Origin of the sequence: Burkholderia sp. Bp8992, assembly GCF_003853705.1 — a bacterium.
Classification (GTDB): Bacteria; Pseudomonadota; Gammaproteobacteria; order Burkholderiales; family Burkholderiaceae; genus Burkholderia.
In genome coordinates this window covers 1-54,099 of sequence record NZ_QTQI01000011.1, presented here as the reverse complement: position 1 = coordinate 54,099, position 54,099 = coordinate 1, and the positions used below count along the sequence as shown (strand labels likewise).

57 protein-coding genes (1 of these 57 only partly in view) are annotated in these 54,099 nt (G+C 70.0%); 16 read left to right on the top strand and 41 right to left on the bottom strand.

Going from position 1 to position 54,099, the window contains the following annotated elements; genetic code table 11:
* Positions 1 to 426 carry the 5' portion of a hypothetical protein gene (locus DIE03_RS17665; protein WP_124452503.1) on the bottom strand. Its footprint begins 18 nt before the window's first position, so the window shows 426 of its 444 coding nt (coding positions 1-426); its start codon is at positions 424 to 426; the stop codon falls past the left edge of the window.
* 166 nt (positions 427 to 592) lie between these two features.
* Between DIE03_RS17665 and DIE03_RS17660 the strand changes: the two genes are divergently transcribed.
* Entirely contained in the window at positions 593 to 949 is a 357-nt protein-coding gene (locus tag DIE03_RS17660) for a DUF3175 domain-containing protein (RefSeq protein WP_124452774.1), read from the top strand.
* 42 nt (positions 950 to 991) lie between these two features.
* Positions 992 to 2,311, top strand: coding sequence for a cation:proton antiporter (locus DIE03_RS17655; protein ID WP_124452501.1), 1,320 nt, complete (start codon positions 992 to 994; stop codon positions 2,309 to 2,311).
* 5 nt (positions 2,312 to 2,316) lie between these two features.
* Here the strand turns inward: DIE03_RS17655 and ligD are convergent, their stop codons facing one another.
* The 12 genes from ligD to DIE03_RS17595 form a co-directional block, all read right to left on the bottom strand.
* Positions 2,317 to 5,064, bottom strand: a complete 2,748-nt coding sequence (gene ligD, locus DIE03_RS17650) for a DNA ligase D (RefSeq protein WP_124452499.1) — start codon at positions 5,062 to 5,064, stop codon at positions 2,317 to 2,319.
* 24 nt (positions 5,065 to 5,088) lie between these two features.
* Positions 5,089 to 6,084, bottom strand: a complete 996-nt coding sequence (locus DIE03_RS17645; RefSeq protein ID WP_124452497.1) for a Ku protein — start codon at positions 6,082 to 6,084, stop codon at positions 5,089 to 5,091.
* 46 nt (positions 6,085 to 6,130) lie between these two features.
* Positions 6,131 to 6,634, bottom strand: coding sequence for a DUF421 domain-containing protein (locus DIE03_RS17640; RefSeq protein ID WP_124452495.1), 504 nt, complete (start codon positions 6,632 to 6,634; stop codon positions 6,131 to 6,133).
* Between the two features lie 12 nt (positions 6,635 to 6,646).
* Entirely contained in the window at positions 6,647 to 8,752 is a 2,106-nt protein-coding gene (gene katE, locus DIE03_RS17635) for a catalase HPII (protein ID WP_124452493.1), read from the bottom strand.
* Between the two features lie 130 nt (positions 8,753 to 8,882).
* The gene (locus tag DIE03_RS17630; protein ID WP_124452491.1) at positions 8,883 to 9,269 is read right to left on the bottom strand and encodes a DUF3022 domain-containing protein; all 387 of its coding nucleotides are present in this window, start codon (positions 9,267 to 9,269) and stop codon (positions 8,883 to 8,885) included.
* The gene (locus tag DIE03_RS17625; RefSeq protein WP_006767422.1) at positions 9,266 to 9,427 is read right to left on the bottom strand and encodes a DUF1328 family protein; all 162 of its coding nucleotides are present in this window, start codon (positions 9,425 to 9,427) and stop codon (positions 9,266 to 9,268) included. Before DIE03_RS17625 ends, DIE03_RS17630 begins: the two co-directional genes overlap by 4 nt.
* Before the next feature lie 46 nt (positions 9,428 to 9,473).
* A complete protein-coding gene (locus DIE03_RS17620; protein ID WP_124452772.1) occupies positions 9,474 to 9,662 on the bottom strand; it encodes a DUF3008 family protein in 189 nt (62 codons plus the stop codon).
* Positions 9,663 to 9,736: 74 nt separating this feature from the next.
* Positions 9,737 to 11,170, bottom strand: a complete 1,434-nt coding sequence (rpoN, locus tag DIE03_RS17615; protein WP_124452489.1) for an RNA polymerase factor sigma-54 — start codon at positions 11,168 to 11,170, stop codon at positions 9,737 to 9,739.
* Positions 11,171 to 11,401: 231 nt separating this feature from the next.
* The gene (locus DIE03_RS17610; RefSeq protein ID WP_124452487.1) at positions 11,402 to 11,716 is read right to left on the bottom strand and encodes a hypothetical protein; all 315 of its coding nucleotides are present in this window, start codon (positions 11,714 to 11,716) and stop codon (positions 11,402 to 11,404) included.
* A 25-nt stretch (positions 11,717 to 11,741) separates the two neighbouring features.
* Complete coding sequence (locus DIE03_RS17605) at positions 11,742 to 12,053, bottom strand: hypothetical protein (protein WP_124452485.1); 312 nt, start codon at positions 12,051 to 12,053, stop codon at positions 11,742 to 11,744.
* Complete coding sequence (locus DIE03_RS17600) at positions 12,050 to 12,313, bottom strand: hypothetical protein (RefSeq protein WP_124452483.1); 264 nt, start codon at positions 12,311 to 12,313, stop codon at positions 12,050 to 12,052. Before DIE03_RS17600 ends, DIE03_RS17605 begins: the two co-directional genes overlap by 4 nt.
* 183 nt (positions 12,314 to 12,496) lie before the next feature.
* Complete coding sequence (locus DIE03_RS17595) at positions 12,497 to 12,802, bottom strand: hypothetical protein (RefSeq protein ID WP_124452481.1); 306 nt, start codon at positions 12,800 to 12,802, stop codon at positions 12,497 to 12,499.
* A 160-nt stretch (positions 12,803 to 12,962) separates the two neighbouring features.
* Between DIE03_RS17595 and DIE03_RS17590 the strand changes: the two genes are divergently transcribed.
* From DIE03_RS17590 to DIE03_RS17580, 3 genes are all read left to right on the top strand, one after another.
* Complete coding sequence (locus DIE03_RS17590; RefSeq protein ID WP_124452479.1) at positions 12,963 to 13,217, top strand: hypothetical protein; 255 nt, start codon at positions 12,963 to 12,965, stop codon at positions 13,215 to 13,217.
* Positions 13,218 to 13,298: 81 nt separating this feature from the next.
* Entirely contained in the window at positions 13,299 to 13,730 is a 432-nt protein-coding gene (locus tag DIE03_RS17585) for a CBS domain-containing protein (RefSeq protein WP_124452477.1), read from the top strand.
* 88 nt (positions 13,731 to 13,818) lie between these two features.
* Positions 13,819 to 14,301 carry a PRC-barrel domain-containing protein gene (locus DIE03_RS17580; RefSeq protein ID WP_021161233.1) on the top strand — a complete coding sequence of 161 codons (483 nt, stop codon included), beginning with the start codon at positions 13,819 to 13,821 and terminating at the stop codon, positions 14,299 to 14,301.
* A gap of 97 nt (positions 14,302 to 14,398) precedes the next feature.
* Here DIE03_RS17580 and DIE03_RS17575 read toward each other — a convergent pair whose 3' ends face one another.
* Positions 14,399 to 14,887, bottom strand: a complete 489-nt coding sequence (locus tag DIE03_RS17575) for a response regulator (RefSeq protein WP_124452475.1) — start codon at positions 14,885 to 14,887, stop codon at positions 14,399 to 14,401.
* 233 nt (positions 14,888 to 15,120) lie between these two features.
* Here DIE03_RS17575 and DIE03_RS17570 point away from each other — a divergent pair, with 233 nt between their 5' ends.
* Both DIE03_RS17570 and DIE03_RS17565 read left to right on the top strand, forming a co-directional pair.
* The gene (locus tag DIE03_RS17570; protein ID WP_124452473.1) at positions 15,121 to 15,783 is read left to right on the top strand and encodes a UdgX family uracil-DNA binding protein; all 663 of its coding nucleotides are present in this window, start codon (positions 15,121 to 15,123) and stop codon (positions 15,781 to 15,783) included.
* Positions 15,780 to 17,072, top strand: coding sequence for an NRAMP family divalent metal transporter (locus DIE03_RS17565; RefSeq protein ID WP_124452471.1), 1,293 nt, complete (start codon positions 15,780 to 15,782; stop codon positions 17,070 to 17,072). Before DIE03_RS17570 ends, DIE03_RS17565 begins: the two co-directional genes overlap by 4 nt.
* Positions 17,073 to 17,180: 108 nt before the next feature.
* Here DIE03_RS17565 and DIE03_RS17560 read toward each other — a convergent pair whose 3' ends face one another.
* The 7 genes from DIE03_RS17560 to DIE03_RS17530 form a co-directional block, all read right to left on the bottom strand.
* Complete coding sequence (locus tag DIE03_RS17560) at positions 17,181 to 17,789, bottom strand: DUF892 family protein (protein ID WP_124452469.1); 609 nt, start codon at positions 17,787 to 17,789, stop codon at positions 17,181 to 17,183.
* Between the two features lie 59 nt (positions 17,790 to 17,848).
* The gene (locus tag DIE03_RS17555; RefSeq protein ID WP_124452467.1) at positions 17,849 to 18,454 is read right to left on the bottom strand and encodes a DUF4142 domain-containing protein; all 606 of its coding nucleotides are present in this window, start codon (positions 18,452 to 18,454) and stop codon (positions 17,849 to 17,851) included.
* Positions 18,455 to 18,508: 54 nt separating this feature from the next.
* Complete coding sequence (locus tag DIE03_RS17550; protein ID WP_124452465.1) at positions 18,509 to 19,366, bottom strand: SDR family oxidoreductase; 858 nt, start codon at positions 19,364 to 19,366, stop codon at positions 18,509 to 18,511.
* Positions 19,367 to 19,492: 126 nt separating this feature from the next.
* Positions 19,493 to 20,059 carry a hypothetical protein gene (locus DIE03_RS17545; protein WP_124452463.1) on the bottom strand — a complete coding sequence of 189 codons (567 nt, stop codon included), beginning with the start codon at positions 20,057 to 20,059 and terminating at the stop codon, positions 19,493 to 19,495.
* A gap of 54 nt (positions 20,060 to 20,113) precedes the next feature.
* Positions 20,114 to 20,413 (bottom strand): DUF2795 domain-containing protein, encoded by a 300-nt coding sequence (locus DIE03_RS17540; RefSeq protein WP_124452461.1) that lies wholly within the window; start codon positions 20,411 to 20,413, stop codon positions 20,114 to 20,116.
* Between the two features lie 27 nt (positions 20,414 to 20,440).
* Positions 20,441 to 21,469 carry an SDR family oxidoreductase gene (locus DIE03_RS17535; protein WP_124452459.1) on the bottom strand — a complete coding sequence of 343 codons (1,029 nt, stop codon included), beginning with the start codon at positions 21,467 to 21,469 and terminating at the stop codon, positions 20,441 to 20,443.
* A 27-nt stretch (positions 21,470 to 21,496) separates the two neighbouring features.
* The gene (locus DIE03_RS17530; protein ID WP_124452457.1) at positions 21,497 to 21,889 is read right to left on the bottom strand and encodes a BON domain-containing protein; all 393 of its coding nucleotides are present in this window, start codon (positions 21,887 to 21,889) and stop codon (positions 21,497 to 21,499) included.
* A gap of 261 nt (positions 21,890 to 22,150) precedes the next feature.
* Here DIE03_RS17530 and DIE03_RS17525 point away from each other — a divergent pair, with 261 nt between their 5' ends.
* Positions 22,151 to 23,470 (top strand): glycosyltransferase family 1 protein, encoded by a 1,320-nt coding sequence (locus DIE03_RS17525; RefSeq protein ID WP_124452455.1) that lies wholly within the window; start codon positions 22,151 to 22,153, stop codon positions 23,468 to 23,470.
* The gene (locus DIE03_RS17520) at positions 23,470 to 24,516 is read left to right on the top strand and encodes a UDP-glucuronic acid decarboxylase family protein (protein ID WP_124452453.1); all 1,047 of its coding nucleotides are present in this window, start codon (positions 23,470 to 23,472) and stop codon (positions 24,514 to 24,516) included. Before DIE03_RS17525 ends, DIE03_RS17520 begins: the two co-directional genes overlap by 1 nt.
* A gap of 19 nt (positions 24,517 to 24,535) precedes the next feature.
* Here DIE03_RS17520 and DIE03_RS17515 read toward each other — a convergent pair whose 3' ends face one another.
* Positions 24,536 to 26,845, bottom strand: coding sequence for an ATP-binding protein (locus DIE03_RS17515; RefSeq protein WP_124452451.1), 2,310 nt, complete (start codon positions 26,843 to 26,845; stop codon positions 24,536 to 24,538).
* A 119-nt stretch (positions 26,846 to 26,964) separates the two neighbouring features.
* Here DIE03_RS17515 and DIE03_RS17510 point away from each other — a divergent pair, with 119 nt between their 5' ends.
* Complete coding sequence (locus DIE03_RS17510) at positions 26,965 to 27,675, top strand: PIG-L deacetylase family protein (RefSeq protein WP_124452449.1); 711 nt, start codon at positions 26,965 to 26,967, stop codon at positions 27,673 to 27,675.
* On the top strand, positions 27,654 to 28,565 hold the full coding sequence (locus tag DIE03_RS17505) for a glycosyltransferase family 2 protein (RefSeq protein ID WP_124452447.1): 912 nt from the start codon (positions 27,654 to 27,656) through the stop codon (positions 28,563 to 28,565). The genes DIE03_RS17510 and DIE03_RS17505 overlap by 22 nt, the downstream gene beginning before the upstream one ends.
* Positions 28,566 to 28,594: 29 nt before the next feature.
* On the opposite strand, the gene DIE03_RS17500 is transcribed toward DIE03_RS17505, so the two are convergent.
* A complete protein-coding gene (locus tag DIE03_RS17500; RefSeq protein ID WP_124452445.1) occupies positions 28,595 to 29,962 on the bottom strand; it encodes a sigma-54 dependent transcriptional regulator in 1,368 nt (455 codons plus the stop codon).
* A gap of 351 nt (positions 29,963 to 30,313) precedes the next feature.
* Here DIE03_RS17500 and DIE03_RS17495 point away from each other — a divergent pair, with 351 nt between their 5' ends.
* A complete protein-coding gene (locus DIE03_RS17495) occupies positions 30,314 to 31,351 on the top strand; it encodes a sigma-54-dependent Fis family transcriptional regulator (RefSeq protein WP_124452443.1) in 1,038 nt (345 codons plus the stop codon).
* Positions 31,352 to 31,361: 10 nt separating this feature from the next.
* On the opposite strand, the gene DIE03_RS17490 is transcribed toward DIE03_RS17495, so the two are convergent.
* Together DIE03_RS17490 and DIE03_RS17485 are read right to left on the bottom strand one after the other, a co-directional pair.
* A complete protein-coding gene (locus DIE03_RS17490) occupies positions 31,362 to 32,312 on the bottom strand; it encodes a glycosyltransferase family 4 protein (RefSeq protein ID WP_124452441.1) in 951 nt (316 codons plus the stop codon).
* Complete coding sequence (locus DIE03_RS17485; protein ID WP_124452439.1) at positions 32,302 to 33,390, bottom strand: glycosyltransferase family 9 protein; 1,089 nt, start codon at positions 33,388 to 33,390, stop codon at positions 32,302 to 32,304. The genes DIE03_RS17490 and DIE03_RS17485 overlap by 11 nt, the downstream gene beginning before the upstream one ends.
* 89 nt (positions 33,391 to 33,479) lie before the next feature.
* Between DIE03_RS17485 and DIE03_RS17480 the strand changes: the two genes are divergently transcribed.
* On the top strand, positions 33,480 to 34,532 hold the full coding sequence (locus DIE03_RS17480) for an RNA-guided endonuclease TnpB family protein (RefSeq protein WP_124452437.1): 1,053 nt from the start codon (positions 33,480 to 33,482) through the stop codon (positions 34,530 to 34,532).
* A gap of 13 nt (positions 34,533 to 34,545) precedes the next feature.
* On the opposite strand, the gene DIE03_RS17475 is transcribed toward DIE03_RS17480, so the two are convergent.
* The 9 genes from DIE03_RS17475 to DIE03_RS17435 all read right to left on the bottom strand — a co-directional run bounded on the left by DIE03_RS17475 (position 34,546) and on the right by DIE03_RS17435 (position 44,738).
* Positions 34,546 to 35,547, bottom strand: coding sequence for a glycosyltransferase family 2 protein (locus DIE03_RS17475; protein WP_124452434.1), 1,002 nt, complete (start codon positions 35,545 to 35,547; stop codon positions 34,546 to 34,548).
* A complete protein-coding gene (locus DIE03_RS17470) occupies positions 35,544 to 37,289 on the bottom strand; it encodes a carbamoyltransferase C-terminal domain-containing protein (RefSeq protein ID WP_124452432.1) in 1,746 nt (581 codons plus the stop codon). Before DIE03_RS17470 ends, DIE03_RS17475 begins: the two co-directional genes overlap by 4 nt.
* A 3-nt stretch (positions 37,290 to 37,292) precedes the next feature.
* Positions 37,293 to 38,495: a glycosyltransferase family 9 protein gene (locus DIE03_RS17465; protein WP_124452430.1), complete on the bottom strand. Its 1,203-nt coding sequence runs from the start codon at positions 38,493 to 38,495 to the stop codon at positions 37,293 to 37,295.
* Positions 38,492 to 39,103 carry an HAD-IIIA family hydrolase gene (locus DIE03_RS17460; RefSeq protein ID WP_124452428.1) on the bottom strand — a complete coding sequence of 204 codons (612 nt, stop codon included), beginning with the start codon at positions 39,101 to 39,103 and terminating at the stop codon, positions 38,492 to 38,494. Before DIE03_RS17460 ends, DIE03_RS17465 begins: the two co-directional genes overlap by 4 nt.
* On the bottom strand, positions 39,094 to 39,843 hold the full coding sequence (locus tag DIE03_RS17455; protein WP_124452426.1) for an SDR family oxidoreductase: 750 nt from the start codon (positions 39,841 to 39,843) through the stop codon (positions 39,094 to 39,096). Before DIE03_RS17455 ends, DIE03_RS17460 begins: the two co-directional genes overlap by 10 nt.
* A gap of 184 nt (positions 39,844 to 40,027) precedes the next feature.
* Positions 40,028 to 40,552, bottom strand: a complete 525-nt coding sequence (locus tag DIE03_RS17450; protein ID WP_124452425.1) for a hypothetical protein — start codon at positions 40,550 to 40,552, stop codon at positions 40,028 to 40,030.
* Positions 40,545 to 43,280 (bottom strand): ABC transporter transmembrane domain-containing protein, encoded by a 2,736-nt coding sequence (locus tag DIE03_RS17445; RefSeq protein ID WP_185658177.1) that lies wholly within the window; start codon positions 43,278 to 43,280, stop codon positions 40,545 to 40,547. Before DIE03_RS17445 ends, DIE03_RS17450 begins: the two co-directional genes overlap by 8 nt.
* A 53-nt stretch (positions 43,281 to 43,333) precedes the next feature.
* Positions 43,334 to 44,173 carry a BON domain-containing protein gene (locus DIE03_RS17440; protein ID WP_124452423.1) on the bottom strand — a complete coding sequence of 280 codons (840 nt, stop codon included), beginning with the start codon at positions 44,171 to 44,173 and terminating at the stop codon, positions 43,334 to 43,336.
* 187 nt (positions 44,174 to 44,360) lie between these two features.
* Positions 44,361 to 44,738, bottom strand: coding sequence for a chemotaxis protein (locus DIE03_RS17435; protein WP_124452421.1), 378 nt, complete (start codon positions 44,736 to 44,738; stop codon positions 44,361 to 44,363).
* 276 nt (positions 44,739 to 45,014) lie between these two features.
* On the opposite strand from DIE03_RS17435, the gene DIE03_RS17430 reads away from it, so the two are divergent.
* Positions 45,015 to 46,607, top strand: a complete 1,593-nt coding sequence (locus tag DIE03_RS17430; protein ID WP_124452418.1) for an ATP-binding protein — start codon at positions 45,015 to 45,017, stop codon at positions 46,605 to 46,607.
* Between the two features lie 10 nt (positions 46,608 to 46,617).
* On the opposite strand, the gene DIE03_RS17425 is transcribed toward DIE03_RS17430, so the two are convergent.
* From DIE03_RS17425 to DIE03_RS17410, 4 genes are all read right to left on the bottom strand, one after another.
* Positions 46,618 to 46,941, bottom strand: a complete 324-nt coding sequence (locus DIE03_RS17425; protein ID WP_124452416.1) for a four-helix bundle copper-binding protein — start codon at positions 46,939 to 46,941, stop codon at positions 46,618 to 46,620.
* A gap of 29 nt (positions 46,942 to 46,970) precedes the next feature.
* Positions 46,971 to 48,176, bottom strand: coding sequence for a zinc-dependent alcohol dehydrogenase (locus DIE03_RS17420; RefSeq protein WP_124452414.1), 1,206 nt, complete (start codon positions 48,174 to 48,176; stop codon positions 46,971 to 46,973).
* Between the two features lie 300 nt (positions 48,177 to 48,476).
* Positions 48,477 to 48,941 carry a hypothetical protein gene (locus DIE03_RS17415; RefSeq protein ID WP_124452413.1) on the bottom strand — a complete coding sequence of 155 codons (465 nt, stop codon included), beginning with the start codon at positions 48,939 to 48,941 and terminating at the stop codon, positions 48,477 to 48,479.
* Positions 48,942 to 48,986: 45 nt separating this feature from the next.
* A complete protein-coding gene (locus tag DIE03_RS17410) occupies positions 48,987 to 49,625 on the bottom strand; it encodes a MarC family protein (protein ID WP_124452411.1) in 639 nt (212 codons plus the stop codon).
* Between the two features lie 122 nt (positions 49,626 to 49,747).
* Here DIE03_RS17410 and DIE03_RS17405 point away from each other — a divergent pair, with 122 nt between their 5' ends.
* Complete coding sequence (locus tag DIE03_RS17405) at positions 49,748 to 49,966, top strand: DUF6566 family protein (RefSeq protein WP_034189953.1); 219 nt, start codon at positions 49,748 to 49,750, stop codon at positions 49,964 to 49,966.
* A gap of 50 nt (positions 49,967 to 50,016) precedes the next feature.
* On the opposite strand, the gene DIE03_RS17400 is transcribed toward DIE03_RS17405, so the two are convergent.
* A complete protein-coding gene (locus tag DIE03_RS17400; RefSeq protein WP_124452409.1) occupies positions 50,017 to 50,394 on the bottom strand; it encodes a DUF5594 family protein in 378 nt (125 codons plus the stop codon).
* Positions 50,395 to 50,436: 42 nt separating this feature from the next.
* Complete coding sequence (locus DIE03_RS17395) at positions 50,437 to 51,969, bottom strand: FAD-dependent oxidoreductase (protein WP_124452407.1); 1,533 nt, start codon at positions 51,967 to 51,969, stop codon at positions 50,437 to 50,439.
* 234 nt (positions 51,970 to 52,203) lie between these two features.
* Here DIE03_RS17395 and DIE03_RS17390 point away from each other — a divergent pair, with 234 nt between their 5' ends.
* Positions 52,204 to 53,364, top strand: coding sequence for an NAD-dependent formate dehydrogenase (locus DIE03_RS17390; RefSeq protein WP_124452405.1), 1,161 nt, complete (start codon positions 52,204 to 52,206; stop codon positions 53,362 to 53,364).
* Between the two features lie 36 nt (positions 53,365 to 53,400).
* On the opposite strand, the gene DIE03_RS17385 is transcribed toward DIE03_RS17390, so the two are convergent.
* A partial coding sequence (locus DIE03_RS17385; protein WP_148092901.1) for a PLP-dependent aminotransferase family protein occupies positions 53,401 to 54,099 on the bottom strand: 699 nt, incomplete at its 5' end.

Genomic DNA, 54,099 nt, shown 5'->3' with positions numbered 1-54,099 from the left:
CGCGCCGCCGGTCCCGCCGCCGCCCGGGCCCGTCGATCCGGTCGAACCGCCGTTGCCGGCGCCCGTGCCGCCCGTGCCGCCCGTGCCGCCGACACCGCCACCCGGCGCGCCGCTGCCGCCTTCGCCCGCGCCGTTGGGGCCGCCGCCCGGCTTCACGTGGGCGGCCGATCCGCCATGCGAACGCATGCCGTGCTTCGCGCCTTTCTGCTTCGGACTGGCCGGCGGCGGCGGCGCGGCCGTATTGCCGTTGGCGCCGGGCGTCGACATGTCCATCGACGGATTCGGCGCGCCCGTCCCCTCGTCCGGGCGTTGCGAATTCTGCGCCCACGCGGCCGGCGCGGCCGTGACGACCGCGACCGCCGCGAACGCAAGCACGCCGCGCGCGACAAGCCGCGCGACACACTTCGATTCGGATACTGACTTCATGGCGTTTCTCCCTGTTGATGGTGCCCTGATGAACATTCCTGCTGAACATTCCTGCCCGTTCCTTTCAGCAAGGCCCATGCCGTCATCGGCCTGTGCGCGGCGCGGCACGCGGTTTGCGTCACCCGTCTTCGTACGTTCGTTTCGTGCCCCCTATGGAGCCCCTGCCATGCCTTCCGCTTCCGCCTCCCACGCGCACGGCAAGCGCCTCACGCGCCGCGCCGGCCGCGCCCGCAGCGCCGATCCGAACCACCGCAAGCGCTGGTCCGGCGAAGTCACGCAAAAAAGCGATGCGCTCGACATCGAGCCCGACATCTTCAAGTCCGACGATCCGGCGGCGATTGCCGCATCGCTGAAGCATTCGGCCGAACACAGCCGCCGCCGCAAGGCGTCGCCGTTCCAGTCGGCGATGTCGATGCTGAACTTCTACGTGAACCGCGCAGGCCGCAATCTGCCGAAAACGCGCCGCACGACGCTCGAACGCGCGAAGCGAAAACTGCGCGAGGCGTTCGGCCGCAAGCCCTGACGGCTTGCGCGTCCGCCCTGCCGACTCGCCACGACCGCACGCATGCACGAGACGCTCTGGTACCTGATCATCGGCGCCGTCCTGCTGGGCATGGGCGTCGCGACATCGGCGCTGCGCCACCTGCCATGCAGCACCGCGATGATCTATCTCGTGCTCGGCATCGCGCTCGGCCCGGCCGGCGCCGGCCTGCTGCAGCTCGACCTCGAGCGCGACGCCCGGTTGCTGCGCGAAATCGTCGAAATCGCGCTGCTCGTCTCGCTGTTCGCGATCGGGCTGCGGCTGCGCGTGCCGCTGTCCGACAAACTGTGGCTCGTGCCATGCCGCCTCGGCCTGCTCGCGATGGTCGTCACCGTGCCGCTGCTCGCCGCCTGCGCGGTGCTCGCGCTCGGGCTCGGCTGGGGCCCCGCGCTGCTGCTCGCGGCGATCCTCGCGCCGACCGACCCCGTGCTCGCGCACGACGTACAGGTGCACGATCCGGGCGATCGCGACCTCGTGCGCTTCGCGCTGTCCGGCGAAGGCGGGATGAACGACGGCATCGCGCTGCCGTTCGCGCTCGCAGGGCTCGCGCTGTGCGGCGCGCGCGACGTGACGCATGGCATTGCGCCGCTGTCCGGCACGTTCGCGCTCGTCGCGCTGTGGGGCATCGCAGGCGCGGCCGCGATCGGCGGCAGCCTCGGCTGGGTGACGACGAAGACGATCGGCTGGCTGCGCACGCGTCACGCGCAGGCGCTCGGCCTCGAAGGCTTCTTCGCGCTCGCGCTGATCGTGCTGTCGTTCGGCGCCGCACAGCTCGCACATACATTCGGCTTCATCGCGGCGTTCGCGGCCGGTGTCGCGATGCGCCGCGTCGAGCACCGGGCGAGCGGCGACCGGCCGCCGCGCGAAGTGATCGGCCAGATCGATTCGGAAGACGTCGTCGCCACCGAAAAGCATCCGGAGAAGGCACACGCGTTCATGGCCGAATCGGTGCTCGGCTTCACGATCGAACTCGAACGGATCGCGGAAGCCGTCGTGATGACGATGATCGGCAGCGTGCTCGCGACGCTGCCCGGCCCATTGATCACGTGGGGCGCGGCCACGCTGGCGGCCGTGCTGTTCGTCGCCGTGCGCCCGCTCGCGGTGCTGCTCACGCTCACCGGTTCGCGCGCGACGCATGCGCAGCGGCGGCTGATGGCGTGGTTCGGCATCCGCGGCATCGGCTCGTTCTACTACCTGCTGTTCGCGCTCGAGCACGGGCCGTTCGATGCGGTGCGGTCGCTCGCGGCGCCGGTGCTGGCCGTCGTGTCCGCGTCGGTGGTCGCGCACGGGATCTCCGCGACGCCGCTGATGAACTGGTACTACCGGCTGCAGCATCGGCGCTGACGCGTTCATGTTTCCGCCGCGAGCCGCGCGCGCATCGCGGCGGTGATGCGCTGGCGCGTCTTCGCGTAGCCTTCCCACGGATCGCGCTTCAGCGCATCGAGCCGCTCGTGCAGCGTGTCGATCGTCCATTGCGCGCCGCCCGTCGTATCGGGCACCTCGTCCCAGTCGAGCGGCACCGACACGCCCATGCCGGGCCGCGCGCGCACCGAGTACGCGGCGATCGTGCTCGCGCCGCGGCCGTTGCGCAGGTAATCGACGAAGATCTTGCCGCGCCGGTGACGCGGCCCCATCGTCGCGGTGAAGCGCTCGGGCAGCGTAGCGGCGACATGCTGCGCGACCGCGCGGGAGAAATCCTTCACGTCGTCCCAGCCCGCATGCCGCGTAAGCGGCACGACGACGTGCAGCCCCTTGCCGCCGCTCGTCTTGCAGAACGATACGAGCCCCAGCTCGTCGAGCAACCCGCGCACGAGCTGCGCGGCGTCGATCATCGCGCGCCACGGCAGCGCCGGGTCGGGATCGAGGTCGAACACGATGCGGTCGGGCCGCTCGACGTTCGACGCATGCGCATTCCACGTATGCAGCTCGACCGTGCCCATCTGCGCGGCGCCGAGCAGCGCGTCGACGCTGTCGATCGACAGCAGCGGCCCGTGGCCGGGGTCGAGCCCGGCGTGCTGCGTGACGAACGGGATCTCGCGTCGTTCCGCATGCTTCTGGAAGAACAGTTCGCCGGCAATCTCGCCCGGCGCGCGCACGAGCGACACGGGCCGGCCTTTGAGGTCGGGCAGCAGCCACGGCGCGACCCATTGCCAGTAATGCGCGAGGTCGATCTTGCGCGTGCCGCTTTGCGGGTCGATCACGCGATCGGGATGCGTGATGCGCACATGGCCGACCTGATCGGCGCCGGACGCGCCGCGCGCACGGCCGGCAGACGCAGGCGATCGTGCGCGCGACCGGCGGCCATGCGCGGCATCCGCATGCGGCTCGGGCGGTTGTCGGTCGTGCGCTGCACGGGGTTCATCCATCGTCGCCTCCGTTTCGGGTTGCCGCGGCACCTCGCGGACGATCTGCCGCGCCGGCTTGTCTTCGCGCAGCGCGACGAACGCCGCCTGCCGCACGATCCCGTCGCCCGTCCATTCCGCGAACTCGCACTCGGCGACGAGCGTCGGCTCGACCCAGTGCACGCGCGTGCGCGACCGTTCGCGCGGCGGTGGATCGAACGGCGTCGTGTCGCGTTCGTGCTTGCGCAACGTGGCCGCGAGCCGGTCGAGCAGGCGCGTATCGAACCCGGTGCCGACGCGGCCGACGTAGCGCAGCGGCGGCGCGCCGCGCGACCGCTTGCCGCCCGCGGCGGGCTCGTACACACCGAGCAGCAGCGCGCCGAAGCCATGCCGGCTGCCCGACGGCTCGGTATAGCCGCCGATCACGAACTCCTGGCGCCGCCTGCATTTCAGCTTGATCCACGCAGGCGAACGGCCGCCGCGATAGCGCGAATCCGCGCGCTTGCCGATCAGCCCCTCGAGCCCCGTGTCGCACGCGCTCGCGATCAGCGACGCGACGTCGTCGCCGAGGTCGGGCGAGTAGCGCAGCCGCGCGGGGTCGCTGCGGGCGAGCAGCGGTTCGAGCCGCGCGCGACGCGCGGCGAGCGGCGCGTCGCGCAGGTCGTATCCGTCGAGGAACGGCAGATCGAAGACAAACAGCGTCACGGCGTCCGAGCGCCCCGCGCCGAGCGCGTTCTGCAGCGCCTGGAAATCGGGCAGGCCGTCGGCGCCCAGCACGACGGCCTCGCCATCGAGCCACGCATTGTCGACGTCGAGCGCGGCAAGCGCGTCGCGCTGCGCGCGCAGTTTCGCGGTCCAGTCGCGGCCTTCGCGCGTCATCAGCACGACGTGCCGCCGCGCGCCGCGGCCCGCGATCCGCGCGAGGATCCGGTAGCCGTCGAATTTCACTTCGTAGCGCCAGTCGCCGTGCGCAGGCGGCCCGTCGACCAGCGTCGCGAGTTGCGGCGCGACGCGCTCGGGCAACGCCGCGCGCACGGCGCCGTCGATGTCGGACAGATCGGCCGACGCATGTCCTGCGTCGTCGTCGCGACGCGCGCTGCGCGGGCCGGACGCACCGCCATCGCCGCGCTTCCTGCGCGCGGCCGGCGTGTGTTCGTGATGGACGCTGCCCGGCCGCTGCGCGACCACGTCGAACGCCTCGGCGTCGCGCGCGTCGTCGTCGCGTTCCTTGATCAGCAGCCATTGCTCCTGGCGGCCCTGCTGCCGCCCGCTGCGCACGAGCGCCCAGCCGCCGTGCAGCTTCGTGCCGTCGAGCCGGAACGTCAGCTTGCCCGCCCGGTAGCCGTCGCGTGCCTGCGCGACGCCGCCGTCGGGCGTCCACGTGCCTTCGTCCCAGACGACGACCGAGCCCGCGCCGTAATGGCCGGCCGGAATCTCGCCTTCGAACGACGCGTATTCGAGCGGATGATCCTCGACGTGCACGGCCAGCCGCTTCACCGACGGGTCGACGCTCGGCCCCTTCGGCACGGCCCACGACTTCAGCGTGCCGTCGAGTTCGAGACGGAAGTCGTAATGGAGCCGCCGTGCGTGATGTTCCTGGATCACGAAGCGCAGCGGCCGGCCCGCGCGCGCGGACGGTCGAGGCTTCTGCGCATGCGCATCGGCATGCGCGCGCCGCCGCCCGTGCGCGCCCTCGGGTTCAGGGCTCTCGTCGAAGCGGCGCTTGCGGCGATACGGTTCGAGCTTGCCGGCCATCGCGTTTCCCTCCGTCGTGCGCCGTCATGCAGCATGCTTGCGGCGCGCGGCGGTCTTCTTCGCCGCGTGCGCGCCGGTCGCACCGTGCTTCGCGGCCGTGCGTTTGGCGGGCGCCTTCGCCGCGCCTCTCGCCGGCGTTTTCGACGCCGGCTTGCGCCGCGCGCCGGCGCCACGCGACGACACCGGCGCCTCGGCCTCCCCTTCGTCGTCCGCATCGGCCGCACGCGCCCCGCCCTTCAGGCTGCGCTTGAGCAGCTCGGTCAGGTCGACGACGTTGGACGCCGCGCGCCCCGTCTGCGCCGGCCGGTCCTCGATCGCCTCGATCCGGCCCGCGCGCACCTTGCGCTCGACCAGCTCGAGGATGTCGTCGCGAAACGTGTCGTGATACTCGTCGGGCGTCCAGGTGCCCGACATGTCGTCGATCAGCTTCTTCGCCATCGCGAGTTCGCGCGCGCTGACGCCGGCGCGCTTCGCGTCGCCGGCCGGCACCGACAGCTCGTCGAGCGGGCGCAGTTCCTCCTGCCAGCGCAGCGTATCGAGCGCGAGCAGCGGCCCGACCGGAATCAGCGCACCGAGATGCTGCCGGTCGCGCATCACGACATGCGCGATGCCGATCTTGCCGCTGTCCTTCAGCGCGTCGCGCAACAGCGCATAGACCTTCTCGCCCTTGCGGTCCGGCACGAGGTAGTACGGTGTGTCGAGATACAGGAACGACACGGCGTCCTCGTCGACGAACGTGACGATGTCGACCGTCTGCGTCGATTCGGGGTTCGCCGCGCGGATCTCGTCGTCGGTCAGCACGACATAGCGTTCCTTCTCGTACTCGTAGCCGCGCACGATGTCCTCGCGCGTGACCTCCTTGCCGGTGCGCTTGTTGATCTGCCGGTAACCGACCGGGTCCATCGAGCGCTTGTCGAGCAGCCGGAACGACGGCTTCACGGTACGCGTGGCCGGGAACAGCTGCACGGGCACGTGAACGAGCCCGAAGCTGATCGCGCCTTTCCAGATCATCCGTGCCATCGATGCCCTCCTTGTGGCGTGTGGCGCCCCCTTCATGCACCGAACGTCAGTGCCTGCGGCAGCGGCTTCGCCGCACGATGCTGACGTGGCCGTTGCGCTCGAGGATCGCCGCGTCGACGTCGGCCAGGTCGGTCGCGCCGAGTGCCTGCCGCACGCTTTCGCGGATGTCGGTCGGCGTGATCAGCGCGGCACGCATCTGCGCGTCGTCGAAGCGGCCGTGGTGATACACCTCGCGCTCGACACCCACCAGCAGCCGCTCGAGCCGGCGCGAGCGCACGCAGGCCCAGCCAATCGCGCGATGCAGCAGCGCAATCGCGAACGACGCCGCGACGGTCGCCACGAACGGCGACGCGCCGACCACCGCGCGGCTCAGGATCGCGCCGAGCAGGATCCCGACCACGTAGTCGAACGGCGAACGCTGGCCGAACGCCCGCCGCCCGGCGATGCGGATCAGCACGAGCGCGATCACGGCCACGACGATCGCGCGCAACACCATCTGCCCGGGGTCGAGCATCCGGCCCTGTCCGAACAGCGCGACGACGGCGTCCATGATCGCGCGGCGCTAGGCCGGCAACTCGGCGGCCTGCGGCTCGCGCGCCCAGACGCGATGCTGGCCGAGGTCGTCCGACAACGTCTTCAGGATCGCGTCGAGATCGACGGCCTGCCCGACGCACACGCCTTCGGCCGGATCCGGCAGGTGCGCGGCGCTCAGCAGTTGCCGCCCCGACCCGACGGCCGCGATCGGCTTCAGGTGCTTGAACGCCTCGCGCACGAAGTGCCGTGCGTCGGCGCTGTGCGCGAGGTCGCGGCCGTCGCCGTCGCCGCCGCAGACGAACACCGCGTCGAACATCACCGACGGCATGCCGGCCAGCGTCGCCTGCGGCACGATGCTGCCGATCGGCGCGAGCGTCGGCGCGACGATCGTCGGCACCGCGTGCGCGGCCTGCAGCGCGTCGCGCACCTGCTCGACGAGCGTCTGGCTCACGCCCGGCGTCGCGATCAGCGCAATCTTGCGCGAGCGGATGCCGGGCTTCGAGCGCCCGATCAGGCTCAGCGCGGGCGAGCGCTGCGCGACGGCCGGCGTCGCGGCCGCCTGCGGCGCGGGCAGCCCGAGCCGTTCGGCGACCTGCGCGGCCAGCCCCGCGTCGAAGCGCGCGATCGTTTCGTTCACCACACGTTCGCGAATCTGCGGCTGCGTCACCTTGCCGAGTTCGAAGCAGTACGCGTCGCGAATATGCCGCTGCTCGATCTCGGTCATGCTCTGATAGAACAACGCGGCCTGCGAGAAATGGTCGGCGAACGATTCGCTGCGCACGCGCACCTTGTCGCCTTCGAGCGGCTCGTGCACGGTCTCGAAGCCGCCGCCGGACGGCGCGGGCGGCGTCTCGCGCGGCCAGCCGCCGCTCGTGGAATTCGGCTCGTACGACGCCTGCCCGACGTTGATCGTCTGCCGGTGCAGCGCGTCGCGCTGGTTGTTCGCGAACGGGCACACCGGCCGGTTGATCGGAATCTCGTGGAAGTTCGGGCCGCCCAGCCGGCTCAGTTGCGTATCGGTGTACGAGAACAGGCGCCCCTGCAACAGCGGATCGTTCGTGAAGTCGATGCCCGGCACCACGTGGCCCGGATGAAACGCGACCTGCTCGGTCTCCGCGAAGAAGTTGTCGGGATTGCGGTTCAGCGTCATCCGGCCGATCGGCCGCACCGGCACCCGTTCTTCCGGCACCAGCTTGGTCGGATCCAGCAAGTCGAAGCCGAAGGTGTCGGCATCGGCCGGGTCGATCATCTGCACGCCCAGTTCGAACTCCGGATAGTCGCCGCGCTCGATCGCCATCCACAGGTCGCGCCGGTTGAAATCCGGGTCATGGCCGGCGATCCGCTGCGCCTCGTCCCACAGCAGCGAATACGCGCCGCTCACCGGGCGCCAGTGGAACTTCACGAAACGCACGTCGCCGGCCGCGTTCACGAAGCGGAACGTGTGCACGCCGAAGCCGTCCATCGCGCGAAAGCTCGCGGGCAGCGCGCGATCCGACATTAGCCACAGCACCATGTGCGTGGCTTCCGGCACCAGCGACACGAAATCCCAGAACGTGTCGTGCGCGGATGCGCCGGTCGGCATCTCGTTCGGCGCCTCGGGCTTCACCGCATGCACGAAGTCGGGAAACTTGATCGCGTCCTGGATGAAGAACACCGGCATGTTGTTGCCGACGAGGTCGTAGTTGCCTTCCTCCGTGTAGAACTTCACCGCGAAGCCGCGCACGTCGCGCACGGTGTCGGCCGACCCGCGCGGCCCCTGCACCGTGGAGAAGCGCACGTACACCGGCGTTTCGGCGGCCGGGTCCTGCAGGAACGCGGCCTTCGTGTAGTCGGCCATCGGTTCGTAGACGCGGAACACGCCGTGCGCGGCCGAGCCGCGCGCGTGCACCACGCGCTCGGGAATGCGCTCGTGATCGAAGTGCGTGATCTTCTCGCGCATGATGAAGTCTTCGAGCAGCGACGGGCCGCGCGGGCCGCCGCGCAGCGTGTTCTGGTTGTCGGCGATCCGTACGCCCTGGTTGGTGCGCAACGCCTCGTGGTCGGGCCGCACACGGTTTTCGTCGAGCTGGCGCGACTTCGCGCTGTCGGGCGACGGCGCGGGCGAAATCTTGCCGGCTGAGGGGGAATGGGTCATCGATAGGTCCTCGTGGCATTCGGGTAGGCAGCCGCCACGCGCGCCATCGCACTGCGGCACGCGCGGGCGGACAGCAGGAAAAGCCGGCGCGGCGCGGGCCGCGACAGCGCCCGCGGGGCCGGCTGCGGCGTCAGGGCGCGCGCAGCGCCGCGTCGAATTCGGCGCGCGTCACGTCGAGCGCCACGTTGCATTCGATCGCGGCATCCTCGACGCGCGGCTTGTGCTCGTCCACCGCGCGCCGCGCGCGGTCGCACAGCTGCGTGCGCACGCGCAGCCGGTCGGCCGCGTCGAGCGATGCGTAGCGCGTGATCACGTCCGGATCGAACCGCAGGTCGACGGTGCAGCGCCAGTCGCGCGCCGTGGCCTCGGCCGGCACACGCACCCACGACACCTGGATCGTCAGCCGGCCGGAGGCGTCGTCCGAGTGCACGACGACGGTCGACTGCGAAGGAAAGCCGATCGCGAGCGCATGTTCGAGTTCGGCCACGCGCTGCGACCGGTCGGGCGCGTCGCTCATCGTCGCACGACGCCCAGCAGCAGCGTGACCAGGAAGATCACGACGAAGATGTAGAACAGGATCTTCGCGATCTCGGCCGCGCCGGCCGCGATGCCGCCGAAGCCGAACACGGCCGCAATGATCGCGATGATGAAGAAGATGATGGCGTATCGAAGCATGGAACCCTCCTGGATGACAGCGGTCGTCACCAAACGTCGTCGTCGGTCACGCATCGTGCTTGTGTTTCGGTTTGCCGCGCGCGGGCGTGGAAGCCATTTTCTCGAGCTCTTTCTCGCTCATCGATTTGGCCATCGACTTCGCCGGCGGCTTGAGGTCCTTCATTTTCGTGTCGCCGCGCTTGGCCGACAGCGCGGCGCCTGCGGCACGTTGCTGGGCCTGGGATTTTGCTGGCATGGTTGCGCTCCTGTTGAATGCGCGGGCCGATACGACGGGCGGCGTCGCGCGCGGTTGATTCGCCAGGCAAGCCGTCACGCGGCATCGCGGCGCCGCAGGTCGGCCGGCGGAATCTTCATCGCCTGGCGATACTTCGTCACCGTGCGACGCGCAAGAAGAATGCCGCGCCCCGCGAGGTTCTCCGCGAGCGCGACGTCGGACAGCGGTTCGGTATGCCGCTCGGCCGCGATCATGTCGCGGATCAGCACCTTCGCGGCCGATGCCGAACACACGCCCTTGCCGGCCGCCTCGAGCTTGCGCGGGAAGAAATGCTTGAACTCGAACGTGCCGTGCGGCGTGGCCATGTACTTGTTGCCGGTCGCACGCGACACCGTCGATTCGTGCAGGTCGAGTTCTTCCGCGATGTCGCGCAGCACCAGCGGCTTCATCGCGATCTCGCCGTAGCGGAAGAAGTCGCGTTGCCGCGCGACGATGCATTCGCCCACGCGCTGGATCGTGTCGAAGCGCTTCTGCACGTTGCGGATCAACCAGCGCGCCTCCTGCAGCTGCTGGCCGAGCGGCGAATCGCGCTCGCCGCTCGACTGCGCGAACAGCGTCGCGTAGCGCTCGTGCAGGCGCGCGCGCGGCAGCACGGCCGGGTTGATCGTCACGATCCATTCGTCGCGTACCTGGCGCACGATCACGTCGGGCACCACATAGTCGCCGCGCGTGCTGCCGTAGTGATTGCCGGGCCGCGGGTCGAGCCCGCGCACCAGCGCGCAGGCCGCATGCAGCGTCTGCGGGTTGCAGCCGAGGCGCCGCTGGATCTCGGCCGTCTCGCGGCGCGCGAGCCGTTCGAGATGCTCGCGCGCGATCGCTTTCGCTTCCGCCAGCGCCGGCGTGCCGGCCGGAATCGCATCGAGCTGCAACGTCAGGCATTCGGACAGCGAACGCGCGGCGATGCCCGGCCGGTCGAGCATCTGCACGAGCCGCAGCGCGATCGCGAGATCCTGTTCCGACAGCAGCAGCGCCGGATCGGCCGCGATCAGCAGCTCGGGCAGTTCCTGGCGCAGGTAGCCGTCGTCGTCGAGCGCGTCGATCACGATGCGCGCGGCTTCGCGGTCGCGCCTGTTCAACGGATACAGCCTGAGCGCGTCGTGCAGCTGCTGATGCAGCGACGGCTCCGCGGCGATCCATTCGCCCGGCGACAGGCCGTCTGCATCGTCGCCCTGGCGATTCGTGCCGCGCGGCGCGGGTGCGGCCGTAAACGGCACTTCGCCGTCCGGCGGGCGGACTTCGTCGGGTTCGGGCGTCGCTTCGGGCGCGGCCGTTTCGGCCGGCTGCTCCGGCGTGCCGGGAGCAGGTTCCTCGTCGCCCTGGCCGTCTTCGAGAAACGGATTCATGTCGAGCGCCTGCCGCAATTCCTGTTGAAATTCGAGCGAGGACAACTGCAGCAGCCGCAGCGACTGCTGAAGCCTCGGCGTAAGTGCCAGATGCTGTCGCATCTGCAGCGCAAGCGAGACGGACATCGAAAGCCTCCTGACGGTACGGTTCGCGGTAAGTCGTTGACAGGATTCACGCAGCTTTCGTGCCAGTCCGGCGACGCGCGTCGCACGGCGGCTCTCGCGGATTTGCCCCCCGTTTCGCGATGGGCCGGGGCCGCTTTTTTACAAGCCGGCGGCAAGTTTGGGGCACGTATTTCGCTCGTCGGGAAGCGCGCGGCGGCGCGGCATGCCGTGCGTCACGCGCTGCCGGCCGGTTCAGTACTGCATCGGCGGCGGCGTGCCCGGCAGAGGCGGGTCGCCCTGTACGCCGTTCGGGCCCGGCGGCGGGACGTCGGCCGGTTCGCCGCCGGCCGCGCCTTGCGGCATCGTGTTGCCCGGCGACGGACGCGCGTCGTAGCGCGTATTCGCATCCGGCATCGTCGTGGTCGACTGCGCGCCACGGCCGTCCGGCGGGGCAGGCGGCGCCGCACGCGCGCCGTAATTGCCGTTCGTCGGTTGCGTGCAGGCGCCCAGCGCGCACGCGGCAGCGAACGCACAGGCGCCCGCGCGTATCGTCTGGATCGTGTTCATCGAAATCCTCCCTCGGATCGACGGCTCAGAGCCGATTGAAATGGAAATCGCCCGCGTAGGCGGTCGGCGCACGGCGCGCCATCATCACGTCGAATTCGGCCGCGACGCGCGTGAGCGTGCCGCGCTGCCGTTCGATGGCGGCCTGCTCGAGCGCGGCGAATGCATCCGCGTCGAACGTCACGGTGAGCGACGCCGGATGGCCGTCGACCCTAAAACCGATATGCAACGCGCCGGCCGGCTGTTCCTCGACATGGAACGGCATCGCGCGCGCCTCGAAATGGCGGCCGAGCGTCTCGGCGATATCGCGCAGCAGGCCGGGTTTCACACGGACGCTCATCGCCGCGCCTCCGTTCGGGTTCGCCACGCCATGCTCGCCGGCGGCGCATGCATGGGCGGCGCATGCACGGGCGGCTCGCGCGACGGCGGTTCGCGTTCCGGCGGTGCCGTCCCGGGCGGGTCGCCTGCAGGGTGGCGGTACGGCTCCGGCAGGTCGGGCGGCACGTCGTCGGGATCGGGTGGCTCGGGGTCGGGCTCGTAGTCGGGAATCGGCGGCTCCGGCCGCTGCAGCCGCTGTGCGGGATCGTGTTTCATCGGCATTCCATGATGGCGGGTTCGGATCGATAGCGTGTGCCACGGTCGCATCCGGATACAGCAGTCCCGCAATGCGCATGCCGTCCCGGCGCGTCGCCCGCATACGGGCAGCGCTGCGCATCCGCGCGGCCTCGCGCGATACGCCGTGCCTTCGCTACACCGTTCGCTGCAAATCTTGCAAGCGCGCCGCTACGCGTCATACGCGGCCATCACGAGCCACAGCTCGCGGCCGTCGTCCCTCACGCAGGCCGCGAGCGCATACGGGTCCGACGGCTCGCAAGCGCGCTGCAGCGCAAAGCGCGCGGGCTCGGTCGAACCGAACGTCTCGTCGCCGAGCGGCCGCACGTCGGCCTTGCCTTCGAACATCCGGCGCTCGGGCCGGTAGATCAGCGGTTCATGCTTCCATTCGGTGAAATGGCTCTTCACCGAATCGAATCCGCCGCCGCATACGTTGACTTCGTAGCGCACCCCTGGTCGTCGTTTCGGAATCGTCATCGTGCCTCCGGCTTGTAGTGCGCATGGCTGGCACCGGTCGGTGCCGCGCGTGGTCGTCATCGTCGTTATCGTCGATACGGCAAGTCGTGTGCCGCGTGCGCGAGCCGGGCACGACCGTTGCGGCACTTGTGGCCCATCGTCACCGACACGGAGCCTCGCGATGAAGGATTCGACCCGGCCCGGCCACGACAAGCCGGCGCACGAGCGGCACAGCGACACGTCGCCGCCGCTGAAGCAACAGGACCGCACGCGCACGCGCCATTCGGAACGCCATATCGACCGGCAGCTCGAGGACACGTTTCCGGCGAGCGACCCGCCGGCGACCGGCGGCGTTACGCGCATCGAGCCGGATACGCCGCCCGGCACGCACGACGACGGGCCGTGGCAGGACAAGCGCGAGCGCGGCGACGCGTGAGCGGCCGCGCGCATGGCGGACGGCACGCGGCTTGCTGAACCCCGCTGACGAATCGCCCTACCCACCCGCAAGGAGGACTTCATGCATCGCGTCAACGAAATCATGTCGCAGGACGTCGTGCGCATCGCGCCGACCGACTCGATCCGGCACGCCGCGCAACTGATGGAGCGTTACGACATCGGCGCGCTGCCCGTGTGCGACAACAACCGGCTGATCGGGATGGTGACGGACCGCGATCTCGCGGTGCGCGCGATCTCGGCCGGCAAGCCGCCGGAGACGCGGATCCACGAAGTCGCGTCGGGCCCGATCGAATGGTGCTTCGACGACGATTCGCTGGACGAGATCCAGCACTACATGGCCGACGCGCAACTGCGCCGGCTGCCGGTCGTCGATCACGACAAGCGTCTGGTCGGCATGCTGTCGCTCGCGGACATCGCGACGCGCACGGCCAGCCCCGACCGCGACGACGTCGCGAACACGCTCGAAGGCGTGTCGCAACCGAAGCAGACGTGACGGCGCGATCCTCGCCCGTCCCGACCACCCGCGCGACCCGCAGGGCCCACCCCGGGCACGGTCGCGCCCATGCAGCCTGGAGGAAACCATGCAGACTTCCGATCAAGGTCAGACCCGCATCATCGGCAAGGGCGCCGCGACCGCGGCCGGCCCCGGCCCCGACGTGATGGCGGCCGATACGCTGGAAGGCGACAAGGTCTATACGACCGACGGCGACGATGTCGGCAAGATCAAGGACATCATGCTCGACGTGCGCTCGGGCCGGATCGCCTATGCGGTGCTGTCGAGCGGCGGCATCCTCGGCATCGGCGACAAGCTGCACGCGATTCCGTGGAGCGCGCTCACGCTCGACACCGAACGCAAGTGCTTCCTGCTGTCGGTATCGTCCGAGCGGATCCGCAACGCACCGGGATTCGACAAGGATCACTGGCCGGCGATGGCCGATCCGCAATGGGCCGAGCCGCTGCACGAGTTCTACGGCAGCGCGCCGTACTGGAGCGCCGGCGACGAACTCGGGCTGACCGACCCGACCGAGGAACTGAACGATCCGCGCGCGCGCGATCGTCACTGACCGCACGCCGATGCGGCGCCGGCTCGCCGGTGCATCCGCGTTCCACACGCCCCGCCCGCGCGGGGCGTTTTTCTTGTGCGTCGACGCGTCACGCACGTCACGCGTTTTTACAAGGCCGTGTAACGGCACCGTCGACCTGCCCTGCGCCGCCGCTCGCCGATTCCAGATAGCCCAGCAGCCGGTGCGGCGTCAGCGGTTTCGCGCAGTGCGCGTCGAAGCCCGCTGCCTTCGCCTGTTCGCAGTCGCGCCGCGACGCGAACCCGCTGCACGCGACGAGCAGCATGTCGGCCGTTCGCGGATCGCCGCGCAGCCGCATCGCGAGTTGCAGCCCGTCGAGGCCCGGCATCGCGATGTCGAGCACGACCGCGAACGGCTGCCAGTCGCGCGCGACGTCGCACACGGCGAACGGATCGTCGGCGACGCGGCATTCGAAGCCGCGCGCCTCGAGCAGCAGGCGCAGTGCGTCGGCTGCGTCGCGATAGTCGTCGACGACCAGGACGCGACGCGGGCGGCGCGGCACGGTGCCGGGCGCGCGCCACAGCAGCACATCGTCGGCGGTCGGATCGTCGCCGGGGTCGAATTGCATCGCGGTTCTCCCGTCGTTGGACCGGATGGCCACGCAAGCCGCGCACCCGTCGCGACTGCATGCGGCATGCCGGTTGCTGCGTCTCTCGCATCGTCGATACGGGAGTTCTTCATGCGCGCGATGCGGCTTCATCTGTCCGGTTTGCGTTCCTCCGCGCGTGCGGCAGCCCGCGCGCCGGACCGTTCCGCGCGCCGGCGGCGCGCCCCGGCTGCGGTCCGTGCACGGGGCGTCGCATGACCCGCAAGCCGCCGGCACATCCGGCCCCGCCCGCCGACGACGACGCGCCGCCCACGCTCGACGCGTGCCGCCGCTGCACGCTGTGGGAACACGCAACGCAGCCGGTGCCCGGTATGGGGCCCCTCGACGCATCGATCATGCTGGTGGGCGAACAGCCGGGCGACCAGGAAGACCGCGCCGGCTTGCCGTTCGTCGGCGCGGCCGGCCGCCTGCTCGATCGCGCGCTCGACGAGGCCGGCATCGAACGCACGCACGTGTACGTGACGAACGCGGTCAAGCACTTCAAATGGGAGCCGCGCGGCAAGCGGCGCCTGCACAAGACGCCCGCGCAGCGCGAAGTGGCCGCGTGCCGCTACTGGCTCGAGCGCGAACTCGATGCGGTGCATCCGCGCGTGGTCGTCGCGCTCGGCGCCACCGCGCTGCGCGCCGTGCTGCAGGACAACGACGCGACGCTCGAGCGCACGCGCGCGCCGGTGCGCACCGGCGATGGCCGGCTCGTCGTCGCGGCCTACCACCCGTCGTACGTGCTGCGCACGCGCGGCGCCGATTCGCGCGAGCACGCGTACCGGGCGCTCGTCGACGCGCTGCGCACCGCGTCGGACCTCGCGCGCGACCGGCACCGCGAGAGCGGCCGTCACGCCCGCGGCGACGCCGGATGAGCGCGCCGGACGAAGGCGTGCCGCCGGCGGCCGACGCCGCGCCGCCCGCCGTGCAACCGTGGTACCGGCGGCTCGGCCCCGGCCTGCTCGCGGGAGCATCCGATGCCGACCCGAGCAACGTGGCCGTCTACGCGCAGGCCGGCAGCCAGTTCGGCTTCAACATGCTGTGGATGATCGTCGTCACGCTGCCGATGATGGTCGCCGTGCAGCTCGCGTCGGCCTTCATCGGGCGCCGCAACCGCGAAGGGCTCGTCGCCGCCATTCGCGAGCATTTCTCCGACCGTCTCGCCAAGGTGCTGATCGTGATGGTCGCGATCGTCAATATCGCGAACGTCGGCGCCGATCTCGCGGCAATGGGCGATGCAACGACGCTCGTCGCCGGCGGCCGCAGCTACTGGTATGCGCCGCTTTACGGCATCGCATCGCTCGCGCTGCAGGTGACGCTGTCGTACGAGCGCTACGCGCGCTGGCTGAAGTGGATGACGCTCGGCCTGCTCGCGTACGTGCTCGAACTCGGCTTCGTGCAGGTCGACTGGCGCGGCGTGCTGCATGCGCTCGTGCTGCCGCAGATCGCGTTCACGCATGCGTACGCAACCACCGCCGTCGCCGTGCTCGGCACGACGCTGAGCCCTTACCTGTTCGTCTGGCAGGCCGCGCTCGAAGTCGAGGAAACCGCGTCCGAGCAGCGCGAAGGGGCGGCCGGCACGCGCGCCGCGACCGAACGGCGCGTCACGTTCGACACGTGGACCGGCATGATCGTCACCAACGCGGTGTCGTTCTGCATCATGGTGATCGGCGCGGCCGTGTTCTTCGCACACGGCAAGCACGATATCGGCAGCACCGCGCAGGCTGCCGAAGCGTTGCGGCCGATCGCCGGCGAAGCCGCGTTCGTCGTGTTCGCGTTCGGCATCGTGGGCTGCGGGCTGCTCGCGATTCCGGCGTTCGCCGGCAGCGCCGCGTACGGTTGCGCGGAAGCCTGGCGGTTCCGCGAAGGGCTGAACGAACCCGTGCGGCGCGCGCCCGCGTTCTACGCGGTGCTGGCGCTGTGCGTGATCGTCGGCATCGCGATCTGCATCAGCCCGATCGATCCGATCAAGGCGTTGTACTGGAGCGCCGTGCTCAACGGCGTCGCGGCGGTGCCGATGCTCGTGCTCGTGATGCTGCTGGCGCGGCGGCGCGAAGCGGCCGGGCAGCCCGGCAGCGGACCGGCAGCGAAACTGTTCGGCTGGCTCGCGGTCGCGCTGATGGGCGCATCGGTGGTCGCGATGATCGTCGACCTGCTGACCTGAGCGGAACGGAACGGTTGTGCCGGCAACCGGTTCGGCGCAGCGCGAAGCGCAACGCGAACAGCCGGGCGGACGCCCATGCGGCACCGCCCGGCTGCCGGCCCGCGGCCGTCACATCATCTTGCCGCGCGAGCGTTCGGCGCGCGCTGCCTCGGCCGCCGATTCGACCTTCTTCACCTCTTCCGGCGGCGGCAGCACGGCCTTGAAGCCCATCGACCCGATCCACAGCTCGCGCGCCCAGCCGCGCGTGTGATACAGGTGGTGATCCTCGTCGGCCTCGACCTCGTCGTGCGCATCCTTCAGCGTCTTCGCCGCGTCGCCCGACAGCTGGTCGGCCGCGTAGCCGATCAATTCCCAGTTCAGGTGGTCCTTGGTCTCGGCGAGCACCACGCACTCCGCCGCGACGACCTGCGCGACGGCCGGGTCGGCCTGCTTCTGCGCCTGCTCGATCACGTGGACGAGCGACTTGCCGGTGGCCGCGACCGCGCTGCGCCCGGGCGACTGCGCATCGGGGTCCATGCCGAACGTCTCGAACACCTTGCGCAGCACCTCCTGGTGATGCAGCGTCTCGCGGTGATACTTCTCCCATTCCTTGTGCAGATCCTCGTCGGTCGCGCACTGCAGCGCGGCCTCGTAGATCTTCGCGCCGCCAAGCTCGGTTTCGTATGCCTGGCAGAGCAATTCGCGGATGCCTTCGTGTTTCGGTTGCCGATGGGCCATGACTGACTCTCCGAAAAAAACGGGCCGCGCGCGCGGCCCGGGGGTTGGACGGGCGCGCGTTACTGCGCGCCCACCTTGCGTTCGAGCGCCTGCGCCATGCTCAGGTGATGCCGGAGCGTCGGCAGCGTGGCGCTCGCGAACTCGCGCAGCTGCGGATCCTGGCCGTCGCGCGCCTCGCCTTCGAACAGCGCGACGGCCTTGCGGTGCGCGTCGGGGCCGACCGCCGCCACGTACGCGGCGTCGAAGTCGCGACCGCTCTTGCCGCGCAGCGCCTCGACGTCGGGGTCCGCGATCTGTTCGACCTGCGGCTTCATACCCTTGCGGGCGGCAATCTCGGTGAGCCGCGCGTTCGCCTTGCCGTGATCGCTCACCATCCGCTGCGCGAATGCGCGCACGTCCGGCGACCGCGCCTGCTTCAGCGCGAGCTGGCTTGCCTGCAGTTCGGCCTTGCCGGCGATCGCGGCCTTGTCGACGAATTCCGCGTCGCCGCCTTGCGGCGCCTTCGCGATGCGTGCGTCGCCCGCGCCCGACGACGGATTGATCACGCCGCCCGGCACATGCGAATTCGATGCGGGCGGCTCGCTCGGCATCTGCGCGCCGGCGAGCGCAGACACGGCGAGCGCGCCTGCGGCGAGCACCGCGATCGTCCAGTTGGGATGTTTCATCTGTGTCCTCCTTGCACTTGCGTGGAAGCGGCCGCCGGCGGCGGTCGACGCTCGTCAGCCGCCGACGATCGAGCCGCCGTTCGGGTGCAGCGTCTGCCCCGTCATGTAGCTCGCGCCGTCCGACGCGAGCAGCACGTAACAGTCGATCAGCTCGTCCGGCTGCCCCGGCCGCCCGAGCGGCACGTTCGAGCCGAACTTCGCGACCTGCTCGGCCGTGAATGTCGACGGGATCAGCGGCGTCCAGATCGGCCCCGGCGCGACCGCGTTCACGCGAATGTCGCGTTCGGCCAGCTCGATCGCCAGCGAGCGCGTAAACGCGACGATCGCGCCCTTGGTCGCCGAGTAGTCGGGCAGTTTCGGGCTGCCGTGGTAGGCCGTCACCGACGCCGTGTTGACGATGCGTCCGCCCTGTTTCATGTGCGGCAGCGCGGCCTGCGTGCAGAAGAACATCCCGTACACGTTCGTGCGGAACGTGCGTTCGAGCTGTTCCTCGGTCACGTCCTCGATGCCCGGCTGCGGATGCTGCTCGCCCGCATTGTTCACGAGCACGTCGAGCCGGCCGAGCCGCTCGACCGTGCGCGCCACCGCGTCGCGCGCCTGACGGCGATCGCCGACGTCGCACGCGATCGCCTCGCAGCGCCGGCCGGCCTGTTCGATCAGCTTCTTCGTGTGCGCGGCATCGTCGGACTCCTTCAGATAGACGATCGCGACGTCCGCGCCTTCCTTCGCGAAACCGATCGCCACCGCGCGACCGATCCCGCTGTCGCCGCCCGTCACGAGCGCGACCTTGCCGGCCAGCTTGCCGCTGCCCGTGTAATCGGCTGCGTCGTCGCGCGGCTTCGGGACCATGTCGCCCTCGGTGCCCGGCTGGTGCGTCTGTTTCTGGGGCGGCGGCGTTTGTGCGCTGGTCATGGGTTCCTCCTTGAACGGGTGCCGGTCATGCCGCGCAAGCCGCATGCCGCGCCCGAGACGCCGGCTTGCAAGGCGCGGCCGTGTTTGCACGGTCGACGTTGCAAGCGCATGCAATAAAGTGCATCGTCAGCGCGAACCGCCCGACGTGGCCTGGTCCGGACGGCGCACCGGGTCGAAGTCGCGCCATTCGCCGTCACGCCAGTCGCCCTCGACGCGCTCGATCGACTGCGCGCCGTTCGCGTGCAGCACGTCTTCCGCGGCGGTCGCGGTGTCGGGCGTCACGCGCGCGGCGAGGATCACGCCCGTGTCGCTCTGCGCGAGCGCGCCCTTGCCCTCGGCCGCCTCGCCGCGCATCCGGCCGAGCGCGCCGCCGAAGGCGCCGAGATACGCGCCGGCCAGCGCACCCGCGGCGGGCACGAACCAGTAGCGCACGCCCACCGCGTAGACGATCAACCCGACGACGACGCCGATCAGCAGCCCGCGGACCGCCCCCGCCATCGCGCCGCGGCCGCCCGGCTTCGCCGCCGTATCGGCATACACGTCCCCGCCGATCGGAAAGCGCGCGTGCTGGCCGCCCGGATTCAGGAAGAAGATCGACACGTCGTCCGTGCCGAACGCGCGCTCGTAAAGGTGGCGCGCCGCACCTTCCGCCTCGTCGAACGTCGTGAAGCGGCCTGCGACGATCATCGCCATGCTGGTCCTCCGCGTGACCGGTGGTGCGCCGCACAGGGCGCGACGGGACGGCCCTTACATCAGCCGTCCGAGCTCCTTCGATACCGATGCCGGCGTACCGTACTCGCGATCGGGAATCCGGCGCAGCATGTCGAGTACATTGGGATCCGCATGCGCGCGCTCCGCGCACTGGACGACCTCCGACTTGCTCGCCGGATAGTCCATGCCCTTCAGCGCCTTCTGCACGTCGACCGGGCTCGGCGCCTTGCCGTGCCCGGTCTGGTGGCCGCCCTTGTCGTGGTCCTGCTGCACGCGCTCGCCTTCGTGCGCGCGTGCGTGGCTGTACTCGTGGCCCGTATGTTGTCGGGATGTCATGAAAGCCTCCTTGGAAATTGAATGAAATCACGCGGACGGGCGGCGCGCGCGTGCGAAGGCGGCGAACAGGAGCGCCGCCGCGCCCAGCGCGACCGCACCGGCAACCTTCGGCCGCTGCACCACCGTGTTGTAGGCACAGCTGCGCAGCACGGGGCCGTCCATCCCCTCGCGCTCGTGCAGCGCATGGCGCGAGTCGTACAGTGCGTTGTCGTCGCGCGGCCGCGCGGGCCGCACCGTGCGCTGGCCGCGCGAGAACAGCGTGGCCGCGACGCGATCGAACAGGCGCGGCGCGTGGTACGCGCTCGCCGACGTGAATTTGGCGGCGCCGCCGACGAACAGCGTGCGACGGGCGTGCGCGGCCGCGAACAGGATCGCGTCGGCGACGAGATCGGGGTCGTAGATCGGCGGCGGCAGCTTCGCCTCGACGTTCATGTAGTTCTTCGCGTGCATCACGAACATCGTGTCGATCGCGGCCGGCTTGATCAGCGTGACCGAGACCGGCAGGTGATCCGCTTCCATCTCCAGCCGCAGCGAATCCGTGAAGCCCTTCACCGCGTGCTTCGACGCGACATACGCGCTTTGCAGCGGCACCGGCGCGTCGGACGCCTCGCTGCCCATGTTGATGATCGCGCCGCCGTGGAAATCGCTCTTGCGCCTGAAATGATCGGCCGCGACGAGCGAGCCGTGCACGACGCCCCAGTAGTTGGTGTCGAACAGACGGCGCTGGTCCTCGAGCGGCACCGAGGCCGCCGTGCCGAAGATCGACACGCCCGCGTTGTTGACCCACGTATCGAAGCCGCCGTACGTGTCGGCCGCCGCCGCGGCCGCGCGCTGCAGATCCTCGACATTGCCGACGTCGCCGGCGACCGGCACCGCCAGGCCGCCGTGCTGGCGGATTTCCTCGCACAGCGTGTTCAGCGCGTCCGCGTTGCGCGCGAACAGCACGAGCTTCGCGCCGCGCCGTGCCGCCTTGCGCGCGGTGACGAGGCCGATGCCGCTCGTCGCGCCGGTGATCACGATCGTCTGCTCGCCGACCGGTTTGAGCATGCAGTTCATCACTGGACTCCTTTGGCGACGCCGCGATTACTTGGCCCGGATGGTCAGCTGGTCGCGCACGTCCTGCACGCCGTCGACCTGCTTCACGACGCTCACGGCCTGCGTGCGCTGCTGCTCGTCCGGCACGCTGCCGGTCAGCGTCACGGTGCCGCGACGCGTCTTCACGTGAATGTCGCCGGACGACAGGCCGTTCGCGCCGACGAGTTCGGCCTTCGCCTTGGTCGTGATCGTCGCGTCGCGAATCTTCGCGCCGGTAGTCGAATGCGACGACGACGCGGTGCTGTCGTCGCCTGCCGCGACCGCGTTCGGCGCGATCACCGCGCAGGCCGCGGCTGCGGCAATCGCGACTGCCATGCCGGCGCGCATCGCGCGCTGACGACGGATTCTCGGGGAGCCTGCTTGCAGCGGGATGACCTTCATCGTGACCTCCTTGTGGTCTGGCCGGGCAGTGCCGGCAGGTGACCCGTGGTGCGCAAGCCGCGTGCCGCGCCGGCCGCGCCGCGCGCCCGTACGGCACACCCGCCCGTACGGCACACCGATCGGACGCCCTATCATCCAACGCTTTGTAATTTTTTCGGCGTACCGACCGGCCGATTTCCCCGCAACGCACCGGGCATGCCGATTGCCGAAAGCCGGCTAACGGGGGTGCATCGAAGCACCCCTGATACCGGGAGCCATGCCATGCAAAGAATCGCGTTGATCAGTGAACATGCGTCGCCGCTGGGGGTGATCGGCGGCGTCGATGCCGGCGGCCAGAACATCTATGTCGCGAACGTCGCGAAGCAGCTTGCGGAGCGCGGGCTCGACGTCGACGTCTATACGCGCTGCGACAACCCGCACCTGCCGGAAGTCGTGCCGATCGGCTCGCGCATGCGTGTGATCCACGTGCCGGCCGGGCCGCCGACCGACGTGCCGAAGGAGCGGCTGCTGCCGTACATGGTGGCGTTCGCGGACGCCATGATCGCGCGCATGCGGCGCGAGCCCGACCCCGTCGACGTGATGCATGCGAACTTCTTCATGTCGGGCGACGCCGCGCTGCGCGTGAAGCGGCAACTCGGCATCCCGCTCGTCACGACGTTCCACGCGCTCGGCCGCGTGCGGCGCCTGCATCAGGGCGCGGCCGACGGATTCCCGGACGCGCGCTTCGCGATCGAGGACACGCTCGCGCGCCGTTCGGACCGGCTGATCGCGGAATGCCCGCAGGATGCGCTCGACCTGACGACGCACTATCGCGCCGACGCCGCGCGCATCGAGATCGTGCCGTGCGGCTTCGACGTGCGCGAACTCCGCCCGGTGCCGCGCCTCGATGCGCGCCTGCGGCTCGGCTGGCGGCAGGACGCGTTCGTCGTGCTGCAGCTCGGCCGCCTCGTGCCGCGCAAGGGTGTCGACACGGTGATCGATGCGCTGGCGCGCATGCCGCGCGATCCACGGCGGCCGACGCACCTCTACATCGTCGGCGGCAGCCAGACCACGCCCGACCCCGCGCGCGATCCGGAACTCGCACGGCTCGCCGCGTTCGCGCACGAACTGGGGATCGCCAATCGCGTGACCTTCGTCGGCCGGCGCGATCGCGATGCGCTGCACCTGTACTACAGCGCGGCCGACGTGTTCGTGACGACGCCGTGGTACGAGCCTTTCGGGATCACGCCGGTCGAGGCGATGGCCTGTGCGACGCCGGTGGTCGGCAGCGACGTGGGCGGCATCCGCACGACGGTCGAGGACGGCGCGACCGGCTACCTGGTGCCGCCGCGCGACCCGGCCGCACTGGCCGCCCGCCTCGTGCAGTTGCGCGCGCAACCGGACCTGTGCGCGTCCCTCGGGCGCGCCGGCTACCTGCGCGCGCACCGGTTCTATACGTGGCAGGGCGTGGCCGACCGGCTCGTCGACATCTACCGCGACGTCGCGCGCGCGCCGCGCGCCGGCACGTCGGCCGCCGCCGGCCGGCGCACGCCCGTCGCCCCCACCCAGGGCGTACTTGCCCATCGCAAGGAGAATGCTTAATGAAGGGCTACGATCGCAAACGCGTGCTCGTCACCGGCGGCGCCGGCTTTCTCGGTTCGCATCTGTGCGAACGCCTCGTGACGGCCGGCGACGACGTGCTGTGCGTCGACAACTTCTACACGGGCGCCCGCGACAACATCGCGCACCTGCTCGACGCACCGAACTTCGAGCTGATGCGGCACGACGTGACGTTTCCGCTCTATGTCGAAGTCGACGAGATCTACAACCTCGCGTGCCCCGCGTCGCCGGTCCACTACCAGCGCGACCCCGTGCAGACGACGAAAACCAGCGTGCATGGCGCGATCAACCTGCTCGGCCTCGCGAAGCGCGTGAAGGCGCGCATCCTGCAGGCGTCGACGAGCGAGGTGTACGGCGACCCCGACGTCCACCCGCAGGACGAGCAGTATTGCGGCCGCGTGAATCCGACCGGCCTTCGCGCGTGCTACGACGAAGGCAAGCGCTGCGCGGAAACGCTGTTCATGGACTATCACCGCCAGTACGGCGTCGACGTGCGGATCGCGCGGATCTTCAATACCTACGGCCCGCGCATGCACCCGGCCGACGGGCGCGTCGTGTCGAACTTCGTCACGCAGGCGCTCGCGGACGAGCCGCTGACCGTATACGGAGACGGCCGGCAGACGCGCTCGTTCTGCTACGTGGACGACATGGTCGAGGCGCTGACGCGCCTGATGGCCGAGCCGGGGGAGGCGAGCGAGCCGGTCAATCTCGGCAGCGAGGTCGAGATCGCGATGATCGACGTCGCGCGCGAGGTCGTGCGCATCGTCGGCGCGACGGTGCCGATCGAATTCCGGCCGCTGCCGTCGGACGATCCGCGCCAGCGGCGACCGAATCTCGACGCCGCGCGCCGGCGGCTCGGCTGGCAGGCGACGACGGCGTTCGCGAACGGCCTCGCGCACACCGCGCGGTATTTCATCCAGCGCCAGGTCACGCACCATGCGCCCGGCGACCTCGTGCGCAGCACGCGGATCGCGTCGCACCTGCTCGCGCAGGTTCATACGCAGAACCGGCCGGCACCGGCGACGTAACGCCACCGCCGCCCACGCGTCAGCCGTCGCGCTTCGTCACGTGCGCGATCTTGTGCGCCAGTTCGCGCACGTCGACCGGCTTGCACAGATAGCCGTCGAACCCGGCCTCCAGCGCGCGCCGTTCGTCGGCGAGGCCGGCGTGCGCGGTGACGGCGAGCACGCGCACGTCGGGCGGCCCGCTGTCGCCGTTCATCGTCCCGCGCCGCAGCGCATCGAGCAGCCAGAAGCCGTCGCCGTCGGGCATCGCGAGATCGGACAGCACGACGGTCGGCCGCATGTCGGCGGCCACCGCGAGCGCTTCACGGCCCGACGACGCGATCGCGACGGCCGCGCCGAACGTGGTCAGCGCGGCCGTGAGGCTCGCGCGCGTGGTTGCATCGTCGTCGACGATCAGGATCCGCTGCGTATCGAGCGCGAGCGACTCGCGCTGATCGGACGCCTGCGCGAGCCCCCACGCCATCGCGCCGGCCGGGTGCCAGCCGGCCGGCAGCATCACGGTAAACGTCGTGCCGCGATTGCGCCCCGCGCTCACGACGGTCACGCGGCCGCCATGCAGCTCGGCGATATGCCGCACGATCGACAGGCCGAGACCGAGCCCGCGCCGCGACGACGCCGGCGAATCGTCCGCACGGCGGAACATGTCGAACACGTACGGCAGGAACTCCGCTGCGACGCCCTGCCCCGTATCGGCCACGGTCAGTACCGCATGCACATCGTCGCGCGCGAGTCCGACCGTGACGTGGCCGCCGCCCGGCGTGAATTTGAGTGCGTTCGAGACGAGGTTCGACAGCATCTGCCGCAGCCGCTCGGCATCGCCCGACACGATGCAGGACGCGGTATCGCAATCGAATTCGAGCACGATGCCGGCGGACGCAGCGGCCGTCTGGAACGCGCCGACCGAATCGGAAAACAGCCGCACGACGTCGACCGGCGTCGCGTCGAGGCGCAGCTTGCCGGTCGCGAGCGACGACGCATCGAGGATGTCGCCGACCATCCGCGTCAGCGAACGCGCGCTGCGGTCGATCGCGTCGACCGCCTGGTTCTGCAGCGCGTGGTCGCCGGAATTGCGCAGCACCTCGATCCAGCCGTAGATCACGTTCAGCGGCGTGCGCAGCTCGTGCGATACCGTCGCGAGCAGCTCGTCCTTCAGCCGGTTCGACGTATCGGCCTGGTCGCGCGCATCGCGTGCGCCTTGCAGCGAGCGCTTCGCGCGCTGGTCGCGACGGCGCTGTGCGCCGGTCTCGCGCAGGGTCAGCGACATCGCGACGCAGGCGCGCGCGTCGCCCTGCACCGGGCCTGCCGACACCGTCGCACGAAAACGCCGGCCGTCGCGCCGCACGCACAGCAGTTCGAGCGGCCCGACCGACTCGCGCATCGCATCGAGCGATGCGGCGAGCGGATTGCGCCGCAACCAGCGCATCGCGACCAGCGTGTCGAACTTGCGGCCGCGCGCGTCGGCCTCGTCGTACCCGAAGATTCGCCGCGCGGCCGGATTCCAGCTGACGATGTGCCCCGCGCCATCGATCCCGACGATCGCATCCGGCGATGCGTCGACGACCGCATGCTGCAACCGCGACGCATCGACGCGGGCACGGTCCGCGCCGGCATCGCGCAACAGCAGCACCGCGCCGTCGAGGTTGCCGTCCGCGTCGCAGAGCGACGACGCCACCTCGACGATCGGAACCGGATCGCCGCCGCCGGCCGGCTGCAGCCAGTGCTGGTCGGACACCGCGTCCGCACCGCCGAGCGCGCGATCGAGCGGCGTCGTCTGCACGCGGCGGCCCTCACGGTCGACGATCCGCAGCACGTCGCGCACGGGCCGCCCCGTCGCGTCGTCCGGCCGGCAGCCGGCGAGTTCGGCCGCCGCCGCATTGATATAGGTCAGCCGCCCTTTCGCATCGGTCGCGATCACGCCGTGGGGCAGCGCACGCAGCACGGCGTCGAGCTGCCGGCGTGCGGCCGCCTCGCGCCGGTGCGCGCGATCGTTCGTGATCCGCGTGTTCCGCAGCGTCGACGCGATCGCGCAAACCAGCGCACCGACCAGCATGAAGGTGCCGAGCTGCACGAGCCGCTCCGGCAGCGGCGCCGGATAGGCGGCCGAGTCGGACAGGAACAGCGTCCACACGAGCATCCCGCTGACGACGGTCGACGCGACGCCGAACAGGAACGACGTCGCCCATGCAGCGCCCGCGAGCAGCGGGTAGTACAGGACGAATGGCAGGTTCACGCCGCCGAAACGGATCGCCAGCGCCTGCAGCACGGTCGCGATCGCAACCAGCATCACCGCGGTAGCGTAATTTCCGGCCTGCGGCCGGCCCAGATCGATCATCGGACACGCTCCTGCGAGGCGGGCCGACCGCTGCGGGCCCGTACACCGCCGACGGGCACGGCGCATGCTGGCCGGTCGGAACCGGCGGCGCAGCCGCCCATCATGAGGAGATTCACGCCATGACCGCTCCGGCACGCTGGCTCGTCGTCTCGCCGCATCTCGACGACGCCGTCTTCAGTTGCGGACAACTGCTCGCGCAAGCGCCGGGCTCCGTCGTCGTCACCGTCTTCGCGGGCATTCCGCCGCGCGGCACGCCCGCGCCGCCGTGGGATCGCCGCGCCGGCTTCGGCAGCGCCGACGAAGCCGTGCGTGCACGTCGCGAAGAGGACGGCCGCGCGCTCGCGCTGCTCGGCGCGCATCCCGTCTGGCTCGACTTTCTCGACGACCAGTACGGTGTGCCGGCCGCCTCGGCCGCCATCGCCGCGCGCGTGGCCGACGCGATCGACGCGCACCCGGGCTGCGGCGTGCTCGCACCGGCCGGCCTGTTCCATCGCGATCACCGGCAGGTGCAGCAGGCCGTGCTGTCGCTGCTGTGGCACAACGCGGACATGCCGGCAGGCGCCGCGCGCGTCTGGCGCTTCTACGAAGACGTACCGTATCGCCGCATCGACGGGCTGATGGCCGAACGCGTGAGCGGCTGGCGCGAACGCGGCTGGATCGCGCACCCGGTCGACACGCCGGCCGGCAACGGCACGAGCGGCGGTGCCGCGAAAGCCGCCGCCGTCGCCGAATACGCGAGCCAGGTTGCCTTGTTCGAACCTCATATGCGCGCCGACCTCCATGAACCTGAAACGTACTGGCGGCTCGAATGCGACATCACATTCGCGTAACGCCCGCGCGCACCGTGCTGCCGCCGGGGGAGCCGCGCGTCACCGCCATCGTGCTGACCTGCCGGCGCGCGGCGGAACTCGCGCGCACGCTGGCGCGGCTCACCGCGCTGCCCGACCGGCCGGCGATCGTCGTCGTCGACAACGGGTCGGACGGGGAGACGGTCGCGCTGATCCGCGACCGCTTCCCGCACGTCGTGCTGGTGCATGCGCCGGCCAATCTCGGCGCGGCCGGCCGCAATCTCGGCGCGGCCGTCGCGCGTACGCGCCACGTGGCGTTCTGCGACGACGACACGTGGTGGGCGCCCGGCACGCTCGCCGAAGCTGCCAACCTGCTCGATGCGTATCCGCACGTGGCGGCCGTCACCGCGCGCGTGCTGGTCGGCCCCGAGCACCGCGAGGATCCGACCTGCCGATCGATGGCCGACAGCCCGCTCGATGCATCCGTCGAGTTGCCCGGCCGACCGATTCTCGGGCTGCTGGCCGGCGCGACCGCGTTCCGGCGCGACGCCTTCGTCGCTGCCGGCGGCTACCACCCGCGCTATTTTCTCGGTGGCGAGGAAGCGCTGCTCGCGCTCGACCTGTATCGTGCCGGCTACTGGCTCGTGTACGAGCCGCGCCTGACCGTGCATCACTACCCGTCGACGCGGCGCGACCGGCCAGCGCGTGCACGCGTCGCCGCGCGCAACGCGGTGTGGACCGCATGGCTCAGGTGGCCGGCCGCCGCGGCATGGCGGCACACCGTGCGGCAATTGCCGCTGCTGCGCCGCGAACATGCAGTCGCCAGTACGTTCGCCGGCCTGCCGTGGATCCTGCGCGAGCGGCGGGCGATCCCGCCGCATGTCGAGCGCATGCGCCGCCGTCTCGACCGGAAAACACGTCGTGATGCGTAAACGGAAGTGTGTGCACGATCGCCGCGGCATCAGGAATCCGGCTTTTCCGCTTCGTCTTCGAGTTGCGCGAGCCGGTTGTAGATCGTCTTCAGGCTGACGTCGAGCACCTCGGCCGCTTGTGCCTTCACGCCGCCGCACTGGGCGATCGTGCCGAGGATCAGCTTGCGGTCGACTTCCTCGAGCGGCGTGCCGAACGGCACCGTCACGCGATCCTCGTGCGAATCGACCATGCTGGACAACTCGTCCATGATCGGCGGCGGCAGCGTCTCGATCACGTCGCCATCGGTAAAGATGCTCGCGCGCTGCACGAAGTTGCGCAACTCGCGCACGTTGCCGGGCCATTCGTAGGTCTTCAGCGCGTCGCGCGCGGCCGGCGCGAAGCGCAGGCCGCGCCCGCTTTCCTCGTTGTAGCGTTGCAGGAATGCCTCCGCGAGCATCGGGATGTCGTCGCCGCGCTCGCGCAGCGACGGCAGCGGAATCGGAAACACGTTGATCCGGTGGAACAGGTCGGGCCGCAGCTTGCCGTCCGCCATCGCGGCTTCCGGGTCGCGGTTCGTCGCGGCGACGATGCGCACATCGACATCGATCTCGCGCGTCGAGCCGAGCCGCGTGACGCGCCCCGTTTCCAGCACGCGCAGCAGCTTGACCTGCGATTCGAGCGGCATCTCGGTGATCTCGTCGAGAAACAGCGTGCCGCCGTCCGCGCGCTCGAAGAACCCCTTGTGCTGGCGCTCGGCACCGGTAAAGCTGCCGCGGTCATGGCCGAACATCTCGCTTTCGACGAGGTTCGCGGCAATCGCGCCGCAGTTCACCGCGAGGAACGGGCCGCGGCGGCGCAGGCTCAGGTCGTGTACCGTCTGCGCGGCGAGCTCCTTGCCGGTGCCCGATTCGCCCGTGAGCAGCACCGATGCCTCGGTGCGCGCCACGCGGCCGATCGCGTCGTAGACGGCCTGCATCGCGGGCGAACTGCCGAGCATGCGGCCGAAGCGGCCGAGGCGCTGCAGTTCCGAGCGCAGCTCCGCGATTTCCTCGTGCAGCGCGGTCGTGCGCGGCACGCGCGCGAAAATGCTGTTCAGCCGCTGCATGTTGATCGGCTTCACGAGGTAGTCGGTCGCGCCGCGCCGCAACGCATCGATCGCGGTTTCCAGGCTCGCGTGACCGGTGGTCAGCACCATTTCGCAATGCCCGCGTTTGGGCAGCGCGTCGAACAGGTCCATTCCATTGCCGTCCGGCAGCACGAGATCGCACAGCACGAGATCGGGGGTATGCGTCGAGACCAGCGTGCGCGCTTCTTCGAGCGTGGCCGCCGTATCGCACGCGAGTTGCTGCGTGCGCGCGAGCGTGGCCAGCATGGTGCGCGTATCGGCATCGTCTTCGACGATCAGGACATAAGGCATCGAGGCTCCTTGTAATGCGGCCCGGCCCATGCGTCGGCCGACACCGCGGCATGCATGCCGCGCGCGGCGTGCGCCACCGGCACATACGACGACACGCGCGACGCTGCACGCGAATGAGCAGACGAGACTTCCTGCAATGACATACGAGTGCTTAGCAGTATAGAAGAACGGTGTCGCGCAAGCTTCGCTCATCGAATAAATCTATCTGTCGACGCTACCCGCATTGCCAGATTCAATGCCTTGGAATCGGTACGAAATGTATGCTGGAGACGTGAAAAACGGCGTGTGCCACGTCATTTTTTCATCCGCCTCGACACATTCGGTCAAATCTTCCCCATTCGGGATCACATCATGTCGAAATCAGTCGACGACGGCGCACGTCTGTTCGGTCGCTCGCGCACGATCCAGGATCTGCTGCTGAAAATATCGCGCGTGGCGGCCACGCGCATCAGCGTTTTGATCGTCGGAGAAAGCGGTGCCGGCAAGGATATCGTCGCGCGGCTCATCCACGACATGAGCCCGCGCCGACGCGGGCCGTTCGTGCCCGTCAACTGCGGCGCGATCCCGCACGACATCGCGGAATCGCAATTGTTCGGTCACGAGAAAGGCAGCTTCACGGGCGCCGTTGCCCAGCATGTGGGCATGTTCGAAGCCGCGCGCGGCGGCACGCTGTTTCTCGACGAGATCGCCGAGATGCCCGGCGAACTGCAGGTCAAGCTGCTGCGTACGCTCGAGACGAACACGATCGTTCGCGTCGGCGGCCACGAGCCGATTCCGCTCGACGTGCGGATCGTCGCGGCCACCCACCACGATCCCGTCGAGGCGCTGCGCAGCGGCCGCTTGCGCGAAGACCTGTTCTACCGGATCGCACCGGTCGCGCTGCACGTGCCCGCGCTCAGGCAGCGCGAGGACGACGTCGGCGACATCGCGCTGCAGATCGTCGAGCGGCTGAATGCGCGGCACCGCACGAGAAAGCGGCTGTCGACGCAGGCGATGAAGGCGCTGCGCGCGTATTCGTGGCCCGGCAACGTGCGCGAGTTGCGCAACGCACTGGAACGCGCCTTCATCCTCGCCGACGAGCAGATCGAACTGCAGTTGCCGCGCCGCCCGCCACCGCGCGAGGAAGTCCGTCACAACGCGATGACGCTGCATATCGGCACGACGCTCGCGCATACGCAGCAGCGCTTCATCGTCGCGTCGCTGCGGCATTTCAAGGGCGACAAGCCGCGTACCGCGAAGGCGCTCGGCATCAGCCTGAAGACGCTGTACAACCGTCTCGCGCTGCTGCCCGCGCACGAGCGCAACGCGGCCAGCGCCACCGCGCCGCAGAATGCGAATGCGGCGAACGGCGGCAACCCGCCCGACGCGTCGTCCGCGCCGGCGCCATGAGCGCGACGCGCTATGCCGTCACGTCGTGCAGTGCCGCGTCCCAGTCGCGCGCGAACCGTTCGATGCCGAATCGTTCGCATGCGTCGCGCCGGGCCGCCGCGCCCCACTCGCGCGCCAGCTCCGGATCGCGGATCAGCATGCGCATCGCATCGACCAGCACGGCCGGCCGCGTATCGGCCATGCCGTTGCAACCGCTTCTCACGAGCTGCGCCATCTCGGTCGTGGCGAGTGCGATGATCGGCAGCCCGATCATCATCGCCTCGATCACCGCGAGCCCGAGGCTCGTGTAGCGGATCGGATTGAAGAAGAACCGGTAGTGCGACAGGAACTGCGGCAGCGCCGGGTTCGACACCTCGCCGATCCCGCCGAGCTCGGCCGAGCCCATCCCGACCAGGTCGATCGGCACGCAGTGGCGCGCCGCCTCGAACACGTCCGCGCCGAGGCGCCGGCCGCGCTTCGCGAGATGGTTCACGACGGTCACGCCCTTCGGCAGCGTACCGCGATATTCAACGCCCTCGGGCATCGGCACGCCATGCTCGATCACGCGCGTCGGCGTCACGCCGTTGTCCCACATCAGCGCGTTGAACGGCGTCACGTGCACGAGCAACACGTTCGGGTCCTGCACCGGGTGCAGCGTGTCGGTCGGATGCTCGCGCGGCGGATCGTGCTCGACGAACAGCGTCGGCAGTGCGCGCTGCGCTTCGCTCAGCAGCCGCAGGCGGTCGTGCTGGTAATGCTTCACATGCTGGTACAGCACGCAGTCGAACGTTGTGTCGCGTACGCACTCCGCCGGTACCTCATGCACGTTGTCGCCCCACGGCAGGTGCCCGACGCGGCCCGCGTAACCCGCCGGATGCTGCGGCTTCGTGACGATGTAGAAATCGTGCGGCGCCTGCGACAGGTAATACAGGTAGTTGCCATGCACGTGCCAGGTCAGCACGCGCAATCGCTTATGTGACATGACGTCTCTCCTCTGCGAGCAGTGCGCCCGCCTGGTCCATCACGTCGCCGACGCCGATCGCCGTCGCGCATTCGTGCCCGTACGGGCACGTATCGAACATGCACGGCCGGCAGGCCGGGTAGTTCGCGAGCACGCGATGGCGCGTGCCGTCGAGCGGCGCCCAGCGCGCCACGTCGCTGCCGCACGCGACGACGACGCTCGGCGTGCCGAGCGCCGCCGCGATATGCGACACGCCCGTGTCGTTGCACATCAGCAGCCGCGCACGGCCGATCAACGCCGCGAGCGCACCGAGCGGCGTGCGGCCGCACAGGTTCACGCACGGCCGCGCGAGATGCTCGGCGAATGCGCCGGCCAGCGCCAGTTCCGCGCGCGTGCCGGTCAGCACGATCTGCCAGCCGTCGTCGGCCAGTTGCCGCGCCGCGAGTGCGAAGCGCTCGACCGGCCAGCGCCGCGACGCCATCCGCGCGCCGGGATGGACGATCACGTAGCGGCCCGGATCGAGCGCGTGTTCGTCGCAGAGCACGTGCCACAGCGCATAGTCGAGGCCGCCGAGCGGGAATTCGAGGTAGTCGCCCCAGTCCGCATAGCCGAGCTCGCGCGTCAGCGTCAGGTAGCGCGTCACTTCCGGTTCGTCGTCGCGCCAGACCAGCGCGCAGTCGAGCGCGGTCGTGCCGCCGCCGGCCGGCACGAAACCGGCCGTGCGGGTCGCGCCGAGCGACGCGACGATCGCGTTCGTGTGTGCGCCGCTGCCGTGCAGCTGGATTGCGAGGTCGAAGTCGCGCGACCGGCATTCGGCGATGAACGCTTCGCGCGCGGCCGCGTCCGGTGCGGGCTGCTCGGCGAGACCCGGCGCACCCGGAAACGCGATGAAGCTGTCGATGTAGTCCGAGAAGCGCGACGCGAATTCGCGCGCCCACGGCAGGCCGATCAGCGTGATGCGCGCATCGGGTTCGCCGCGCCGCAGCGCGCGCAACGCGGGCACGGCGCACAGCATGTCGCCGAGCTGTAACGCACGGAACACCGCGATCCGCTTCGGGCCGCGCGGGCCGTCGGAATCAACGCTGGGATCGAGCTTCATCAGTTGCTCCGAGAAACCCCGTCCTTCAGGACGGAGAGGAAAGGCCTGCTGTTGACAGGCAGCTTCTTCCACGGGTTAGGATCGCCTGCATGATCCTTGTCTACCGCTACCGGGTGAAATCGCTCAATGGACCGCTCAACAAGCAGAGCCGTGTGGTGAACTACGTCTGGAACTTTTGCAACGACACGCAGAAGCACGCGCTCAAGTGGAGCAAGAAGTGGCCGACGGGATTCGACCTGAACGTGCTGACGACCGGCAGCAGCAAGGAACTCGGCATCCACTCCGGCACGATCAACGCGACTTGCGAGCAATACGCGAAGTCGCGCAGTCAGCACCGTCACCCGTACCTGCGTTATCGCGGCAGGAAGTCGCTCGGCTGGGTGCCGTTGAAGGGCCGTGACCTGAAGCGCGAGGGCGACGCGTTCCGTTTCGCCGGCAACACCTTCCGCGTGTTCAACAGCCGACCGCTTCCCGAAGGCAAGATCAAGGATGGAACCAGCTTTGCGCAGGATGCACGCGGCAACTGGTTTCTCAACATCGTGATCGAGATGCCGGATGTTTCGGCCCGACCTATCCGTTCCGGTGTCGGCATCGATCTCGGCCTCAAAGACTTCGCCACACTTTCGACCGGCGAGAAGCTGCCCAATGACCAGTTCGGTCGACGAGCGGCGGAAAAGCTGGCGAAAGCGCAACGGGCGCGAAAGCACAAGCGACATATCGCGAAGCTGCACGCAAAGATCGCGAATGCCCGCGCCGATTTCCAGCACAAGCTCGCGCTCGATCTGGTGCGGCGCTTCGATTACATCGCGGTCAGCAACGTGTCGGCTGTCAAACTTGCCAGAACCAGGATGGCGAAGAGCGTCTACGACGCATCCTCGTCGTCCTTCCGAAACAAGCTCAGCTACAAAGCGATCGCGCACGGAGCCACGTTCGAGGAAGTCGACGAAAGCGGTTCGACCCAGTCCTGTTCGTCGTGCGGGTCGAAAGACAGCACGACGCGGCCGAAAGGTATCGCAGGACTGAGAATAAGAGAGTGGGCCTGCAGTGACTGTGGTGTCGAGCATGATCGAGATACCAACGCTGCGTTGAACATTCTCCGATGCGGACGTGCATCGCCAGATGTGGGAATCCTCTCCCTTTAGGGACAGGAGGACGTCAAAGGAAGAGCACCCGGAAATGAAATGCCCCGCGCATGCGCCAGTACACGGACACGGGCGGAATCGCGACGGACGTGACGATCATCTCGGCAACGTGCGACGGCGTGAGCTGCGTGCCGCGCAGTCGCTTCACGCAGAACGCGGCGGTAATCACGGCCCAGACCGCCGCGCACGCGACGCCCGGCGCCGGCCATCCGGCCATGAAGCACGCGATCGCACCGAGCGCCGCCAGCACGGCCGCATAGTAGTGCCACGGCGGCACCGGCCGGATGTGGCGCCGGTAGGTCGCGCGATGCTTCTTGTACAACAGCGCGTCGAAATACACCTTCGACTGCTGGCCGACGCTCGCCCCCCAACGCGCAGGGCGCACCGGATGCACGATGCGCGCTGCACCGGCATCGACGATCGGCCCCGCATGCTCGCGCAGCGCGAACATCAGGTCCGCGTCTTCGCGCCATGCACGCGTGAAGCGTTCGTCGAAACCGCCGATGCGTTCGAGCGCCGCGCGCCGCACGAAGCAGTTCGCCGTCGCGAATTCCGCATGCGCGAGGCCCGCCGCATCGCGCTCGTAGTCGGTCGGGCACGCCCGCAGCGGCACGTCGATGCGCCCTGCCGCGGCCACCGCCGACGGCTCGGCCAGCAGCGCCGCCGCACCGTAACGCAGCCAGGTCGGGTCGGGAATCGTGTCGTCGTCGGTGAACGCGATCAGTGCGCCGCACGCGCTGCGCCAGCCGACGTTGCGTGCGCCGGCCGGCCCCTGCGTGGCGGGCGCGGTCATGTAGCGGATCGACGGCACGTCGGTCACGCGCGCGCGGCATGCATCGACGACGGGCCGTGCACTGCCGGCCGGGTCGTCGTCCACGACGACGATCTCGTAGGTCGCCGGATCGAACACCTGCACGCACAGCGCGTCGAGGCAGCGTTCGAGCAGGTCGGGCCGCCGATAGGTCGGCACGACGACCGACACCACCGGCGGCAGTTGCGTGTCGCGCAGGTTCATCGCGGCTTCTCCAGCAGGAACGGGCCGATCACGAGCGCATCGAGCGGCGACGTCCAGAAGCATTCGATCGCGTCGCGCGGCGTGCAGACGATCGGCTCGCCGCGCGTGTTGAACGACGTGTTGACGAGCACCGGCACGCCGGTGAGCGCGTCGAACTCGGTCAGCAGCGCGTGCAGCAGCGGATGCTGGCGCTCGTCGACGGTCTGCACGCGCGCGGTGCCGTCGATGTGGCGCACGGCCGGAATCCTTTCCGCGCGATCGGCCACGACGTCGTACACGAACAGCATGAACGGCGCGCGCAGCGGCGTGCGCCGGCCGCCGGCAAACCAGTGATGCGCGCGGCTTTCGAGCACGACCGGCGCGACCGGCCGGAAATCCTCGCGATCCTTGATCCGGTTCAGCTTGCGCTGCATGTCCGGGTCGATCGGCGACGCGAGGATCGACCGTGCGCCGAGCGCGCGCGGGCCGAACTCCATGCGCCCCTGGAACCAGCCGATCACGCGGTTCGCCGCGAGCAGCGCGGCTGTCTGCGCGGCCACGTCGGCGAGCCGCCGGTACGGCAGCTGCGCTTCCTTCAGGAAGGCCTCGATCGCGTCGTCGCCGTAGGCCGGCCCGAGATACGCATGATCCATCCGCCAGTCGCCGCGCGCGCCGCGCATCCGGAAGTCGGTCCACAGCGCGGCGCCGAGCGCGGTGCCCGCGTCGCCCGCCGCCGGCTGCACCCACACGTCGTCGAACGGGCCACGATCGCGGATCTTCGCGTTCATCACGCAGTTCAGCGCGACGCCGCCCGCCATCGCGAGCTGCCGCTCGCCGGTCTCGGCGGCCAGCCAGTCGACCGCCTGCAGCGCCGTCTCTTCCAGTACGATCTGCAGCGCATGCGCGATGTCGCAGTGATGCGGCTCGATCGGGCCGCCGCGTTCGCGCGGCGCACCGAACAGCGCGGCGAGATCCGCGTCGACCACGTCGTAGCGCCCTTCGCCGCGATACCGCACGAGCCGGCGCATGTCGTCGGCGAACACCGGCTTGCCGTACGACGCGAGCGCCATCACCTTGTACTCGTCGGACGAATGCAGGAAGCCGAGATAGCGCGTGACCCGCTCGTACAGCAGCCCGAGCGAATGCGGCAGGTTGACCTGCCCGAGCCGCCGGTAGGACCGGCCGTCGAACACGCCGTAGCTCGTCGTCGCGCGCTCGCCGCGCCCGTCCATCGTCATCACCGCGCAGCGCTCGAACGGCGCCGCAAGAAACGCGCTCGCCTCGTGCGCGAGATGGTGCTCGATGAAATGCCAGCGGAACGGCCCGTCGTGCGTGACGCCGCGCAAGCGCCGCTGCAGGTGATGCGGCGCGCCGCCCGCGAGCTGGCGCGGCGCGTTGACGATCGACGACAGGAACAGCGGATGCCATGGCGACGCGCCGTCCTCGCGCGGCGCATGCGCGGACGGTGCAAGCGGCAACGTCAGCGACGGCGCCGCGCCTTCGCGGTCGAGTTCGAACGACGGGTCGTACGAATAGGCGACGTGGTCGACGTCCGCGAGCGTGATGCCGGCTTCCGCGAGGCAGTAATCGATCGCGTGGAAAGGCAGCTCCCAGGTCGAGAACGGCACCGGACGCTTCGCGTGCTTCACGTGCGTGAAGCGTTCGTCCTCGGCGGCCGCGATCACGATGCCGTCGCGCACGATGCACGCGGCGCTGTCGTGGAAAGCGGCGTTGATGCCGAGCGTATGGATCGGGTCTGGCATGCCTCAGCTCCTGGTGATGGCGTGCGCGAACGGAATCACGTTCGATGCGTGCGCAGCGACCGGCTCGCCGCCGTGTGCCGCAGCCCGCGAGGCCGCGCGTTGCGCATGACGCGCGCCGCCGCGCAGCAACGCGTGCACGGCGGCGACCACGTCGTCGACGCTCACGCCGCGCAAACACGGATGGCCGGGCTGGTTGCACACGCTGCGATAGCAGTTGCGGCACGGTACGTCGACATTCAGCACACGATGCGGCACACGCCACGGCGTGTGCTGCGGGTTGGTCAGCGCGTACAGGTCGACCACCGGCGTGCCGAGCGCGGCCGCGAGATGCACGGGGCCGCTGTTGTTCGACAGCAGCAGGTCGGCCGTCTCGACCAGCGCGCCGAGTTCGCCGAGCGGCAACGCGCCGGCGAGCGGCACCGCGCGTGGCCCCGCGCGTTCGCACACCGTGTCGACCAGCGCGCGTTCGCTCGCGCTGCCCGTCACCGCAATGCCGTCGAACCACGGCGCGACGGCGGCGGCGGCTTCGCCGAACCGCTCGGCCGGCCAGCGCCGCGAGGCTGCGCTCGCGCCCGGATGAACGACCAGCCAGCGCGCGTGCTCCGCGTCCGGCCGGCGCATGCCGCCGATGCACCGCAACGCGGCCCGCAAGCGGGTGTGCACCGCGCGCCGCGCCGCGTCGCCCGGCTCGAATGCCATCCGCCAGTCCGACGTCTTCGCGCCGACGGTCCGCACCAGCGCGAGCTGGCGCGCGACCTCGTGGCGCACGTGCGCGTCCGGCTCGGTTTCCGGCACGCGGTCGGTCAGGAGTTCATACGGATTCTCGCGGCAATGCGCGAGCCGCAGCGGGATACCCGCGAGCCAGCACATCATCGCGGCGGGCAGCGGGTTCTGGCTGTAGACGGTAAAGATCACGGCCGCGTCGAAGCGGCCCGCCAGCAGCCGGTCGATCATGTCGAGATCGGCCACCGGGTCGCCACGCTGGTCGGGGTGCCTGACCCACGGCGCGTCGTAGCTCCACACGTCGTCGACCATCGGCAGATGCTGCGCCAGCACGGCGGCCGCGCGCGACGTCAGCAGCGTGAGCCGGCGGCCGTCGCCGCCCTCCTTCAGCGCCCGCAGCGCGGGCGTCGTCATCAGCACGTCGCCGAGATTGTCGAGCCGCACGCACAGGATGCGCCGCGCGTGGCGCCAGGCGGCGTTCATCGCCGCATCCACGTGCCGTGCCGGCGCACGGCTTCGCGCACGACGATGTCGGCAGCGAGATCGACACGGTCGACCACGTGATGCGGCGTGCGCGCTGCATCGACCCGCCATTCGGTCTCGTGACCGCAGTCGACGAGAATCGTGCTGCAGCGCGCGGTGCGGCCGGCCTCGACATCGTCGAGGATGTCACCGATCATCCAGCTCCATTCGGGCACGACGCCGAGCGCGGCCAGCGCGCGGCGCAGCATGCCGGGGCGCGGCTTGCGGCAGATGCAGTCGCAGGTGTAGCGCGGCACGCTGCCCTGCGGGTGATGCGGGCAGTAAAAAAAATCCGCCAGCACCGCGCCGTTCGCTTCGAACAGTTCGGCGAGACGCTGGCGGACCGCGCCAAGCTGAGGTTCGGTAAAGCGGCCGAGCGCGATGCCCGGCTGGTTCGACACGACCGCGAGCGGCATGCCGGTCGCACCGAGCGCACGCAGTGCCCGCGCCGCGCCCGGCGCGAGGCGCATCCGCGCGGGATCGACGTTGTACGGCACGTCGTCGAGCAGCGTGCCGTCCTTGTCGAGCAGCACCGCGCCGGGCAGCCGCCGTTCGCGCTTCAGGGCCATGACGTCTCCTTCATCGGCAGCACCATCAGTTCCGGCACGACGGTGCCCGGCGGCTGCGCGAGCACGAACCGCACGGCGGCCGCGACGTGCTCCGGCGGCTGCAGCGTGTCCTCGTCGATGTCCGGGAAGCGGTCGAGCAGGAACGGCGTGCGCATCCCGCCCGCGACGATCGCCGACACGCGCACGCCGCTGGGACGCAGTTCGGCATGCAGCGCATGCGACAGGCCGAGCAGCCCCCACTTCGTCGCGTGATACGCGGACGCGTTCGGCCACGCGCGCTTCGACGCGGTCGACGCGATGTTGACGATATGCCCGCCGCCGCGCGCCTTCATCATCGGCACGGCCGCATGGCACATCAGGTACGGGCCGAACAGGTTCGTCATCAGCACCTGCCGCCACGCGTCGATGCTCACGTCGTCGATCGGCGCGGTCACGTCGATCGCCGCGTTGTTGACGATCACGTCCAGATCGCCGAGCGACTCGCGCGCATCGTGGATGACCTGCAGCACGGATGCCTCGTCGCGCACGTCGAGCGGCCGGCCGACCGCCTGCCCGCCGTGCCGTTCGAGCCGCTGCGCGACGGCCGCCGCACGGTCGCCGTCGAGGTCGGCGACGACCACGTGCGCGCCGTGCCGCGCGAGATCTTCGCAAATGGCCTCGCCGAGACCGCGGCCGCCGCCGGTCACGAGCGCGGTTCGGCCCGCGAGCGGCGGTCCTGCTGGATCGTGAGTCGCATTCACCTGCACCTCCTGTCGACGTTGGAAAGCAATCCGACTGACGGTTACGCTTGTCGCGACAACCATCGATACAGGAGAGACAGCGAAAACCGTGCCGGGCCGCCCGCGCCGGCACCGCACCGGGCGCCGGCAGGCGATCGCTGGCTTTTTTATAACCGGCTGTAAAAACGCGCGCGGACGGCCGCGTTCAGATCGCGAGAGCGTCGGGCGTCGCCTGCGCACGGCGCTTTGCCAGTGCGCGCAGGCAGTGGGCGATGCAGCCCGCGAACGCCTCGTCGAACCACGGCTGGGCGCCCGACACGCCGACCACGATGCCGCCGAGCGCGACGCCGCCCCACAGGTTCGTGTCGCCCGCGCGCAGCCGGTACGGCTCCAGCGCCTGCACGACATGGCCGTCGCGGCCCGTCTCCCATGACAGCCGCGCCTTCGCGCGCGCGTACGCGCGGTAGTCGGCATCCCAGTCCTTCGGGTCGGGCAGCGAGAACTCGTACAGGATCGCGTCCTCGAACGCGGCGTCGTGCGGCCCGAGCGCCGGATCCATGATCACGATGTGCAGGCAGCCGCTGTCGCCGACGAGGTCGCTCTGCAGCGCCGCCGACAGGCTCGGCAGCAGCAGCTCGACGGCAGCCACCGCGGCCTGCCGGTCCGCGAACGCGCTACCGGCGCGGCGCTCGGTCAGCGTGCCGCGCGTCGGGTTCGAAAGTTCAGGCATGGGTTTCTCCGGAGGAAAACGCGAGCGCTCGCAACGCCGCGATCAGGTCGGCCGCTACCGCGGGCTTGGTCAGGTACGCGTGAAAACCGGCTTCGACCGCGCGCGTGCGGTCACGCTCGCGCGCATGGCCGGACAGCGCCAGCGCCTCGAGCGGCGCGCGGCCGTCGCGGTCGCGCGCGGCATCGAGCTGGCGCACGCGCGACATCACCGTGTAGCCGTCTTCCTCGTCGTCGCCGAGATCGATGTCGCAGACGAGCAGTGCCGGCCAGTCCGCGCGGCGCGCGCGCCACAGGTCGTCCAGCAGCGTCTGTCCGGACGCATACGCGTGCACGTCCGCACCGGCCGTCTTCAGCAGCGCGGCAAGCGCGTCGCGCGCCTCGTCGTGATCGTCCACGCACGCGACACGAATGCCGTCGAGCGGCCGGGCACGGGCATCGACGCCCCGGTCCGGCGTGCTGCCCGCCAGCTGCACCGGCGCCGGCACGACCGCGCACATCGGCAGCGACAGGTGCAGCGTCACGCCCGTATCGTCGCGTTCGCGCACCACGTAGCCGCCGGCTTCCTCGATCGTGTCCTGCAGCCGCTCGAGATCGATCAGCGACAGCTCGAGCGCGTCGACGCCCGCACACGCGATCGTGATCCGCGCTTCCGGGTCGTGGCGCGCGGTGCGCACCTCGAGCTGCCCGCCGCCGCTCGCGTCGATCGCGCCGCGGCACAATTCCCATACGAAGCGCCGCAGCGCGGCCGGATCGGCCTCGACGACGAGATCCTCGCCCGACAGGTGGCGAATCACCGGCACGCCGCGTCGTGCGGCCGCCTCCGACAGCGAATCGAGCACCTGCGACACGAGCGGGTTGATCGGCACCGGCTGCCGCGCGAACTTCGCCTCCGTGCGCGCCAGTTCGCGCTGCTTCGCCTGCAGCGACCACATCTGCGCATACACGCCGCCGCTTTCGAGCAGTGCGTCGTGCGTGCCGTGCTCGACGAGCCGGCCGTGCTCCATCACGAGGATGCGGTCCGCATCGACGATCGTCGACAGCCGGTGCGCGATGATGAGGCTCGTGCGGTGCTGCGCGACGCGCATCAGCTCCTGCTGGATCGCGCGCTCCGAGCGCGTGTCGAGCGCCGAGGTCGCCTCGTCGAACACGACGATCGGCGGCGCCTTCAGCAACGCGCGCGCGATCGCGACGCGCTGCCGCTCGCCGCCCGACAGCCGCACGCCGCGCTCGCCGACGCGCGTGTCGTACGCATCGGGCAGCCGCTCGATGAACGCATCGAGCTGCGCGCTGCGCGCGGCCGCGATCACTTCGCCGCGCGTCGCGTCGCGCTTGCCGTACGCGATGTTGTACGCGAGCGTGTCGTTGAACAGGATGGTGTCCTGCGGGACGATGCCGAGCGCGTCGCGCAGGCTGCGCTCGGTGACGAGCCGCAGGTCCTGGCCGTCGATCCGGATCGTGCCCGCATCGGGCTGGTACAACCGGAACAGCAGCCGCGCGAGCGTCGACTTGCCGGAGCCGCTGCCGCCGACCACCGCGACCGTCTGCCCGGGCTCGATGCGAAACGACACGTCCGACAGGATCTGCCGGCTCGGCTCGTAGCCGAAGTCGACGTGCGCGAACTCGATCGCGCCGCCGCGCACCTCGAGAGGCCGCGCGCCGGGCGCATCGCCGTCCTCGCCCGGCTTGCCGCGCGCATCGAGCAGCCCGAACAGCCGCTCGATATTCGTCATCGCGTCGTTCGCCTCGCGAAACACGAAGCCGAGCGCGTTCAGCGGCAGGCTGATCTGGATGATGTACGCATTGATCAGCACGAGATCGCCGACCGTCATCACGCCCCGTGCGACCTGCTGGCCGGCCAGCAGCATCACGGCCGCGATCCCCGCGCCGATGCACGCGCTCTGGCCGATATGCAGCGTGGACAACGCGTACTGGTTGTCGACGCCCGCTTCGCGCCACGCGTCGAGCACGCGGCCGAGGCGATCGCGCTCGACGTCCTCGCGCGCGAAGTACTTGACCGTATCGACGTTCAGCAGGCTGTCGACCACGCGCGCATTCGATTCGGCCTCGAGCGCATTCACGCGCCGCTGGTAACGCATGCGCCGGCGCGTGAACACCACCGTATACGCCGCGTAGACGGCGAACGTGACGACGATGATCGCGGTGAAGCCGCCGCCGTACTTGACGATCACGATCACGAGCACCGAGCCGATCTCGATGGCCGTCGGCACGACGGTGAATATCGCGACGCCGAGCAGGTAGCCGATGCCGGCCGTGCCCTTCTCGAGGTCGCGCACGACGGCGCCCGTTTCGCGCTGCGCATGAAAGCGCGCGCCGAGCCGGTGCAGGTGGCCGAACGTGCGGACTGTAAACGACGCGACCGTGTGCTGCGTGACCTGCACGAACGTCATGTCGCGCACTTCGTTCAGCGCATTCGACGCGAAACGCACGACCGCGTACGCGAACAGCAGCAGCACCGGCCATGCGACGGGCTGGTCGCGGGCGCGGCCGAAACCGTCGACGATGTCCTTGAGGAGCAGCGGCACCGACACCGCCGCCGCCTTCGCGAGCACCAGCAGCACGACGGCCGCCAGTACGCGCGCACGGTAATGCCAGATCGCGCGCCACAGTTCGGCCGCGATCCGCAGCCGCAGGCCGCGCTCGTCGCGACGCTCGCGGCCTGCGGCTGCAGCGCGGCGCGCGGGCCGCGTATCGTCGGTTCCGGTCGTCATGCGCGCGCTGCTCGCGGACGGGATCGGGATCGCGCCGGGTGGTGCACGATCGGTCAATGATGCGGCTTGCGCTCGCGGTCGGGGCCGACCGTGCCGGGTTCGGGATCGCGCGCGGCCGGCAGCGTCGGCGTGACGGTCCGCTGGTCGGGATGCAGCACCGTGCCGGTATCGTGCTCGCCGTCGCGACGCACGCGCACGCGATTCTCGACGTCGCGCACACCCAGGCAGCCGTCGGCCAGATCCTCGATGTCGTGCTTCATCCAGCGCGCCGGCACCGTGCCGTCCAGCTGGACGCAACCGTCATTCACCTGCACGGCGACGTCGCTCACGTCGATCTCGAGCGCATGCGCGAGCCGCTCGCACACGTCCTCGCGAATCCGTTCGTCCGAGCGCGTGTAGCCCTTCGGCCCGCGGCGCTGGCGCAGCGCGTCGCGTTCGGCTTCACTGCCGAATCGCGCCTGATCCGGGGCGCGGTCGCCGCCGCGCGGATCGCCCTGGTCGTACTCGCCGCCGTACCAGCCCATCCGGTGATGACCGCGGAACGCCGGGCGGTCGCCGCCGTACGCGCTTTCGCGGCCTTCCGCGCGGCGGCCGGGTTCGGCTTCGCGCGCCGGCTGGCGCGCGCGGCCCGGCCAGTCCGCACCGGCGCCGCGCGACTGGCCAGCCGGCCGTGCGGCGCGCTCGGTCCATTCGCTGCCCCAGTCTTCCGGGCCGACGTCCTCGCTCGCGAAACGGCGATAAGCCGATTCAGACTCGTGATCTTCCTCCGGCCAACGCGCCGGATCGTCCGGGATGCCGCGCTCGCCGGCGCCCCGGTACGGGCGCTCGTCGCGCTCGTGCCGCTCGGGCGGGCCGCCACGCTCGCCGTATCGTCCGGGATATCGTCGTTGCATCGTGTCTCTCCTTGATCGCGCCCGCGTCGCGCACGGCCCCATGCCGCGTCGCGGCGCGCGCCGAGCCGATGGCACGCAAGCCGCGTGCCGATGCCGCGGCCCGCGCACGACGGATGCGCACCGCAACGGCGATCTGCCGCCGGGCGCGCGAATCTGCAACGCGATTGCAGTTTTTGCGTGCCGGGCGTCACGGCGCACCGCCGTCGTCCGGGTCGCCCGGTTCGTCCGGGTCGTTCGACTCGCTTGTGCGACCGGGCTCGCTCAGCCGCTCGGTACGGTCCGGCTCGATGTCCGCGCCTTCGTCGAGCGTCGAATCGCCGTCCGCCGACGCACGCTCGCCGGTGCCCGCACGGTCCGTATCGCTGTCGAGCGATGTATCGCCGCGTTCGAGCGCGTGATCGTCGAGCGGCGAATCGATGTCGAACGGATGGCGCCGCGCGCCGGCCGTGTCGCTGCCGCTGTCGGACGAGTCGCTCGGCCCCAGCGCGCGGCCGTCGCGGCCGCGGCTGGCGTTGTCGTCGTCCGGGCCGGCCGGTTCGTTGTCGGGGTTCAGCGTGCTATTCATGTCGATCTCCTTGCAGGGCTTGCCGCCGCGTGCGGCCGGGCGGCCATCGCACGGCAGGCGGGCCGCACGGTCGTGCAACCGGCATGCCGCATCGCGCGGCCGGGCCGGTTCCGGCCGCCGACACGACGGATGGCACAGCCGATGCGCACCCATTGATCAGGCGAATTGAGTTCCCTTATGCTTTCCGGGGTGCCAATCCGATTCATGACGCCGCCGCCGGCCCGCCCGGCGGCGGCCGGGCGGCGTTTGCCCGCCCGCCTTCGACCCGTTGCACCGATGAACAGAGACGACACCGATCCTCGCTCGCCCCCCTCGCCGCCCGGCTTGCCCGACGCGCGCGACCTGCTGCATCGCTTCGCCGAGTTCCGTTTCCAGACGGTGGTCGGCTCGATCACCGATTACGCGGTATTCATGCTCGATCCGTACGGCAACGTCGCGACCTGGAACAAGGGGGCCGAGCGCATCAAGGGCTATCGCGCCGCCGAGATCGTCGGCCAGCACTTCTCGCGCTTCTATCCGCCCGACGCGATCGCGGCCGGCCGGCCGTCGCACGGGCTCGACGCGGCAGCCAGGCGCGGGCACTTCGAGGACGAAGGCTGGCGCGTGCGCAAGGACGGCTCGCAGTTCTGGGCGAGCGTGACGATCACCCCCGTGCACGATCACGCGAACCAGCTGTGCGGCTTCATCAAGATCACGCGCGACATGACCGAGCGCAAGCGGCTCGAGGAGCTCGAAGCGTCGACGCACCGGCTCAGCGTGTTCATCGCGATGCTCGCGCACGAGTTGCGCAACCATCTCGCGCCGCTGCGCCACTCGGTCGGCGTGCTGCAGCACCTGCCCGATCCGGCGCCCGCGCTCGCGCAGTGCCGCGACGCCGTGCACCGCCAGGTCGGACAGCTGACGCGGCTCGTCGACGATCTGCTCGACGTCGGGCGCATCACGGCCGGCAAGGTCGAGCTCGACGATCGCCCCGTCACCGTGCGCGATGTCGTGTGTCGCGGCGTCGAGAGCATCCAGCCGAAACTGGCCGCGCGCGGGCAGCACATCCACGTCGACCTGCCGGCCGATGCCGTGCTGCTGCACGGCGACGAAGCGCGGCTCGTCCAGGTGCTGCACAACCTGCTCGACAATGCGTCGAAGTTCTCGCCGCACGGCGGACGGATCGACGTCGGCGCGCGGGTGGAAGGGCCGGTGGTCGCGATCCGCGTCACCGATCGCGGCGTCGGCATAGCGCCCGGCGCTCTCGAAGCGATCTTCGACCTGTTCGAGCAGCAAGGCGCACCGGGGCGCCCGCCGAGCGGCGGCTTCGGGCTCGGCCTCTCGATCTGCCGGACCTTCGTCGAACTGCATGGCGGACGGATTTCCGCCGAAAGCGACGGGCCCGGTCACGGTGCGACGTTTACGGTGCAACTGCCGATCGACCGGATGGCGCGTGCGGCGCCGGTCCGCGCGCCCGAACCGGCCAGGAACGCGCCATCGGACACCACACCGCTGCGCATCGTCATCGTCGACGACAACCGCGACTCGGCCGACACGCTCGCCGTGCTGCTCAAGGTGAAGGGACACGCGCCGCGCGTCGCGTACCACGCGGCAGAAGCGCTGGCGCTCGCCCGCGACTACCTGCCGCAACTGATGATCCTCGACCTGACGATGCCGGACGTCGACGGCTTCACGCTGCTGCAGGAACTGCGCGCGATCGACGCGCTGCGCGACACGACCTGCGTCGCGCTGTCCGGCCATGCGCGCGCGTCCGACCTGGCGCGCACCGAACGTGCAGGCTTCGACGGCCATCTCGTGAAGCCCGTCGAGATGGCCGTGCTCGACGCATTGCTGCAGCGCGTCGCGCGCCAGGTTCAGGACACGCCGTAAGCGCCCGTGCTCAGGCCATTGCGCGGCACATCGCCGCGCACGCCTCGCACGCGAGCGCGCAGCGCCGGCAATGCTCGTGCGCGTGCCGCGAACACTCGGCCGCACACAGGTCGCACGCATGCGCGCACAGCGCGCAAATGCGCGGTGCGAGCCCGCTGCGGCGCGACATCGCGCCCGACGCGAAGCGGCACAGCTGCGCGCATTCGATGTCGAGCGCGATGCAGCCGGCCAGCGCGTGCACGTCGCGCTCCGCGAGGCAGGCGGCCGCGCAGGTGTCGCACGCGTGCGCGCAGGCATCGCACGCGGCCATGCAGTTGTCGTATCGATCGTTCATCGCAGTGCTCCCGGTTTCGGTTCGTGTCGTCATGGCGCCAGCTTCACCTTCATCCAGCCCGGCTCGCGCACGTCGAACGCGCGATACGCATCGATCGCGTTCGTCAGCGGCTCGCAGCGCGTGAGCACCGACAACGGATCGAACGCGCCGCTGCGCACGAGCTCGACGAGCGGCGGCGTCACCGTCCGGTGATTGCAGTTGCCCATCTTGATCGTCAGGTTCCGGTTCATCGCGTCGCCGATCGGAAACACACGCGCGGCCGACGGATACACGCCGATCACCGCGACCGTGCCGGCCTTCGCGACCGCGCGCACCGCCCATTGCAGCACCTGCGACGGCCCGTCGCCCGGCACCCAGTTGCGGCCGTCCGGCCTCGGGCGCGGCACGATCGCCGCGACTTCCGCATCGAATGCGCGCACGGCGTCACCGTCGGCCGCGGCCGGCCCGTGCGTCGCCCGCATCGCGTCGACGCCCACCGCATCGATCACGCGATCGACGCCGATCCCGCCCGTCAGCCGCAGCACGGTATCGACCGGATCGTCCTCGGAGAAGTCGATGATTTCGGCGCCCTGCGCGCAGGCCATCTCGAGACGCGACGCGATGCGGTCGACCGCGATCACGCGCCCGGCGCCCATCAGCTTCGCGCTCGCGATCGCGAACTGGCCGACCGGCCCCGCGCCGAACACCGCGACCGTATCGCCCGGCTTCACCTCCGCGAGCTGCGCACCGAAATAGCCGGTCGGGAAGATGTCCGACATCAGGATCGCGCGATCGTCGTCGATCGCGTCCGGCAAGCGGATCAGGCTCGCGTGCGCAAGCGGCGTGCGCGCGTATTCGGCCTGCAGCCCGTCGAACGGGCCCGTCTCGGCCGGCCCGCCGAAGAACGCGGTGCCCGCGCGCGGGCCGCCCGGATTCGCGGCGTCGCACTGCGCGGTGTAGCCCGCGCGGCAGTACGCGCAGCTGCCACAGGCGATCGTCGACGGAATGAGCACGCGATCGCCACGCCTCAGGTTGCGCACGTCGCGCCCGATCGCCTCGACGATGCCGACGCCTTCATGGCCGAGGATCGTGCCCGGCTTCATCCCGCCGAGCGTGCCGCGCACCATGTGCAGGTCGGTGCCGCAGATCGCGCTGGCCGTCAGGCGCACGACCGCGTCGGTCGCCGCGGCGACCTCGGGATCGGGCACCGTGTCGATGCGAATGTCGCCGATGCCGTGAAATACGACTGCTTTCATGTCAGGCCCTCCTTGTCGAAAGCGGAAACGGTGCATGTGACCGTCGAGGCTATCGAGCAAGGCGTGCGCCCGGGCCGGTGGCTGCGCACGCGACCATTCCGCAAGCATCGGGCCGTCAGCGGCCGTCAGCAGCCGTTGCGCCGCACGACATTTGCCTGCCTTCTCGCCGAATTTCCCGAAACTCCCATGTAGCGCCTCGCGAACCGCCCGTCGTCATCCAGCCTGATCGACAGGAGGGGGCGCACACCTGCGGCCGCGCAGCGCACCGATCGTGCGACCGCGACCTTCACGCGACGTCAATCAATCGGCCGCAACGCTGCCGCCGCCGTCGCGCGCGTTCGAGATCGCTTCGACGAGCTTCAGTTCGTCGTCGATCGACAGTGTCGTGTCGGTCACCTCTCCGCCGAACGGCGCCAGCGCCGCACTCAGCGCGTAGATGTCGAGTTGCGTCGCAGCGAGCCCGAGCGATACGGTGCCCGGGCGCGCCTTGCGCGCGACGCGGTCGGTCAGCGCGTCGTCCACCGGGCGCTCGCGCCATGCGTCGAGCGACGCTTCGATGTGCTCGACCACGCTGTCGAGCAGCGATCCGGACGACACGCGGCCGGGATCGACCGAATGCGTGCGCAACCGTCCGTCGGTCGTGCACTCGACGATCACGACGCCCGACAGCGCGACGACGTGCCGGTCGCGCAACGTCCCGAGTTCGGCCATCGCGCGACGGGCCGCATCGAGATCGGGATAGGACAACACGATCAGCGTGTTCATCGGGGACTCCATGCAATCGAACGGCCGCGCTTCGGCACGCCGCGCTCAATGCGGCAGCCCGAACGCGGCCTTCAGGCTCGCGACGATCATCTGCATCGCGATCGCCGCGAGAATCATCCCCATCAGCCGCTGCGTGACGGCCGTCACGCGCGGCGACAGGTAATGTCCGATCAGCGGCGCCGACAGCAGCGACACGGCCAGCAGCACGAGAAACGCGGCCAGGCCGAGCGCGAACGCAAGTTCCTGCCCGGTCGAGAACGCGCCGTGACCGAGCACGATCATCGTCGCGATCGTGCCGGGGCCGACCAGCAACGGGATCGTCAACGGATAGATCGCGATGCTCTCGGCCGCCGCCGGATCGGCGCCCTCGTCTTCGCCTGGCGCATGCTGGCGGCTCGGCGCACCATGCAGCATCGACAGCGCGATCAGCAGCACCAGCAGCCCGCCCGCGAGGCGGAAATCGTCGATCGTCAGGCCGAACACGTGCAGGATCGCGCCGCCCGCGACGGCCGATACGATGCAGCCGACCGACACGCCGATCGCGGCCGTCAGCGCGACCTTGCGGCGCACGCCGTCCGCCGCGCCTTCGGTCAGCGACAGGAATACCGGGATGTTCGCGATCGGGTTCATGATCGCGAACAGCGCCGCGAATACCTTGATGGAAAAAGTCAGGTCGAAGGCCACAGGGTCGCTCCCGTTTCGCATGCCGAATCGAATGCAGGTTCATGCCGGTTTCCGGTGCACGGCGCGCGCCGTGCTGATACGATCGACGCACCGCGTTCACGCATGACGGAGGGCCCCGACCGATGCAAGCCACCGATACCTTCATGGATCACGAGATTCGCGTCGAAGCGACGCGCAACGCGAACGGCGCGTGGGTCGCGCAGGTGCGGATCTTCCGCGACGGCGCGCCGGTCGACCTGCCCGCGCCCGAGCTCGTCACGCCCGAATGGCTCACGTGCGACGAGGCGCTGCGCGGCGGCATCGACCAGGGTCGCGTGATCGTCAAGACGCGCGACCGCTAACGTCGCGCGGTTCATCGGCACATCGCCCGGCCGCCGTCGCACCGCGCGTTTCATGCATCGAAATCGAGGTCGCCGATCAGGATCTCGCGGTCGCGCTGGGTCCGCGAGCTGAAATCGACCGGCAATTCCATCTGCCAACGCTCGATCGTCACCGGCAGTGCCGCGAGATAGCGGTCGAAGCGGCCAGGGTCGCGCTCGGCCAGCAAGCCGGCGACTGCATCGTCGCGCCACGCGAGCCGCGCATTCAGCCGGTTCGGCAGCCCCACCGTCGACGTGAGGCCGACGACGTCGACGCAGGTCGGGCTGCCCTGCCCGTCGTGCGGCACGACGTCGACCGTCACTTCGCCGGGCTGGTACAGGTCGCGCAGGCGCGCCGCGATACGCGGCGCGAATTCGGTTTCGAAACGGGCACGGACGTCGGGATTCATCTCTTCTTCACTCCAGGTTCGGATTGTGTCGTCACGCCGCCATCACGCGGCTGCAATCTGCTGCTCGAATGCCGCTTCCGCCTTCAGGCTGTCGAGATCGCGGCCGACCGTCACGACCGCGAGCCGCGTGTCGCCGCGCCAGTATGCGATCGAGCAGTCGTGCGCGCCGAGGTCACCGTCGATCTCGACGCGATCCCAGTGCTCCGCATGCCCGACATAGTGGATCGTCAGGTCGTAATGCTGGCTCCAGAAAAACGGCACCGCGTCGAACGGCCGCTGCTGGCCGAGCATGTTGCGCGCCGCGACGATGCCCTGCCGCTCGGCGACGACCCAGTGCTCGACGCGGATCCGCTCGCCCGTCAGCGGATCGGGCCAGCGCGCGATGTCGCCGGCCGCGTAGATGCCGGGCGCGCTCGTCTGCAGGAAATGGTCGACCGTCACGCCGCGTTCGACGGCGAGCCCCGCGTCCTGCGCGAGCGCGACGTTCGGATGCACGCCGATGCCGACCACCACGACATCGGCCGGCAGCACGTCGCCGTTCGACAGCGTCACGCTGTCCGGCGTGATCCGCGCGGGTGTCGCGCCGAGATGGAACACGACGCCGTGCGATTCGTGCAGCGCCTTGATCGCATCGCCGAGCGCATCGCCGAGCACGCGCGCCATCGGGCGCTCATCGGGTGCGACGACGTGCACGTCGAGCCCGCGCGTACGCAACGCGGCGGCCGCCTCGAGGCCGATGAAGCTCGCGCCCACCACCACGCAGCGGCGCGCGGTTTTCAGCTTGCCGATCAGCGCGTCGCAATCGGCGCGCGAGCGCAGCACGCACACGTGCGGCAGGTCGGCACCGGGCACCGTCAGCCGGTTCGGCTCGGCGCCCGTCGCGAGCAGCAGCGCGCCGTATCCGACGCGGCTGCCGTCAGCCAGCTCGACCACGTGCTGCGCGGGATCGATCCGGGCGACGCGCGTGCCGCACCGCACGTCGATGCGCTGCGCGGTATAGAACGACGGTGCGCGCAGCGGCAGCCAGTCGGCATCGGCCGTGCCCGCGAGGTAATCCTTCGACAGGTTCGGCCGGTCGTACGGCGGATCGGCGTCGGCGCTCAACAGCGTGACGGGATGCGGATAGCCTTCCTGCCGCAGCGTCACGGCCGCCGCGATCGCAGCGGCGCCGCCGCCGACGATCACGACCGACGCCGGCAGCCCGGCCGCTTCCAGCGCAGTCGGCACGACGGCCGGCCGCGCATCGAGCACGACCGCGCGGCCGTCGCGGCACTCGACGCGCCAGCACGGCAGCCCGTCGAGCGCCGGCGCGCGCTGCAGTTCGCCCGTGCGCAGGCAGAACGCCGCGTGATGCCACGGGCAGCGGATCGTATCGCCGACCAGCAGGCCGTCGGCCAGCGGCGCGCCGTAGTGCGGGCAATTCGCCCCCACGGCAAACAGTTCGTCGGCACGGCGCACGAGCAGCACCGCTGCATCGCCGACATGGCCCTCGATCATCGCACCGTCGGCGATGTCATCGAGCGCGATGCCTGCCGCGAGATCGGGGCGCGAAGACGAATCGTCGCTTGCAGTCATGACGTGGCTCCCGGAAAGTCAGGTAACGATCCCATTATCGACATCCCTCCTGAAAAGAACAGGTACAGACGCCCCGCAGCGCACGCAAACACGGACTGTAGCTTGCACGCGATCCATGACGGGCGTAGAACGTCATCAACGTTGCGGCGCAACACGCCGCCCGCCCGCGGGGCACGTCGCGCGTCCCGCGCAATGCGCGTGCCGCCTTCATCCCGTCGTCAGGAGTGCTCCCCGATGGCCACCGTCCTGTGTGTGCTCTACCCCGATCCCGTCGACGGCTATCCGCCGCGCTACGTGCGCGACACGATTCCGGTCATTTCGCAATACGCGAACGGCCAAAGCGCGCCGACGCCGGCGGGCCCGCTCGGCTTCCGGCCCGGCGAACTCGTCGGCTCCGTGTCCGGCGCGCTCGGGTTGCGCGGCTATATGGAAGCGCACGGCCATACGCTGATCGTCACGAGCGACAAGGACGGCCCCGATTCCGAATTCGAGCGCCGGCTGCCCGAAGCCGACGTGGTGATCTCGCAGCCGTTCTGGCCCGCGTACCTGACGGCCGAGCGGATCGCCCGCGCGCCGAAGCTGAAGCTCGCGCTGACCGCCGGGATCGGCTCCGATCACGTCGACCTGGACGCCGCGGCGCGCGCGCACGTCACCGTCGCCGAAGTCACCGGCTCGAACAGCATCAGCGTGGCCGAGCACGTGGTAATGACGACGCTCGCGCTGGTGCGCAACTACCTGCCGTCGCATGCGGTCGCGCAGCAAGGCGGCTGGAACATCGCCGATTGCGTGTCGCGCAGCTACGACGTCGAAGGCATGCATTTCGGCACGGTCGGCGCCGGGCGCATCGGCCTCGCCGTGCTGCGCCGGCTGAAGCCGTTCGGCCTGCAGCTGCACTACACGCAGCGCCACCGGCTCGATGCCGCGACCGAGCAGGAACTCGGGCTCACGTATCACGCCGATCCCGCGTCGCTGGCGAGTGCCGTCGACATCGTCAACCTGCAGATCCCGCTGTACCCGTCGACCGAGCACCTGTTCGACGCGGCGATGATCGCGCGGATGAAGCGCGGCGCGTACCTGATCAACACCGCGCGCGCGAAGCTGGTCGACCGCGACGCGGTCGTGAATGCCGTCGCGTCCGGGCATCTCGCCGGCTACGGCGGGGACGTGTGGTTTCCGCAGCCCGCGCCGGCCGATCACCCGTGGCGCGCGATGCCGTTCAACGGGATGACGCCGCATATCTCGGGCACGTCGCTGTCCGCGCAGGCGCGCTACGCGGCCGGCACGCTGGAGATCCTGCAATGCTGGTTCGACGGCAAGCCGATCCGCGACGAGTACCTGATCGTCGATGGCGGCACGCTCGCGGGCACGGGCGCGCAGTCGTACCGGCTGACCTGATGCCACACGCCATGCACGGCGCGCGCGACGGCAGGTTCAGTCGAGACAGTGTGCGGCGAGCTTGCCGACGGTCACGACCGCCTGCTCGATCTCGGGCGACCACGGGCTGCTGTAGTTCAACCGGATGAAGTTACGGTAGCTGTCCGCGATCGAGAACATGTAGCCGGGCCCGATCGTGATCCCTTGCTCCAGCGCGAGCTGGTACAGCCGCATCGCGTCGACCTGCGCGGGCAACTCGACCCACAGCACGTAGCCGCCGGCCGGGCTCGACATGCGCGTGCCTTCCGGGAAGAACCGCGACACCATCGTCCGCATCAGGTTCGCCTGCTGTGCATACGCCTTGCGAATCCGCCGCAGGTGATGCTCGTAGCCGTCGCGTTCGAGAAACTCCGCGATGGCCAGCTGCGGCAGCGACGGCGTCGCCAGCGTATTCAGGAACTTCAGCTTCTCGACCTGCTCGCGATAGCGCCCCGGCAATGCCCAGCCGATCCGGTACGCGGCCGTCAGGCTCTTCGAGAACGACGAGCAATGCAGCACGATGTCATGGCGATCGAACGACTTCAGCGTGCTCGGATGCATGTTGCCGAAGTACAGTTCGTTGTACACGCCGTTCTCGATGATCGGCAGGTCCGCTTTCGTTGCGAACGCCACCAGTTCACGCTTGCGCTCGTCGGGCATCTGGAAGCCGAGCGGGTTCTGGAAGTTCGGCATCACCATGCATGCCGCGATCGGCTG

What these genes read in the sequence shown, in the direction of transcription:
- DIE03_RS17495 (WP_124452443.1), top strand. Translation starts at nt 30,314, where the DNA reads ATGTCGAAATCAGTCGACGACGGCGCACGTCTGTTCGGTCGCTCGCGC.
- DIE03_RS17585 (WP_124452477.1), top strand. Translation starts at nt 13,299, where the DNA reads ATGCATCGCGTCAACGAAATCATGTCGCAGGACGTCGTGCGCATCGCG.
- DIE03_RS17630 (WP_124452491.1), bottom strand. Translation starts at nt 9,269, where the DNA reads ATGAGCGACGCGCCCGACCGGTCGCAGCGCGTGGCCGAACTCGAACAT.
- DIE03_RS17510 (WP_124452449.1), top strand. Translation starts at nt 26,965, where the DNA reads ATGACCGCTCCGGCACGCTGGCTCGTCGTCTCGCCGCATCTCGACGAC.
- DIE03_RS17580 (WP_021161233.1), top strand. Translation starts at nt 13,819, where the DNA reads ATGCAGACTTCCGATCAAGGTCAGACCCGCATCATCGGCAAGGGCGCC.
- DIE03_RS17535 (WP_124452459.1), bottom strand. Translation starts at nt 21,469, where the DNA reads ATGAACTGCATGCTCAAACCGGTCGGCGAGCAGACGATCGTGATCACC.
- DIE03_RS17445 (WP_185658177.1), bottom strand. Translation starts at nt 43,280, where the DNA reads ATGACGACCGGAACCGACGATACGCGGCCCGCGCGCCGCGCTGCAGCC.
- DIE03_RS17575 (WP_124452475.1), bottom strand. Translation starts at nt 14,887, where the DNA reads ATGCAATTCGACCCCGGCGACGATCCGACCGCCGACGATGTGCTGCTG.
- DIE03_RS17540 (WP_124452461.1), bottom strand. Translation starts at nt 20,413, where the DNA reads ATGACATCCCGACAACATACGGGCCACGAGTACAGCCACGCACGCGCG.
- DIE03_RS17655 (WP_124452501.1), top strand. Translation starts at nt 992, where the DNA reads ATGCACGAGACGCTCTGGTACCTGATCATCGGCGCCGTCCTGCTGGGC.
- DIE03_RS17485 (WP_124452439.1), bottom strand. Translation starts at nt 33,390, where the DNA reads ATGAAGCTCGATCCCAGCGTTGATTCCGACGGCCCGCGCGGCCCGAAG.
- DIE03_RS17480 (WP_124452437.1), top strand. Translation starts at nt 33,480, where the DNA reads ATGATCCTTGTCTACCGCTACCGGGTGAAATCGCTCAATGGACCGCTC.
- DIE03_RS17460 (WP_124452428.1), bottom strand. Translation starts at nt 39,103, where the DNA reads ATGGCCCTGAAGCGCGAACGGCGGCTGCCCGGCGCGGTGCTGCTCGAC.
- DIE03_RS17625 (WP_006767422.1), bottom strand. Translation starts at nt 9,427, where the DNA reads ATGCTTCGATACGCCATCATCTTCTTCATCATCGCGATCATTGCGGCC.
- DIE03_RS17470 (WP_124452432.1), bottom strand. Translation starts at nt 37,289, where the DNA reads ATGCCAGACCCGATCCATACGCTCGGCATCAACGCCGCTTTCCACGAC.
- DIE03_RS17520 (WP_124452453.1), top strand. Translation starts at nt 23,470, where the DNA reads ATGAAGGGCTACGATCGCAAACGCGTGCTCGTCACCGGCGGCGCCGGC.
- DIE03_RS17590 (WP_124452479.1), top strand. Translation starts at nt 12,963, where the DNA reads ATGAAGGATTCGACCCGGCCCGGCCACGACAAGCCGGCGCACGAGCGG.
- DIE03_RS17610 (WP_124452487.1), bottom strand. Translation starts at nt 11,716, where the DNA reads ATGAACACGATCCAGACGATACGCGCGGGCGCCTGTGCGTTCGCTGCC.
- DIE03_RS17600 (WP_124452483.1), bottom strand. Translation starts at nt 12,313, where the DNA reads ATGCCGATGAAACACGATCCCGCACAGCGGCTGCAGCGGCCGGAGCCG.
- DIE03_RS17395 (WP_124452407.1), bottom strand. Translation starts at nt 51,969, where the DNA reads ATGACTGCAAGCGACGATTCGTCTTCGCGCCCCGATCTCGCGGCAGGC.
- DIE03_RS17390 (WP_124452405.1), top strand. Translation starts at nt 52,204, where the DNA reads ATGGCCACCGTCCTGTGTGTGCTCTACCCCGATCCCGTCGACGGCTAT.
- DIE03_RS17490 (WP_124452441.1), bottom strand. Translation starts at nt 32,312, where the DNA reads ATGTCACATAAGCGATTGCGCGTGCTGACCTGGCACGTGCATGGCAAC.
- DIE03_RS17560 (WP_124452469.1), bottom strand. Translation starts at nt 17,789, where the DNA reads ATGGCCCATCGGCAACCGAAACACGAAGGCATCCGCGAATTGCTCTGC.
- DIE03_RS17405 (WP_034189953.1), top strand. Translation starts at nt 49,748, where the DNA reads ATGCAAGCCACCGATACCTTCATGGATCACGAGATTCGCGTCGAAGCG.
- DIE03_RS17550 (WP_124452465.1), bottom strand. Translation starts at nt 19,366, where the DNA reads ATGACCAGCGCACAAACGCCGCCGCCCCAGAAACAGACGCACCAGCCG.
- DIE03_RS17465 (WP_124452430.1), bottom strand. Translation starts at nt 38,495, where the DNA reads ATGAACGCCGCCTGGCGCCACGCGCGGCGCATCCTGTGCGTGCGGCTC.
- DIE03_RS17400 (WP_124452409.1), bottom strand. Translation starts at nt 50,394, where the DNA reads ATGAATCCCGACGTCCGTGCCCGTTTCGAAACCGAATTCGCGCCGCGT.
- DIE03_RS17570 (WP_124452473.1), top strand. Translation starts at nt 15,121, where the DNA reads ATGACCCGCAAGCCGCCGGCACATCCGGCCCCGCCCGCCGACGACGAC.
- DIE03_RS17595 (WP_124452481.1), bottom strand. Translation starts at nt 12,802, where the DNA reads ATGACGATTCCGAAACGACGACCAGGGGTGCGCTACGAAGTCAACGTA.
- DIE03_RS17515 (WP_124452451.1), bottom strand. Translation starts at nt 26,845, where the DNA reads ATGATCGATCTGGGCCGGCCGCAGGCCGGAAATTACGCTACCGCGGTG.
- DIE03_RS17440 (WP_124452423.1), bottom strand. Translation starts at nt 44,173, where the DNA reads ATGCAACGACGATATCCCGGACGATACGGCGAGCGTGGCGGCCCGCCC.
- DIE03_RS17565 (WP_124452471.1), top strand. Translation starts at nt 15,780, where the DNA reads ATGAGCGCGCCGGACGAAGGCGTGCCGCCGGCGGCCGACGCCGCGCCG.
- DIE03_RS17660 (WP_124452774.1), top strand. Translation starts at nt 593, where the DNA reads ATGCCTTCCGCTTCCGCCTCCCACGCGCACGGCAAGCGCCTCACGCGC.
- DIE03_RS17555 (WP_124452467.1), bottom strand. Translation starts at nt 18,454, where the DNA reads ATGAAACATCCCAACTGGACGATCGCGGTGCTCGCCGCAGGCGCGCTC.
- DIE03_RS17475 (WP_124452434.1), bottom strand. Translation starts at nt 35,547, where the DNA reads ATGAACCTGCGCGACACGCAACTGCCGCCGGTGGTGTCGGTCGTCGTG.
- DIE03_RS17435 (WP_124452421.1), bottom strand. Translation starts at nt 44,738, where the DNA reads ATGAATAGCACGCTGAACCCCGACAACGAACCGGCCGGCCCGGACGAC.
- DIE03_RS17545 (WP_124452463.1), bottom strand. Translation starts at nt 20,059, where the DNA reads ATGGCGATGATCGTCGCAGGCCGCTTCACGACGTTCGACGAGGCGGAA.
- DIE03_RS17645 (WP_124452497.1), bottom strand. Translation starts at nt 6,084, where the DNA reads ATGGCACGGATGATCTGGAAAGGCGCGATCAGCTTCGGGCTCGTTCAC.
- rpoN (WP_124452489.1), bottom strand. Translation starts at nt 11,170, where the DNA reads ATGTCCGTCTCGCTTGCGCTGCAGATGCGACAGCATCTGGCACTTACG.
- DIE03_RS17450 (WP_124452425.1), bottom strand. Translation starts at nt 40,552, where the DNA reads ATGCCTGAACTTTCGAACCCGACGCGCGGCACGCTGACCGAGCGCCGC.
- DIE03_RS17605 (WP_124452485.1), bottom strand. Translation starts at nt 12,053, where the DNA reads ATGAGCGTCCGTGTGAAACCCGGCCTGCTGCGCGATATCGCCGAGACG.
- DIE03_RS17640 (WP_124452495.1), bottom strand. Translation starts at nt 6,634, where the DNA reads ATGGACGCCGTCGTCGCGCTGTTCGGACAGGGCCGGATGCTCGACCCC.
- DIE03_RS17420 (WP_124452414.1), bottom strand. Translation starts at nt 48,176, where the DNA reads ATGAAAGCAGTCGTATTTCACGGCATCGGCGACATTCGCATCGACACG.
- DIE03_RS17430 (WP_124452418.1), top strand. Translation starts at nt 45,015, where the DNA reads ATGAACAGAGACGACACCGATCCTCGCTCGCCCCCCTCGCCGCCCGGC.
- DIE03_RS17500 (WP_124452445.1), bottom strand. Translation starts at nt 29,962, where the DNA reads ATGCCTTATGTCCTGATCGTCGAAGACGATGCCGATACGCGCACCATG.
- DIE03_RS17620 (WP_124452772.1), bottom strand. Translation starts at nt 9,662, where the DNA reads ATGCCAGCAAAATCCCAGGCCCAGCAACGTGCCGCAGGCGCCGCGCTG.
- DIE03_RS17425 (WP_124452416.1), bottom strand. Translation starts at nt 46,941, where the DNA reads ATGAACGATCGATACGACAACTGCATGGCCGCGTGCGATGCCTGCGCG.
- DIE03_RS17530 (WP_124452457.1), bottom strand. Translation starts at nt 21,889, where the DNA reads ATGAAGGTCATCCCGCTGCAAGCAGGCTCCCCGAGAATCCGTCGTCAG.
- katE (WP_124452493.1), bottom strand. Translation starts at nt 8,752, where the DNA reads ATGACCCATTCCCCCTCAGCCGGCAAGATTTCGCCCGCGCCGTCGCCC.
- DIE03_RS17505 (WP_124452447.1), top strand. Translation starts at nt 27,654, where the DNA reads ATGCGACATCACATTCGCGTAACGCCCGCGCGCACCGTGCTGCCGCCG.
- DIE03_RS17525 (WP_124452455.1), top strand. Translation starts at nt 22,151, where the DNA reads ATGCAAAGAATCGCGTTGATCAGTGAACATGCGTCGCCGCTGGGGGTG.
- ligD (WP_124452499.1), bottom strand. Translation starts at nt 5,064, where the DNA reads ATGGCCGGCAAGCTCGAACCGTATCGCCGCAAGCGCCGCTTCGACGAG.
- DIE03_RS17415 (WP_124452413.1), bottom strand. Translation starts at nt 48,941, where the DNA reads ATGAACACGCTGATCGTGTTGTCCTATCCCGATCTCGATGCGGCCCGT.